This is a genomic window from Paenibacillus sp. MAHUQ-63 (assembly GCF_028765165.1).
In the GTDB taxonomy this organism is placed as follows: Bacteria; Bacillota; Bacilli; order Paenibacillales; family NBRC-103111; genus Paenibacillus_E.
The window spans coordinates 1-57,671 of sequence record NZ_JARADB010000013.1 but is presented as its reverse complement, the minus strand read 5'-3'; the positions used below and the strand labels follow the sequence as shown (position 1 = coordinate 57,671).

The following is a 57,671-nucleotide window of genomic DNA, read 5'->3' as shown; positions in this document are numbered from 1 at the left end:
ATCTAGACAAACGTCAGTATAATAAGAAATATACATAGGTCTTTTTGACCAATTTAGCGACTAAAGTATGATTCGATAATGGCAAACTTGCCGAAAGGCAAGGACGCAAAGCCGTGGGTCTACCGTTCCGAAGGAACTATGACAGCCAGGTTACCGGCAATCAAGCTTTTTTAGGTTTGCGGTAATAGGCTGTCCCCGGCAGAGGGGCGGTCTATTTTAATTTTATGGCGGAACGGAGGGTTCCAGAGGGTGAGTACCAGAGCAAAAGAAGGCAAATATTATGGCGGCAAGGAGGGGTATGATGCCGATGTCATGCTTGAAAGCAAGGCGATGCTGAGCAAGGAGGACTATGTGGCCACGGGCGTGCTGACATACGCGCTCGGCGACATTATTGAGGTGGAGCTGACGGAATACGACAAGTTTGCGCTTGGGGACAAATGCAAAATGACCGTATACACCAAATCCGGATTGTTCGTAATGGAAACCGCGGTTGTCGCCAAGGAGCAGGGCTCCGTCATCGTGTTGAACCCACCGGAAAACCGCAAGAAATTTACGGAGAAAAGGGAATTTCCCCGCGTGGATGTGAAGAATGAGGGTTTGCTCTTCGCCCTTCAGGACAAAAACAGAAGAGATAAACATCGGTTCGACGACCCAATCCGATTCGCGATCCGCAATATTTCTGTCAATGGATTAGGGTTTACCATTCCTGAGAATACGATGCTGGAGAAAGTGATCCAAAAGCAATCTCGACTCGAAGTGGAGCTGATTCTGGGTTTCCTGGTCCCCTGTACCATGGAGATCGTCCGCCAGGAAAAGACGAATGAGGGCTGGTATTACGGAGCGAGCTTCGTCCGTATCCCGGATGCGAAAACAAACGCGCTGCGCGGCTTTATTTTAAAAAATCAGATCGAAACCTACTTCGTTCAGAAGCGGGAAAATGAGACGAAAAAAGCACTGGAAAAAAAGTCTGCGGCGAATCAGTAGCCTTCAGGCTTTTTTTTGCGTTCCAAGTACTATATAATAAGAAGGATGAGTTTCTATAAATTAAGGAGTTGTAACTACAATGGCTTTGAAAGCAGGTATCGTCGGTCTACCGAACGTAGGAAAATCGACATTGTTTAATGCAATTACACAGGCGGGCGCAGAGTCTGCGAACTATCCGTTCTGTACGATAGATCCGAATGTCGGGGTAGTTGAAGTGCCGGACGAGAGATTGCACAAGCTGGTAGAGATGATTGTCCCTAAGAGCATTGTTCCAACAGCCTTCGAATTCGTGGATATCGCGGGTTTAGTGAAGGGCGCGAGCAAGGGCGAAGGGCTTGGAAATAAATTTCTGGCGCACATTCGCGAAGTGGATGCTATTGTGCATGTTGTCCGTTGTTTTGAGGATGATAATATTACCCACGTTTCCGGTAAAGTCGATCCGATCGGCGATATCGAGACGATTAATCTCGAATTGATTTTGGCCGACATTGAGTCCGTCGAGAAGAAAATCGAGCGCTCCCGCAAAAACCTGAAGAGCGGCGACAAGAAAGTTGCGGCCGAGGTTGAAACGCTGGAACGCCTCAAAGAAGTGCTCTACAACGATCTGCCTGCGCGCAGCATCGAATTGAGCGATGACGAGAAGCTGTTGATTCGTGACCTGCACTTGTTAACGATGAAGCCGGTGCTGTATGCCGCGAATGTGAGCGAGAGCGAAGTCGCCAACGCGGACGAGAATCCGTACGTGAAATTGGTTCAAGAATACGCGGCAAAAGAAAACAACGAGGTTGTTTCAATCAGCGCCAAGGTTGAATCCGAAATCGCCGAGCTCGAAGACGAGGAAAAAGCGATGTTCCTGGAAGAGTTGGGACTTCAAGAGTCCGGCTTGAATAGATTGATTAAAGCGGCTTACCGCAAGCTTGGCTTGTACACGTACTTCACAGCCGGCGTGCAGGAAGTAAGAGCCTGGACGATCCGCAAAGGAACGAAAGCTCCGCAAGCGGCAGGCGTTATTCATACCGATTTCGAGCGCGGATTCATTCGTGCCGAGGTCGTATCCTACACGGATCTGGTTGCAGCCGGTTCAATGAATGGCGCGAAGGAGAAGGGCCAAGTTCGCCTGGAAGGCAAAGAATATGTCGTCAACGACGGCGACGTTATGCATTTCCGTTTCAACGTATAAGGCAATTACAAATCAAGAAAGGAGTGATCCTCTATGTTGGATCGACTTCAGTCCATTGTGGACCGCTACGAGAAATTAAGCGAGCTGCTGTGTGACCCGGATGTAACGAGTGACACGAAGAAGCTTAGAGAATATTCGAAGGAACAATCCGATCTTCAGGAAGCCTACGATGCTTATAATGAGTACAAAAGCGTAACACAACAGCTCGCAGACGCGAAAGCGATGCAGAACGAGAAGCTGGATGATGAAATGCGCGAAATGGTCAAAATGGAGATTGAGGAGCTGAGCGAGCAATCCGCTAAGCTGGAAGAGCAGCTACGGGTGCTCATGATGCCGAAAGATCCGAATGACGACAAGAACGTCATCGTGGAGATTCGCGGTGCGGCAGGCGGGGACGAGGCTGCGCTGTTCGCGGGCGATCTCTACCGGATGTATACGCGTTATGCGGATGCTCAAGGGTGGAAAACGGAAATTCTTGATGCTTCCGTGAACGATTTGGGCGGATTCAAAGAGATTATTTTCATGATCACGGGGAAAGGCGCCTACAGCAAGCTCAAGTTCGAGAGCGGGGCGCACCGTGTACAGCGTATTCCTGTAACGGAGTCCGGCGGACGTATTCATACGTCCACGTCGACGGTTGTCGTCATGCCGGAAGCGGAGGAAGTGGAGATTGTCATTAACGACGCGGATATTCGCGTTGATACGTTCTGCTCCAGCGGAGCGGGCGGTCAGTCCGTTAATACGACCAAATCCGCCGTTCGAGTGACGCACGTGCCGACGGGGATTGTGGCGACGTGTCAGGACGGGAAATCGCAAAACTCCAATAAGGAGCAAGCGCTTCGCGTACTGCGTGCGCGGATTTCCGACAAAATGCGTGAGGAAGAGGAAGCGAAATACGCGGGCGAGCGTAAGAGCAAGGTTGGAACAGGCGACCGTTCGGAACGGATTCGCACGTACAACTTCCCGCAGAGCCGGATTACCGATCACCGCATCGGCTTGACGCTGCACCGCCTGGACACCGTGCTGAACGGGGACATGGGGGAAATTGTGTCAGCGCTCACGATTGCCGCACAATCGGATGCTTTGGATAAAGGGGAGCAGGCGATGTGATGCCGACTGCCTCGATGACGATTAGAGAAGCCTATGCAGAGGCTTCTTCTTTTTTAGGGAAGCTGGGCGTGGCGGAGGCCGCTTCCTGCGTGGAGCTGCTGCTTCAGCATCTGCTGGGCTGCAGCCGGACGGAACTGCTGTTCCGCTTCCAGGAACAGTTCCCTGCCGAGCTGGCGGATTCATGGCGCCAGCTGGTGGAACGGAAGGCCGCGGGCGAGCCGGTGCAGTACATTACCGGCGAGCAGGATTTCTACGGCCTTCCGTTCGCGGTAAGCCCGGCCGTACTGATCCCGCGGCCGGAGACGGAGCTCCTCGTGGAGGCGCTGCTTCACGAGGGCTCGCGTTTATTCCCGCAAGGCGCTCCGCTGCTTGCGGATGTCGGCACCGGGAGCGGCATCATCCCGGTGACCGTCGCTCACGCGCGCCCGAATTGGCGCGTGGCCGCCAGCGACATCTCCGCGGCAGCGCTGGAGATGGCCCGCGCGAACGCGCAGCGCCACGGAGTGGCTGCGCGGGTGACGTGGCTCGAGGGCGATCTCCTCGAGCCTTATATCGAGCGCCGGATCGCTCCGGATATACTGGTGTCCAACCCACCGTATATCCCTGATGGCGAGCTCCCGGCGCTGATGCCGGAGGTGCGGCTGTACGAGCCGCACACAGCTTTATTCGGTGGTGCCGAGGGACTCGACCTCTACCGCCGGATGATTATGCAGCTGCCGCAGCTGCCGCAGATCCCGACCGTGGTCGGGTTCGAGGTCGGCATTCGGCAGGCGGAGGCTGTGGCGGCGATGCTGCGGGCCGCCGCCGAGTGGGAGGAGATCCGGTTCGTGCCGGATCTGCAGGGCATTGATCGCCATGTGTTGGCGATTCGGGCGCGGGAGTAGGGGGGCCTGCTCGGAGCCCGTGTGCGAGTCCTTGTTAGGGTCCCTTGTTGCCCTAACGGACTGAGCAGCCGCTAATGCCGGTTTGCACGGCTCGTCAGTCCGTTAGCGGGTATCAAGCTCCAAGCTCCATTTCATTTCTCCCAAATCTATCTACTCTATCAACTATAAATTTTAATAGATTGCTAGGTTTAGCCTCTCCTCTTTTTGCCTATACTGGCTAGTAGAAGCGAAGGGAAAGGGGCTATTCCTCATGGTAAAAAGAACGGAACGCCATTCATATAAGAGTTTATTATTAGTTGCTTTTGCACTTATTGTGATGATCGCTTGTTGGGAATCGAATCGTACGAATGCGGCGGTAGTTTCCCCTGTCATTCCGGAAGAATCCATTCGCCTGCGCATTCTAGCAAACTCGGATTCCGCACAGGATCAAGCATTGAAACGCGAGATTCGCGATGCCATTATCGCGCGCATGCAGGAGTGGGTTGTGGGCCCGCAATCGCTGGAAGAAGCTAGAGCGGTTGTGACCGCTCATTTGCCTGAGTTCGATGCGCTGGTCGGACAAATGATCGAAGAGCGGGGTTACCGTTATACGCACACGGTCGAGCTGGGCCAAGTGCCGTTTCCGACGAAAATGTACGGCAATCAAGTATATCCGGCAGGCGATTACGAAGCGCTTCGCGTGACGATCGGCAGCGGGGAAGGACAGAATTGGTGGTGCGTGTTGTTCCCGCCGCTGTGCTTCGTAGATTCCGTATCGGGTGAAGCAGTGGCAGCGGCAGCCGTTGTCACGAAAACCGAGCAAGCAGAAGCGCCTGCAGCAGCTAAAGCAGGCAAAACGGCCGAGCCTTCAGCGAAGCCGTCCAAGGAAGCGAAAGCGGATGGGACAGCCAAACCGGCGGCGGATTCCGCTGACGCTAAGCAAGCGAAGGAAACGAAGGACGCTCAGCCGGAGGTTAAATTTTTCGTCTGGGAAATGGTCAAGAAAGTAGTCAGCTGGTTCAGTTAATCATTAACTTAGAAGTAAGGATGATCATATCGTGACAACATACTGGAGTGTGGAACCGGGCACAGGAGAGAGATCCACGGCCCTCATAGAAGCGGCGGCTATGCTGCGGGACGGGGAGACGGTCGCTTTCCCGACGGAGACGGTATACGGGCTTGGCGCCGATGCGACGAACACGCGTGCGGTGGAACGCATATTCGCAGCTAAAGGAAGACCTTCGGACAACCCGCTAATCGTCCATATCGCAGATCCGGAGCAGCTCGCAGGACTCATCGATCCGGCGTCCCTCACGCCTGACCACCGAATGCTAATGGACACGTTCTGGCCTGGTCCGCTAACCATCGTGCTGCCTGTACTTACAGGCAGCATTTCGCCGTTAGTGACGGCGGGATTAACGACGGTAGGCATACGAATCCCCGACCATCCCGTTGCTCTGGAGCTGCTTCGGGAAACCGGCCTCCCTATCGCCGCACCTAGCGCCAATAGCTCCGGCAGACCGAGTCCGACGATGGCCTCTCATGTTCGCGACGATCTGGACGGCCGCATCGGCGGCATCGTGGACGGCGAAGGCACCGGGGTCGGGGTGGAATCGACAGTGATCCAGCTCGCAGACGGCGAGTTATATATACTGCGCCCCGGCGGCGTGACGGCGGAGCAGCTCCGCTCTGCGCTTCCGCATGTCCGTGTGCATGATCAGGAGCGGGAAGAGGTGCGGGCCGCCGAAACGCCGCGCGCGCCAGGCATGAAGTATACGCATTACGCCCCGAAGGGATATATGCATATCGTGTACGGCGAGGATTCGGAAGCCGTGGCCGCCTGGATCCAAGAAGACGTCCGCGCTGCCAAGGAGAGAGGGGAGTCAACCGGCATTCTCACGTATGAGGAGAGAGCCGGGCGATTCCAGGCCGATCTCGTCATTGCCTGCGGCTCGCTGGCCGAACCGGAAACGATTGCTCAGGAGCTGTATGCTGCGTTGAGGCAATTCGATCAGGAAGGCATCCGGTATATTGCCGCAGAGGGCTGCCCGGAGACGGGGATTGGCCATGCCATTATGAATCGGCTGCGTAAGGCTGCCGGTCACCGGCTTGTACGCGTTTAGCTAGCATGATTCCCTGTTTGTCCGCATATCTTGGAGAAGAAAGCGGACAAGGGGGAAAGCAAGATGCTGGGGACTGACGTTGAATTAGGGCAACTGATCACAATACTCATTATGGCGGTTGCTTTGGGGCTGGATGCTTTTTCCTTAGGGATCGGCATCGGTATGAAGGGCATTCGCTTGCTCGATATTCTGAAAATCAGCATCGTGATCGGTATTTTCCATATCATCATGCCTCTGATGGGCATGTTCATGGGACAATATGTCTCGCTGCTGCTTGGCAATGTCGCCACTGCGGCGGGGGGCTGTCTGCTTATCCTTCTGGGCTCACATATGGTATATAGTTCGGTTCGCGGAGAAGAAGCGGTTTCCTTCGATCATCGAACGCTCTGGGGGCTCACGATTTTTGCGCTTAGCGTCAGTATCGATTCTTTCTCCGTAGGAGTCTCATTGGGCATGTTTGCGACGGATATCCTGCTGACCGTGTTTGCATTCGGTTTGTTCGGGGGGCTGCTCTCCATTGCGGGCTTGCTGGTTGGACGACGGGTCAACGGCTGGGTCGGGGAGTACGGCGAGGCGTTCGGCGGATTGATTTTGCTCGCGTTTGGGATCAAGTTTTTGCTATGATACAATAGAAGAGGTAGAGACGAATTAACGGAAAGTGAGGGGTTCATGTTGCGAATTCTATTTGTTTGTACGGGAAATACGTGCCGCAGTCCGTTAGCCGAAGGTTTGCTGCGCATTCGAGTGCACGAAGAAGGACTAGCGGCGGAAGTTCGTTCAGCCGGTGTATCTGCGGTAACGGGCGCTCCCATTTCCCGGAATAGTGCATCGCTGCTGCAGGAGGCAGGTTTCAAGGAAGACATTCGTTCGTTAGCGATTCAGGAGTCCGAGGTGCAGTGGGCCGATCTCATTCTGACGATGACCACGGGGCACAAACGGTCGGTGATTCAGCGGTTCCCGGACGCCGTAGACAAGACGTTCACCCTCAAGGAATACGTAGAGGACGACGACCGGATCCTACAGGCCATCGAAGAGAGGGAGCGGCTGGTGACAGAGCTTCAGCTCAAACGGGCGCTATCCCAAACTGTAACGGTGGAAGAGAGAAACCGCATTTATACGCTTGAAGATGAAATTCCCGACTATGACATTTCCGATCCGTTCGGCGGCTCCTTGGAGGTTTACCGGAAGACGGCGGAGGAAATCAGCCGGAGTTTGGATAAATTGGTGCAGAAGCTTCGCGAAGGCGGAGAAGGTCCGAAAGCCTAAGAATGGCAGCAGGATACATCTTTACACCTCGGTCAGAATGCGATATGATGAATATATCAATCAAGACTCAATGTAACTGGCGACGAGTGGGATTAACCACAATGGAGCATTGAGCTATACGGCCGGTCGCCTGGGCAAAAGAGCAACGCGCTATTTCTAGCGTGTTCGCTCTTTTTTTCGTTTTCTGGTGGACTTTGGGATATAATAGGATGGTCGAATTCGAACAAGCAAAGGAGCGTTTTTACATGAAAATTGCCTTAGGTGCGGATCATGCTGGCTATCGTTTGAAAGATGTTATCATTCCTTTTATTGAATCATTAGGTCATCAGGTTATCGATTATGGATGTAATTGTGCGGATTCGGTGGATTATCCGGATTATGCGCTGCAGGTTTGCGAGCAAGTCGTATCGGGAGAAGCCGATAAAGGGATCTTGATCTGCGGAACGGGCATCGGTATGTCCATTGCCGCCAATAAGGTTCCTGGTATCCGCTGTGCCTTGGTGCATGACCTTTTCTCCGCAAAAGCGACACGTGAGCACAACGATACGAACGTGCTTGCGATCGGCGAGCGGGTCGTAGGGCCCGGTGTGGCGGAGGAAATCGTGAAAATTTGGCTGGAAACCGAGTTTTCGCAAGGCGAACGCCACCGGAATCGCATTAACAAAGTGCAAAGCATCGAAGATCGCTTCGCGATTCATCCTTAAGCAGGAGCGGGTGAGACGATGACAGACTCCATTCTTCACACGGTTGCAGAGGGCGTGGAAACGAATCTTCGCGAGTTGGTCAAGGTGGGAGGTCTTCGGCCGGGCCACATTCTGGTTATTGGAACGAGCACGAGCGAGATTCTCGGGCATCGGATCGGCACGTCGGGGACACTCGATGCAGCGAAGCCGATCTTCGAGACGGCGCAGCGCATCAGCCGCGAGTTCGGGCTGCACTTGGCTTATCAGTGCTGCGAGCATTTGAACCGCGCGCTCGTGATCGAGGAGGAGCTCTTGGCGATCTCCCCTCAGCTTGAGCCTGTGTCGGTCATCCCGGTGCCTAAGGCCGGCGGCTCGATGGCATCGTACGCGTACCGCCACTTCGCCAAGCCGGTCGTTGTCGAGACGATTCAGGCGCACGCCGGCATCGATATCGGCAGCACGTTGATCGGCATGCATTTGCGCAGGGTTGCCGTACCGGCCAGACCGCCCGTACGAAATATCGGCCACGCTTATGTGACGATGGCGTTCACCCGTCCGAAGCTGGTCGGCGGGACGAGAGCCGTTTATACACCTGAGGCTGCTGAGCAGTTATATCGGCAAGCCGCGCCGGATGCGGATTGCTAGGGTTTTATTTTAGACAAAAGATTATCTTATAGGAGGAGTTCCATATGACAAACTTTTTGAGCAAACAAGATCCGAAAATCGTAGAGGCGATGAACCTCGAGCTAGGCCGTCAACGCGACAAAATTGAATTGATCGCTTCGGAAAACATCGTAAGCCAAGCCGTTCTTGAAGCGATGGGCACGGTGCTGACGAACAAATACGCTGAAGGCTACCCGGGCAAAAGATACTACGGCGGCTGCGAGTACGTAGACATCGTGGAAGATATCGCTCGCGATCGTGCGAAGGAGCTCTTCGGAGCTGAGCACGCGAACGTTCAACCGCACTCCGGTGCGCAAGCCAACATGGCTGTTTACTTGGCGGCATTGAACCCTGGCGACACGGTGCTTGGGATGAACCTGGCGCACGGCGGTCACTTGACGCACGGCAGCCCTGTCAATGCATCCGGTATTCTGTACAACTTCGTTGCTTACGGCGTAAGCGAGAAAGATTTCCGCATCGATTACGACGATGTACGTAAAGCGGCATTCAAGCATAAGCCTCGCATGCTCGTTGCAGGCGCAAGCGCGTATCCGCGCACTATCGATTTCGAAGCGCTGGCTTCTATCGCTAACGATGTAGGCGCTCTGTTCTTCGTCGATATGGCGCATATCGCAGGTCTGGTAGCTGCCGGCTTGCATCCGAATCCAGTGCCTCACGCACATTTCGTAACGACAACGACGCACAAAACGCTTCGCGGTCCTCGCGGCGGTATGATTCTTACGCGCAAAGCGTGGGCGGCGGCGATCGATAAAGCCGTATTCCCTGGTTCCCAAGGCGGACCTTTGATGCACACAATCGCTGCGAAAGCCGTTTCCTTCGGTGAAGCGCTGCAGCCGGAGTTCAAAACTTACGGTCAGAACGTGATCAACAACGCTCAAACGTTGGCAACAGCGCTGACAGCGGAAGGCATTAACTTGGTTTCCGGCGGTACGGACAACCACTTGATGCTGGTTGACTTGCGCAACCTGAACATCACCGGTAAAGATGCCGAGCACGTGCTTGACGAGATCGGTATTACAGCGAACAAGAACGCGATTCCTTTCGACCCGACCAGCCCGTTCATCACAAGCGGTATCCGTCTGGGTACGCCGGCTGTAACTTCCCGCGGCATGGGCGAAGAAGCGATGAAAACAATCGCGAAAGTCATCGCTTTGACTTTGAAAAGCCCGAAAGACGAAGCTGTGCTGGAGAAAGCTCGCGGCATGGTGAAAGATTTGACGGCGCAATATCCGCTATACCCAGGTTTGACATACTAATCAAGGAAAGAGCAGGGGATTCCCTGCTCTTTTTTGTCCGCCTGCTAACGGACTCTAATGGACAGTAGAGCCGTTATTTAAGGTTTTCGGCCTATATTGCTGTTGTAACGGACTAGAGAACCTCTATTTGCGGAATTAAAGCCTGATCGGGAACATTTTGGGTAAATAGCGTCATCTGAGTCCGATAGGGTTAATTTTGCCCATGGAAATCGTTGAATAGCGGCGTCTCAGTCCGTTAGAAGCGGAGGAATTCCAAACGAACGGAGTGTCGTATCGGAAGATGGCGTTCGCTCGTGGGTCTCTTAAATACGAACAAAAAGCCTGGTCATGAATGACCGGGCTTTTTCATATGGACACTATCCCTATGGTGCAGGAAACAGCGGCAAGCCGCCAAATAGCACGCGGCCCGGTAATGGAAGAATTACGGCGGGAACGCGGAACGCGGGCTGACGCCGAAGTCCGGCCTTTCGCTCACAACGCGGCATGCCGCACATGTTCTTCTTGCTTAAGGCTTGGCAGAATGGACGCCATCATGCCTATTCCGATGACACCGGTCAGCAGGATGAACACCGCCATAGCACCGGTCGGCAGGAAGCCGCCGATGATCATGTTCAGGCCGCTGACCATGATCCCAACGCGATTGGTCATGGAGCTGAGCGCCATGTAAGAGCTGCGGGCATGATCGGGGACGAGCTGCACGAGCATCGCCTGCTTGAGCGGAACATAGGTGATCTCCCCGATGGTTGCCACAAGCATAAGCAGCAGCAGTAAGGCCGGCTGGCCGCCGAATACGAGGTACGAGTAACCGGCCACATTCAGGAACATGGCAAGCAGCATGACCCTGGTATCGGAGCTGTTCTTGAGCAGTCGGCCGACGAAAAGGGAGAGGAGCACGACGGCGATCGTGTTCTCTGTACGTAAGATTCCGACGAGCGGCAGCCCGTCCACGGCTGCGGATAATCCCGGAAGCCACGGGGTGTGCTGGATATCCTGGGCAATCCGTACGCCGATATATCCGCTTAAATTCATCTCTACCGACACGATGAGGACACTGGCGAGTAAATAAATCACGAACCGGCGGTCCCGCAGCACCTCCTTGTACCGTTCGAGCATGGACACCTGCTGCTTCCGTGCGGCAGGCAGGTCTTGATCGGTCTGGGTCCGGTCACGGTCAGCTTCCGGCATCGTCTCCGACATGAAGAAGGCGGTAATCAGGAACGCTAGAAGCGACATCAGGCTCGCTGCAAGCAGAAGCTCGAAGAGATAGTCGCTGAAGAAAAAGCCCCCGATCATCCCCGCAACGGAAATGGCCAGGTTATTCGACCAATAATTAATCCGATAGATCGCTTTGCGCGTATCCGGTCCGGACACATCGATCAGCATGGCCTCGACGGCCGGTTTGCTCAGTCCCCACGAAGCGCTGGAGATCAGCGTCATGATCAGCGTCAGGGCTGCTGAATGCCAGAGCGGCGAATTGGCGAAGGTCATGATGGCATAAGCGAGCAGTGCGACGCCTTCTCCGATCAGCATCATTTTTTTGCGGCCGACCCGGTCGGCGTAATGGCCCCCGAGGGTGGCGCTGAGCAAGGCTATGATGATGGATATCGTTGTCGCCGTACCGGCTATCGTCGTGCCGAGCGTACGTGCGATATAGATCGACATGAACGGAAGGATCATGTTGCTGAGGATATTGGTCAAAAAACTTAGCGCAATGCGCAGCCGTACATTAGGGTGGAATTGGAAGAAAGTCATGCTGCATCACCTGTTTCGTAGATTCTGGCCAAGCTAGGTACACCCATCATACCAAATGACCGTAAGTTAAAAAGTGTACATAGCTTTGGAAAACTTTCACCTTTTCCTCCCTCGAAAGGATGTTGACGAATGTCTGGCGCGCCACTATACTCTTTGGTAATTCGTGTAAGAGGAGGGTAATTTCATGCAGCTTGCCTTACAGTATGCGCAGTTGAAGTCATCGGTAACGCGCGCCTTACATATCCCCCACACGTATATGGACGTGCCCGTTTCGGTTGAAGAAATTGCCGGCTACCTTTTTTGTACGGAACGTAACGTGAAAATATTGATCCGCAAAATGAGCGAGATGGGCTGGATCGTCTGGACCCCGGGCCGCGGTCGCGGGCACCGTTCCGCCATCCGGTTCTTGGTTCCTGCGGAAGATCTGCTGCTGGCGGAAGCGAAGCTCCTTGTCGAACAGGGCAACTTGAACAGCGCCATGAGCATGTTTCAAATGGATGGCTTGGACGGAGCCGTCATGGACCGGTTCTTGGCTTGGCTGGGCAGCTATTTCGGCTACAGAGGCAACTGCGAGACCGGCAATGCCGAGACGCTTCGGCTGCCGATGCAGATCCGCGTGCTGACTCTGGATCCTGTGGACGTGCTCTTCTCGCGCGATCTGCACTTCATTAAGCAGGCCTTCGACACGCTGCTTTATTACAATCCGGTGTGCCGCGAGGTGGTGCCGGGTCTAGCCCATGAGTGGGCCAGCAACGACGATGCCACGGAATGGACCTTTTATTTGCGCAAAAGGGTACGGTTCCACCATGGCCGCGAGCTGACGGCTGACGATGTGGTGTTCACGTTCAATCGGCTGCGGACCATTGGCACGGAAGACTCGCCGAACCGCTGGCTCCTGCAGTCGGTGAAGGAGATTCGCGCTCTCGACCGGTTAACGGTTCGTTTGGAGATGCATGCGCCGAATTATTTGCTGCCGCACTATGTGAGCTCGTATCAGGCGGCGATTGTGCCGGCCGACGTATACAGCGCGACCAAAGTGGCGGATGCCAGCATGCTGCCTGTCGGTACGGGACCGTTCCGCATCGTGAGGCACGATGCCGGGGGCGTGACGCTCGAAGCGTTCGAGGATTATTACCGGGAAGGCGCCCATCTCGACCGGATCGAGCTGTTATATGTCCCGGACGATGTCAGCGAGCGGAGATGGCAGCAGCTGAACTTCCAGATGGGGAAGCTCAACCATTACAAACAGCCGGCTCCTGCCCATTGGTACAAGAAGGAGATTATGATGCTGGGCTCCAGTACGATCGTGTTTAATTTGCGGAAGCAGGGGCCGCAGCAGCAGCTAAAGTTCCGCCAGGCGGTAGAGCTCGTTCTGAACAGGTGCGGGCTGATTAAGGAGCTTGGTCTTTACCACGCCAGACCTGCTGCCGATTTCCTGCCGCCCGAGCTACCGGGGCCGCAGCCTGACGATAATCAACCTGAGCGGGCGAGAGAGCTTCTGCGGGAATGCGGCTATGCCGGCGAACCCTTGAAGATGGTCTTCACCCAGAAGAATTGCGCCCAGGCCGAATGGATTCAGGCCGCTTGCCGGGCCATTGGAATCCCGGTCGAGCTGAAGCAGTACACGTTTCAACAAATGACGAAGGTTCCTCTCCTGCTGGAGGCCGATGCCATTATGGGCGGCGTCGTGGCGGACGATGATGAAGCCCGCTGCCTCATCGAGATGTACAAAGTCGGCAATCTTGCCGTGCGCACTTTCGCAACGGACGATCAGCGCCGAATATTCGACGAAACGATCGCTTCGATTGAAGCGGAGCCTGACGCCTTCAGGCGAATGCAGCGGATTCGCGCCATGCAGTCGCTCGTGTCGGAGAACTATGCGGTTCTATTTTTGCTGCATACCACCCAACAATTGGTATACAGCCCTCATCTGCAGGGCATAACTTTTAATACGCTCGGATGGTTTGATTTTAAGAGCATCTGGTACCGGACGGATTCCATGGAAGAAGAAAACTCACTTTCTGTGTAACTAAACCGCTTGAGAGCAGCTCTCAGGCGGTTTTTTTAGGATAAGTTGGATAACATATGATATAATAAACGAGGTTTGTCGTACCTTGACGCTAAATGGGTAACATACATATAACGTGTAGATTTTTAGGAGGATATTTATGGGGAAGTTATTTATTTGTGATCATCCGCTGATTCAGCATAAGCTGACGTATATTCGGGATGAGAACACGAAGACCAAAGATTTTCGGGAGCTTGTAGACGAAGTGGCTACGTTAATGGCTTACGAGATTACGAGAAATATTCCGCTTGAGCATGTGCAGGTGAAGACACCGGTAACGACGGCGGATTGCCGCATCATCTCCGGAAGAATGCTGGGCTTGATTCCGATTCTGCGCGCGGGCTTGGGGATGGTCGATGGCGTATTGAAGCTGATTCCGGCTGCGAAAGTCGGACATGTCGGTCTTTACCGTGATCCGGACACGCTTCAGCCTGTCGAATACTATGTCAAGCTGCCGACGGATGTGCAGGAGCGGGAATTGATTGTGATTGACCCGATGCTGGCTACAGGCGGCTCTGCCAATATGGCGATCGAAGTATTGAAGCGCAGAGGCTGCACGCAGATCAAGCTGATGTGCTTAATTGCTGCGCCGGAAGGGGTCAAAGCGGTTCAGCAGGAGCATCCGGACGTTGATATTTACGTCGCTGCCGTAGATGACTATTTGAATGATCATGGTTATATCGTACCTGGATTGGGAGACGCAGGAGATCGTTTGTTCGGCACGAAATAATAGGCTTACGATGGGGGAGAAGAACGAATGGAACGTTTGAAGGTCATTACGATTTTCGGGACAAGACCCGAAGCGATTAAGATGGCTCCGCTGATTAAGGAGCTGGAGAAGCATCCGGAGCATATTGAATCTCTTGTTTGCGTAACGGCGCAGCATCGCCAAATGCTGGATCAGGTGCTCGATATTTTCAATATTAAACCGGACTATGACTTGAATGTCATGAAAGACCGCCAAACGCTCAACGAAATTACGATCCGCGTGCTTCAAGGCTTAGAGCCCGTCTTCAAGGAAGCGAAGCCGGACTTAATTCTCGTGCATGGCGATACATTGACTACGTTCCTTGCCAGCTACGCCGCTTTCATGCAGCAGATTCAAGTCGGCCATGTCGAAGCTGGCTTGCGCACATGGAACAAAATGTCGCCCTATCCGGAAGAAATGAATCGTCAGCTGACAGGCGTTTTGGCCGACTTGCATTTCGCGCCGACACAGCTGTCGGCTGATAATTTGCGCAAAGAGAATAAATCGGAGTCCCAAATCTATGTAACGGGTAATACGGTTACGGATGTGTTCCAATATACGGTGGAGAAGGACTATCAGCACCCGATTCTGGAGTGGGCTGCAGGACGCAAGCTCATTCTCATGACGGCGCACCGCCGGGAGTCGCAAGGCGAGCCGCACCGCCAGATATTCCGCGCTGTGAAGCGTATTGCAGATGAGTTTGAGGATATCGCCATCGTTTATCCGGTCCATCTAAGTCCTGCTGTGCAAGGGCCAGCTCATGAAATATTAGGCAATCATCCTCGGATAAAACTAATCGAACCTCTGGATGTCGTAGAAACTCATAATTTTTATCCGCATACCCATATGATCCTGACGGATTCCGGAGGCATTCAAGAAGAAGCACCTTCCTTTGGGGTGCCCGTGCTGGTGCTTCGCGATACGACAGAGCGTCCGGAAGGCATTCAAGCCGGCACGCTCGAGCTGGTTGGAACGGACGAGGAGAAGGTCTATGAGCGTGCTCGCGCGCTGCTTACCGATCCTGTTTTATACAATAAAATGAGCCAAGCCGCCAACCCTTACGGGGACGGCAAAGCGTCGCAACGGATCGTTCAAGGGATTCTGCATCACTTCGGCAAGGTCTCGGAGCGTCCTGAAGCATTCTAACCGTGACAAAATCATGACAAACGCTACAGCGTACAGTTCGACTGTTTGGTTTGGAAACTCGCAAACCCTAGAGCCGCAAGGCTCTCAGGTGTTTGGGGGGGCGACACTTGTGAAGTTCTGTCAATTGACAAACCTTGCATGGCTTCGATACAATAAATGAGGATTCGTAGCATGATGTCTATGAAACGGGTTTTCCCAGGCGGAAAGCCTTCAGGAGGATGCGATGAAACGGCAAAATCCCAATGATAATCCGTGGCGGGCAGTTGCGTTAACTAGTGCGATCGGCATAGACCTCGTGGTCTGTTTAGGAGCCGGATATTTGCTCGGCGATTGGCTAAGCCGGACACTAGGTGGACAGTTCTGGTTGCTAGGCGGATTCTTGCTAGGGCTTGTAACCGGAGTCATAAGCATTTACTTCATGATTAAGCAGTACGGAGGGCTATGATGGATGAATTTTCAGCCACTCTGAAAACGGTTCAAAATGTGTTTCTTTTCTTTTTATCCTTTTGTTTGGCTGCATGGGCGCTTCTTGTTGATTACCGGATCTATTTTGCCGGGATTATGCTCGGCTCCGCTGCGAGTATGATCAATGCAAGGTTTCTGGCCTGGAAAATTAACAAGTTGGGAGCAGCTGCGATAGAGCAGAAAGGGCGCAAGGTGACCCTGGGTTTTCTGACAAGGGCAGCAGTTGCTGGCTTCGCGGGCTTAGTTGCCGTAAGGTATCCGGAACATGTCGCGTTAACCACGACGATCGTGGGATACTTTTTTGCTCAATTGGCAACACTCGTACTGGGTATTCTTTCTATTAGGAAGTCTAAGAAGTAATTCCATTCGATGAAAGGGGTGAAATTGGAAAACATGGAACATCACGCACCAGGATTTGAGTGGTTAGGTATTCACTTCGACGCATCTGCACTATTGATGATCGGAATTACCTCCATTATTGTGCTTATCCTCGCAATCGCAGGGGCCAGCAAGGCGTCTGTTACAAATCCTTCGAAATTGCAGAACTTCATGGAGTGGACGATCGAATTCGTAGAAGGAATCATCGGAAGCACCATCGGGTCCAAGCATGGCAAAGGATTCATCGCGTTAGGTCTATCGCTCATTATGTACATCTTTATCGGCAACATGCTCGGTCTTCCTTTCTCTATCGTGACGGAAGATCATACTACTTGGTGGAAATCGCCAACAGCCGACATCGCTGTTACAGGAGCGCTTACGGTTATCGTAATCGTATTAAGCCATTACTTAGGGATTACGCGTAACACGAAGCATTACTTCGCGCACTATTTTGAGTACAAAGGGGCAATGTTGATCCTTCACTTGATTGAAGTCGTATCAAAGCCGCTTACGCTCGCTTTCCGTCTTTACGGTAACATTTATGCAGGTGAAATTATGATATCTGTCATTATTGGAGCAGGATGGTTTGGAATTGCGCCTCTCTTCGTATGGCAGGGCTTCAGTGTGTTCGTTGGCGCTATTCAAGCCTTCGTATTCACAATGTTGACAATGGTTTACATCTCACAAACGTTAGTCCATGAAGAAGAACATTAGAAGCAAGACTTACCTCGGGAAGTCTCGAGTCAACTTATACAACTAAAATAAACTTAGAAGAGTTTAAGGAGGATTTTCACAATGGGAGCAATAGCATTAGTAGCAGCAGGTATCGTATTCGGTTTGGGAGCACTTGGTGCAGGTATCGGTAACGGTTTGATCGTAGGTCGTGCTTTGGAAGGTATTTCCCGTCAACCAGAACTTCGTGGTACGCTTCAAACAACAATGTTTATCGGGGTAGGTCTGGTAGAGGCAATGCCGGTCGTTGCATTGGTTCTTGCGTTCATCTTTATGGGGCAAGCTTAAGAAATCGTTCGGCGGGGATGGCGAAAGTCGCCACCACGCCTTCATTTTGCCCACCTTATCAGAAGGGAGTGACGTTACTTGCATATTGAATGGTCCACATTTTTTATACAAATTATCGCGTTTTTGATTCTGTATCTGTTGCTTTCCAAGTTTGCGTTCGGTCCTCTGTTCGGCATGATGGAAAAACGCAGACAGCTGGTTAAAGAACAAATTCAAACGGCTGAAACAAGCCGCAAGCAAGCTGAACAACTGTTAGAGGAACAAAAGCAAGTTCTGCAACAAACGCGCAAGGAAGCTACCGATATCATCGAGCAAGCGAAATTGACAGGTTCCAAACAAGCTGATGATATTCTTCGTTCTGCACAAGCAGAAGCGATTCGTCTGAAAGAAGAAGCTTTGAAAGATATTGAGAGCGAGAAGAACAAAGCGGTTGCCGCACTTCGCAGCCAAGTCGGCGCGATGTCCGTTCTGATTGCCTCCAAAATTATTGAAAAGCAAATCGACGAAAAGTCACAAGAGCAACTGGTTGAGCATTACCTCAAAGAGGTAGGAGGCAACGTATGAGTGACATCGTCGTAGCGAAGCGTTATGCCAGAGCTCTCTTTGAAGTAGCGCAAGGCAAGGGAATAATTGCCCAAGTCGAAGAAGAGCTGAAATCTGTAGCTAGTGCGATTAGGGACAATGCGGACTTGCAGAAGTTCCTGAACCATCCGAACATCGGGGCGACCGTCAAGACGGACCTGCTGAAGCAGATTTTCGAGGGCAAAGTTTCCGAGCCGGTGTGGAACACGCTGCTGGTTTTGATCGATAAAGGAAGACAAGCGATTCTTTCCGCTCTGGTGAGCGATTATGTGAAAATTGCGAATGAAGCACTCGGCCAAGCCAGTGCAACCATTTATTCCGCCTTCACACTGACTGAAGCTCAACAAGCGGAAATTGCATCGCATTTCAGCAAACTGACGGGAAAAACGATTCGCGCAACTGCTGTTGTCGAGCCTAAGCTGCTCGGCGGCATTCAAGTACGCATCGGTGACCGTTTATATGATGGCAGTTTGGCAGGCAAGCTGGACCGCCTGTCCAAAGCTCTGGTTTAAGAGACCGGTTTTTAATAACATGCACTGTAAGAATAGGGGTGACGTTCGTTGAGTATCAAACCTGAAGAAATCAGCTCATTGATTAAACAACAGATTGAAAACTATAAATCCGATATGCAAGTGGTTGACGTAGGTACAGTCATTCAAGTCGGGGACGGTATCGCTCGTGCTCACGGTTTGGAAAACGTCATGGCAGGCGAACTGCTTGAGTTTTCGAATGGCGTTCTTGGCTACGCGTTTAACCTTGAAGAAAGCAACGTCGGTATCGTTATTCTCGGACCTTACAAGGATATCCGTGAAGGCGATGCAGTAAAACGTACTGGACGTATCATGGAGGTTCCTGTTGGGGAAGCCCTTCTCGGCCGTGTCGTTAACTCCCTGGGTCAACCGGTCGACGGTTTAGGTCCAATTGCTTCTACGGAATTCCGCCCTGTAGAGAACATGGCTCCAGGCGTTATGGCTCGTAAATCCGTTCATGAGCCAATGCAAACAGGGATCAAAGCGATTGACGCGATGGTTCCAATCGGTCGCGGTCAGCGTGAGTTGATCATCGGTGACCGTCAAACAGGTAAAACAGCGATTGCTATCGATGCGATCCTGAACCAAAAAGGTAACGGCGTGAAATGTATTTACGTCGCTATCGGTCAAAAACAATCCACGGTTGTAGGCGTTGTTGAGAAACTTCGTGCTGCCGGCGCTTTGGATTACACAATCGTTGTAACAGCATCCGCTTCCGAGCCTTCACCTATGCTTTGGTTGGCTCCGTACTCGGGCTGTGCAATGGGCGAGTACTTCATGTACAAAGGCGAGCACGTATTGATCGTATACGATGACTTGTCCAAACAAGCGGCTGCATACCGTGAGTTGTCCCTCTTGCTCCGTCGTCCACCAGGTCGCGAAGCTTATCCAGGGGACGTATTCTACCTGCACTCCCGTTTGCTGGAGCGCGCTGCGAAATTGAACGATGAGCTTGGCGGCGGTTCGATTACGGCTCTTCCATTCATCGAGACTCAAGCGGGCGATATCTCCGCATACATTCCTACGAACGTAATTTCCATTACGGACGGTCAAATCTTCCTTGAGTCCGACCTGTTCTACTCCGGTCAGCGTCCAGCGGTTAACGTTGGTAACTCTGTATCCCGTGTAGGGGGCTCCGCTCAAACGAAAGCCATGAAAAAAGTTGCCGGTACGCTGCGTGTAGACTTGGCGCAATACCGTGAGCTTGCTGCCTTCGCAGCGTTCGGTTCCGACCTTGACAGAGCGACGAAAGCTCGTCTGGACCGCGGGGTTCGTACACTTGAAATCTTGAAGCAAGGCGTGCATCAGCCGCTTTCTCTTGCCAAGCAAGTTTGCTCCCTGTACACCGTTGTTAAAGGTCACTTGGATGACATTCCGGTACAAGACGTAACTCGTTTCGAGCAGCAGTTCTTGGCTTACCTGGAATCCAACCGTCCGGAAATCTTGAACAGCATTAATGATACGAAAGATATTACTGCGGATAACGATAAAGCATTGGTTGATGCGATCGTTGCTTTCAAGAAGAGCTTCGCAGTTTCTGAATAATATCTGAGTTTCCCCGGCGGAACTTCAGGTCCCGTGTTAGCCTGAGATTGGGCAGCGAACAGGCTGCCTGAGATCAGGCCTTCGAATGAAGGCTTTCCAAAGCCTCAAAAGAGAGGTGACAGGTATGGCAAAAGGAATGCGCGAGATTAAGCGCCAGATTAAATCGACTCAAAACACGAAGCAAATTACGCGCGCGATGGAGATGGTCGCAGCAGCGAACCTGCGCAGAGCTCAGCAAGCAGCGGAAGCAGCCCGTCCTTACTCGGATAAGCTGAAAGAAGTGGTTGCAAGCATCGCAGCAGGCTCCAAAGGTGTGAAGCATCCGATGCTGCAAACGCGCGAAGTGAAGAAAACCGCTTATTTGGTTATCACTTCGGACCGTGGTTTGGCTGGAGGCTACAACGCGAACGTATTGCGGAAGGCAATGTCGGAAATTAACGAAAGACACAAATCTGCGTCGGAATACGCGGTTTTTGTTATCGGACGTAAAGGTAGCAATTTCTTTAAGAAACGCAATGTTCCGATCGTTCAGGAAGTAACAGGACTTCCGGATTCTCCGAAGTTCTCGGATATTAAATCGATTGCCGCTGCTGCTGTTGCCAACTTTGAGAATGGCACATACGACCAATTGTTCTTGGTGTATAACAAATTCCAAAATGCAATCAGTCAGATACCAACCACGATTCGCCTGCTTCCGATGGAGGATGTGAAAGTGGCTTCTACAGCTAGCTATGAATATGAGCCATCTGCGGAAGGCGTTCTGGAAGTGCTGCTGCCGAAATATGCGGAAACCATTATTTACAGCGCAGTATTGGAAGGTAAAGCAAGTGAGTTCGGTGCGAGAATGACAGCGATGAACTCGGCAACGAAAAATGCAACGAAAATGATCAGCAGTTACACATTGGCATACAACCGTGCACGTCAAGCTGCCATTACGCAAGAGATTGCGGAAATCGTCAGCGGCGCGAACGCGAACGCTTAATTGATAAAACGCCTCGGTCAGAGGCGAAGCTTTTCTTAGGAGGGAAACCATGAGCAAAGGGCGCGTTGTGAATATTACAGGGCCTGTCATCGACATCGAGTTCGATCGCGGACAGCTCCCTGAAATTCTGAATGCAATCAAAATTGAAAAAACGGAAGGCGGACAAACGGTTACCGTAACGGTTGAAGCGGCTGTTCACCTTGGTGACAACCTCGTACGTTGCGTAGCGATGTCTTCCACGGACGGACTTGTGCGCGGCGCCGAAGCTGTTGATACAGGTGCTCCAATTACCGTAGCTGTAGGTCCAGCAACTTTGGGCCGCGTGTTCAACGTAGTCGGTGACCCAATCGATGGTAACGATACAGTTGACCGCACACTCAGCAGTCCGATCCACAAAGAAGCACCTGCTTTCGAGAACCTGTCCACCAAATCGGAAGTTCTTGAAACAGGGATTAAAGTTATCGACTTGATGGCTCCTTACGCAAAAGGTGGTAAAATCGGTCTCTTCGGGGGTGCGGGTGTAGGTAAAACCGTAACGATGCAAGAGCTGATCCACAACATCGCGCAAGAGCACGGCGGTATCTCCGTATTCGCAGGTGTAGGTGAGCGTACTCGTGAGGGTAACGACCTTTACCACGAGATGAAAGATTCCGGCGTTATCGCGAAAACAGCGATGGTCTTCGGTCAAATGAACGAGCCTCCTGGTGCGCGTCTTCGCGTAGCCTTGACTGGTTTGACAATGGCTGAATACTTCCGTGACGTTGAAGGCAGAGACGTTCTTCTGTTCGTCGACAACATTTTCCGTTTCACACAAGCAGGTTCCGAGGTATCCGCTTTGCTTGGCCGTATGCCATCCGCGGTAGGTTACCAACCAACCCTGGCTACAGAAATGGGTCAATTGCAAGAGCGTATTACATCCACGAAAAAAGGTTCCGTAACATCGATTCAAGCGATTTACGTTCCTGCGGATGACTATACGGATCCGGCTCCAGCGACAGCGTTCGCTCACTTGGACGCTACAACGAACTTGGAGCGTAGCATCGCGGCTGCGGGTATCTTCCCAGCGGTAGATCCGCTTGCATCCTCTTCCCGTATCTTGACGCCTGAAATTCTGGGCGAAGAGCACTATAAAGTAGCACAAGGCGTTAAACAAGTTCTTCAACGTTACAAAGAGCTTCTGGATATCATCGCGATCTTGGGTATGGATGAGTTGTCCGATGAGGACAAACTGGTTGTTACACGCGCGCGTCGTCTCCGTCTGTTCTTGTCTCAGCCGCTTCACGTTGCTGAGCCGTTCAACGGTTTCCCAGGCTTGTATGTACCATTGAAAGATACTGTGCGCAGCTTCAAAGAAGTTCTTGAAGGTAAGCACGATGACCTTCCTGAAGTAGCGTTCCACAACGTAGGTACGATTGAGGACGCAATCGCGAAAGCGAAAACGCTGTAAGGCTATCTTACGCGTAAGCTGAGGAAGGAGAATCCAAGTGAGTACATTCCTACTTGAAATTGTTACTCCTGAGCGCAAAGTGTACGCTGAGCAAGCGAACATGCTTGTAGCGAAGGGTGTTGCAGGGGAGCTTGGAATTCTGCCGAACCACATTCCACTCGTCACGCCATTGAAAATCAGCTCGATTACTGTGAAGAAGCAGGGCTCCAAAGACGAGATCATCGCAGTGAACGGCGGTTTCATGGAAGTGCGTAAGGACAAAGTGGTTATACTGGCGGAAAGCGCCGAGCTGCCAGCAGATATTGACGTAGAGCGCGCAAGAGCAGCCAAAGAACGTGCGGAGAAACGTCTTGCTGAGAAGCAAAGCAACGTTGACTTCAAGCGTGCGGAAGCCGCTTTGCAAAGAGCTTTGAACCGGATCAGCGTATCCGGCAAATAATAGATGCAGGACCGAAAAAGCGAGGGAACCCGAGTTCCTTCGCTTTTTTTCGCATATGTCGATTATTTTATGATAATTATGGAAAATCTACACACTAGGTGTGACAAACGGGGGCTTGGAATTAGTCATCGACGCCCCTGTGTACTTTTGGTATAATATTGAAGGTGAATATTGCCAAATCTGATAGGTGTTAAATGACAAGCAAATAAGAATGGAGGCGGTTACATTCAGATGATGTACACAAATAACTATGTAATCGTAGCGATTTTTCTTGGGTTAGGTATTATCCTCCCGGTGGCAGCGCTTACGATCGGCAAATGGTTAAGACCGAGCAAACCCGTCGTGGAGAAGTATACGACATATGAGAGTGGGAACGAGCCTGTTGGTGAAGGGCAGATCCGGTTTAACATTCGTTATTATTTATTTGCTTTGATGTTTGTCATCTTTGATGTAGAAACCGTGTTCCTATACCCTTGGGCTGTTGCTTACAATCAGCTTGGATTATTCGCTTTAGTGGAAATGTGCATTTTTGTAGCCTTGCTAGCCATAGGATTAATATACGCTTGGAAGAAGAAGGTGCTGCAATGGACTTCAGTCTAGAATCGATTTCGCCGGAAGAACGTGAAGAACTGAACCGCAATGTATTCATGACAACGCTGGAGCAAGTGAAAGCATGGGCTCGCAGTAATTCGCTTTGGCCGCTAACGTTCGGCTTGGCCTGCTGTGCCATCGAAATGATGGGAACAGGCGGGTCTCATTATGATTTGGACCGTTTCGGAGTCATCTTCCGTACGTCGCCTAGGCAATCCGATGTGATGATTGTCGCAGGTACCGTCACGAAGAAAATGGCTCCTTTGCTGCGCCGTCTGTACGAACAGATGCCGGAACCGAAATGGGTGATCGCCATGGGATCGTGCGCGACGGCAGGAGGCCCTTATGTGAAGTCGTATTCCGTTGTGAAGGGTGTCGATCAGATCGTGCCGGTTGATGTGTACATACCGGGTTGTCCGCCGAATCCTGCGGCACTGATATACGGGATCAACAAGCTTCAAGAGAAGATTCGCTATGAGGCGAAAACCGGGAAGCAGGTGATCCATCGATGAGCGAAGAGAAGAAGCCGGAGGAGCAAGCCGAGCAGAAGCCATCTGCGGAGGGGAAGAACAAAGGGAGCGAAACGCCGTTGGAGGAGGCTGCAGCCGATGTCGGTAAGCTTTCTCCGGAGGCCCGCGTCAGCAAGACGCCGCTTAGCCCGGATGTTCAGGCCGCTGTAGACCAAGCCGCGCTGAATCAAGCCGCCGACCCGAAGGTGCAAACGACGAGCGAGCCTAGCGACTCGCCTGCGGCGGAGCTCGCCGAACGGGCGGCTCCTGCCGAACCGGCCGCTGAGCGGGAGAAGACGGCCGAGGAGAAAGCGGCCGAGCGCGCTGCGGCTAGAGCCGCCCGCCTGGCGGCGAAGGCGGCCGCGGAAGCCGGCGATTCTGCGCCGGCGGAGGCGCCCCCTGCGGGCGCTAGCGCCGCAGGCGATGACGAGAAGGCGGCCAAAGCCCAGGCCGCCGCAGAAGCCCGTGCCGCGCGTGCCAGCGCGCGCGCGGCGAAGACCGACCCGGCGGAGCCTGCCGCGCCGAAGGAGCCTTCGCCGAACCAGCCCTTGCTGGACCGGCTGGTGGCGATCTTGAAAGAGGCTGTCGGCGACGACGCCGTCATCGAGAGCTTCATCAACGAAAGGGATGCGCATCGCCCTTACGTGGTCATTCACAGCTCCCGCTGGCCGCAAGCCGCGGTAACGCTGCGGGATCATGAAGAGCTGCGCTGCGACTACTTGCGCAATCTCTCCGGCGTAGACCAAGAGACGCACCTGGAGGTGGCGTATCACCTTCTTTCCCTGACACATAAGCGAGAGTATTGTGTGAAGGTGAAGACAGACCGCGATCAGCCGATCATCCCGTCGGTGACGCCGGTATGGGCGACCGCCAATTGGAATGAGCGGGAAGTGTATGACCTGCTGGGGATCGATTTCCCGGGGCATCCCAACCTCGTACGAATCATGATGCCTGACGATTGGGTCGGCCATCCTTTGCGCAAAGATTACGAACCGCTTGACCCGGAGGTGTAGGATTTGTTACGGACAGAAGAGCTCCTGCTAAACGTTGGTCCTCAGCATCCGAGTACGCACGGCGTATTTCGCGTCATCGTGAAGCTCGATGGAGAAATTATCAAAGAAGCTATCCCCGTTATGGGGTATTTGCATAGAGGAACCGAGAAGCTGGCTGAGAACTTGAGTTATACCCAGATTATCCCTTACACGGATCGCATGGATTATGTATCGGCCATGACGAACAATTACGTGCTTGTGCATGCCGTGGAGAAATTGATGGGGCTGGAAGTTCCGGAACGGGCGGAATTCCTCCGCTTGATCGTAATGGAGCTGCAGCGGATCGCTTCTCACATGGTTTGGTGGGGGACGTATCTGCTCGATATCGGCGCTATGAGTCCATTCCTGTATGCATTCCGCGACCGGGAAATGATCATCGACATGTTCAATGAGCTCTGCGGAGCCCGGCTGACCTACAACTACATGCGTGTAGGCGGGGTCAAATGGGACGCACCGGACGGCTGGATCGAGAAAGTAAGAAGATTCATCCCATATATGTACGGGAAATTGGAAGAGTATCATACCCTTGTTTCCGGTAACGAAATCTTCCTTTCGCGGATTAAGGGCGTAGGGAAATACGATGCGGATACGGCCATCGCGTATGGGCTGAGCGGCGCTAACTTGAGATGCACCGGCATTGATTGGGACATCCGCAAGACGCAGCCTTACAGCTTGTACAGCCGCTTTCAGTTCGACGTACCCGTAAGAAGCGGCGGAGATTGCTATGACCGCTATTTGGTACGAATGGAGGAAGTGAAGCAGTCGCTGCGCATTCTGGAGCAAGCTGTGGCACAATTTCCGGAGCAAGGGGAAACGATGGGCAAAGTGCCCCGTGTCATTCGTCCGCCGGAAGGTGAAGTTTACGCCGCGATCGAGTCCCCGCGCGGGGAGATCGGCTGCTATATCATCTCGCGGGGCAAGCAGGAGCCATTCCGCCTGAAATTCCGCAGACCCTCCTTCGTGAATTTGCAAATTTTGCCCAAGCTGCTGGTCGGTGAAACGATGACCAACCTGATTACGATTCTGGGCGGTATCGATATTGTCGTTGGGGAGGTGGATGCCTAATGGTGAATTTGCTGGAAGAGAGCCTGACATGGACGAACTTCTTCGTATTCCTGTTCTGGGGCGTTGTTATGCTGCTTCTGGTGCTGGGCTTCGTGACGTACGCCATCTACTTCGAGCGGAAGGTCATCGGCTGGATGCAGCTGCGGATCGGACCTAACCGGACAGGGCCGTTAGGACTTCTGCAGAGTGTCGCGGACGTCTTCAAGCTCCTGATCAAGGAAGATACGATTCCGAAGAAGGCCGAGCGGGAGCTGTTCATTCTGGCCCCGATCATTACGTTCATCCCATCGTTTACGATTATCGCAGCGATCCCTTTCTCGGATCGGATGTTTAACGCTAACCTGAATGCGGGTCTCCTCTACTACGTGGCCCTAACGGGAATTTCCACGATCGGAATTATTCTCGGCGGATGGGCGTCGAATAATAAATACGCACTGCTCGGCGGCATGCGCTCAGCGGCCCAGATGATCAGCTACGAAGTGCCGCTCGTCATCTCCGTCATCGGCGTTATCATGATGACAGGCAGTCTGAATCTGCATACGATCGTCGATCATCAAGCCGGGGGCTTCTGGCATTGGAATTTCATTCCTCAGATTCTGGGCTTTATTATTTTCGCCATTGCCGGCGTTTCGGAATTGAACCGGACGCCGTTCGACCTGCCGGAAGCCGAGTCCGAGCTGGTCGCCGGGTATCACGTCGAATACAGCGGCTTCCGTTTCGCTTTCTTCATGCTGTCGGAGTACGTGTATGTATTCATCATCGCTTCACTGACCGCATTGATTTTCCTGGGAGGGTGGCATGCACCGTTCCCGTTCCTTGATTTTATCCCGGGAATTATCTGGTTCCTGCTCAAGTTCTCCTTCGTCGTATTCGTGCTGTTCTGGCTGCGCGCGACGCTCCCTCGGGTGCGAATCGACCAACTGATGGGCTTCGGCTGGAAGGTGCTGCTGCCATTAGCCCTGGTCAACATGCTGGTGACGGCCATTGTCATGGCCATTTTCTAATGAAGCATGCGCTCGACGAGTAACTATCCTACGGAAAACGCTGGCCCCGCGCTTGGCGATGACCGTTTTGCATCAGGCAAAACGCTAAGGAGTGAATTGGAATGAAGGGCATAATGAAAGGCTTGGGCGTTACGTTGAAAAGCATGACACAGAAAAAAATCACGTACGCATACCCTGACGTCCCTATTAAGATGCCGGATCGCTTTCGCGGTATTCAACATTTTGATCCTGAGAAATGCATTGTGTGCAATCAATGTGCGCGGATCTGTCCGACCGAGTGCATTACGCTGACAGGCAAGGCCAACCCCGACCCTGAGAAAAAAGGAAAAGTCATCGATACGTACGACATTAACTTCGAGATCTGTATTCTATGCGATCTGTGTACGGAGGTTTGTCCGACGGAAGCGATCGTCATGACGAACAATTTCGAGCTCAGCACCTACAGCCGGGACGATCTGTTCAAAAATTTGCAATGGCTGAACGAGAATAATCAGAATATCCGCCAGGAGAATAACTCGGCCATGCCGAAAGGAGGGGCCAAGAAGGATGTTTAACGGAATCGGCGATTTCTTGTCAAGCGGTTCAAGCTGGGCTTTCTTCATCTTCGCTCTCCTCTCCATCGGCGGGGCGATCTTCATGATTTCTTTCACCAAAGTCGTGCATATGGTCATTGCCGTTGCGCTTACGTTCATCAGCTTGGCCGGACTGTACATTCTTCTGGAAGCCGAGTTCGTCGCTTTCGTGCAGGTATTGATCTATGCGGGAGCCATTTCGATTCTGATGATTTTCGGGATTATGATGACGAAGCACAGACAAGGGGAAGAAGAGGAGCCAAGACGTCCTTGGCATGAAGGGTTGGCGATTGTCGGCGCTCTGGGCTTGTTCGGCGTGTTGTTCTATGCCATTCAGAAGACGACCTTCGTTGCTTCGGGCACCCTTGATGCCGGCAAAGATAATACGTTAGAAATCGGAAAACTGCTGTATAACGAGCATGTGATTCCGTTCGAAATTATGTCCGTGCTGCTGACGGTGGCCTTCATTGGCGCGATCGTCGTAGCGAAGAGAGAGGAGGATTAGCTTTGGGCAACATTATTACTCCCTACCTTACGCTGGCAGCGATCCTGTTCTGTATCGGATTATACGGCGCCCTGACGAAGAGAAACGGGGTCATCGTGCTGCTTTCCATCGAGCTGATGCTCAATGCGGTGAACTTGAACCTGATTGCCTTCGCGAAGCTTGGCGATCATCCGGCGCTGACAGGCCAGATTTTTTCACTGTTCAACATTACGATTGCAGCTGCGGAGGCGGCGGTCGGGATTGCGATATTGATTACGATTTACCGTAACCGAGGAACTGTAGAGGTAACGGATTTGGATTCTATGAAGCGCTAGGAGGCTAACAAGGATATGGTATCGGACTATTCACAGTACGCCTGGCTCATTCCGTTGTTTCCGCTGATTGCTTTTCTAGCGCTTACGGCTATGGGACGTCAATTAAAAGACTTGGGCATCTATATCAGCATTGCTGCGATGCTGGCTTCCTTCATCGTCGCCCTGCTGATTTTCGTGGAACGGCTTGGAGGGAACGTCGAGGATTACACCTGGGATAAGCTGAACTGGCTGCAAGTAGGGGATTTCACCCTGAACATGGGGTTTGAGGTGAATAACCTGAACGCATTGATGCTGGTCATCGTGACGCTGGTGTCCTTGCTGGTGAATGTTTATTCCAAAGGTTATATGAAAGGCGACGAGCGGATCCACGTATTTTTCGGCTATATCGCGCTGTTCTCCTTCTCCATGCTGGGCCTGGTTATCTCGGAAAACATGCTGATGCTGTACATTTTCTGGGAACTGGTAGGAGTGTGCTCCTTCCTGCTCGTCGGGTTCTGGTACTTCAAACCGGAGGCGAAGGCAGCGGCGAAGAAGGCGTTCATCGTCACCCGGATCGGGGACGTCGGCCTGTTCCTTGCCATTCTCCTGCTGTACTGGTACATGCCGGGGCATGCGCTTGATTTTACATCGATACATAACGCTTTTACGACGGGCAAAATCGATCCGACCATCGTCACCTGGATTGCCGTTCTGATCTTCGTCGGCGCAATCGGCAAATCGGGTCAGTTCCCGCTGCACACTTGGTTGCCTGACGCGATGGAAGGACCGACGCCGATCTCGGCATTGATTCACGCCGCAACGATGGTTGCCGCAGGCGTTTATTTGGTCGCACGGACGTTCGATATTTTCCAGGCATCGCCCGACGCTTTGCTGGTCGTCGCTTATGTCGGCGGGTTCACAGCCATCTTCGCGGCAACGATCGGTATTGCGCAGAACGATATCAAACGCATTCTCGCGTATTCGACCGTTAGTCAGCTCGGTTACATGATGATGGCGCTCGGTATCGGCGTCTCTTACACATCGGGGATGTTCCACTTGTTCACGCATGCATTCTTCAAAGCGCTGCTCTTCTTGGGTGCAGGCAGCGTCATACACGCTGTCCATACACAGGATATTAACGAGATGGGCGGCTTATCGCGCAAAATGAAAATCACGACCTGGACGTTTGCGATCGGTACGCTGGCGTTAGCCGGTATTTTCCCATTCGCGGGGTTCTGGTCGAAGGATATGATTCTAACAGAAGCGTATGAGCATAACCAGCTGCTCTTCTGGATCGGCGTCATCGCGGCTTTCTTTACAGCGTTCTACATGTCCCGCCTGTTCTTCCTCGTCTTCATGGGCTCGCCGAAGCATAACGGCCATGGCCATGAACCGCATGAATCGCCGGCATCCATGACGACGCCGCTCATTGTTCTGGCTGTGCTGGCCGTTGTCGCAGGCTTCGTGAACACGCCGTTCAACGAATGGCTGGGCCATTGGTTAACGGGCCAAGAGCATGACGAGAAGGCGAACTGGATGGTGATCATTTTATCGACGCTGGCCGGACTGCTTGGTATCGGGCTTGGCTATCTCATTTATCTGAAACGCTCGATTCCTCGAGATGTGGTGTCAAGCAAAGCACCGTGGCTGTATACGCTGCTTAACCGTAAATATTTCATCGATGAAATCTACGGCGGCGTATTCGTCAGACCGCTTCGCGGATTGGGCTTGGTGCTGGAGCTGATCGATATCTATATCATTGACGGTATCGTACGATTGGTCGCCTTTACTGTGGTGAGTCTGGGACGTCTGGGTTCCCGCCTCCAAAACGGTCAGCTGCAGACCTATGGCGTCATCATGATTGTGGGGATGCTGATTCTGGTGCTCGCCATTGCAGGAAGGAGGTTCATCCATGCCGGCTAATCTGCCCATCCTAAGTCTGATTGCGTTCTCGCCTCTGTTGGGTGTGCTCGTTCTGCTCTTCATCCGCAGCGACAAGGGCCGATTGATCAAAACGATCGGTATTGTCACGACAGTGATTCCACTCCTGTTAGCGGCGTGGCTTTATGTCGACTATAACTATCAAGGCGATCCTATTCAGTACAAAGAACAGCTGAGTTGGATCAAAGTGCCGCTCAATCACGAGGGCATTCAGCAAATTACATCATATTTCTTCGAGTTCAAATACAATATGGCGGTTGACGGCATCTCGCTGCCGCTCGTGTTCCTGACGGCGCTGGTCTCGTGCATGGCCGCACTGGCTTCGGTGTATATCAAGAAGCGTTGGAAGACGTACTACATCCTGTTCCTGCTGCTCGAAACCGGCATGTTCGGCGTCTTCATGGCGCAGGATCTGTTCTTGTTCTTCCTGTTCTTCGAAATTACGCTCGTGCCGATGTTCTTCCTGATCGGCATTTGGGGGTATATGAACCGAGAGCAGGCTGCTAACCGCTTCTTGCTCTACAATGGGCTCGGTTCGGCGATTATGCTGATCGCGTTCCTGATTCTTGTCAGCACGGCAGGCTTCAATCAAGATCCTTCGCAAACAGAAGCTATCATTTACTATAGCGGGGATATTCATACGATCGCGCACAATTTACTGCAGGATCCCGCCGCCTATGTGAACCAGGAAGGATCGCCGTTCTTCTTAAGCGCAGCGATGAAGTGGACTGTGTTCATCATGCTGTTGGTTGCCTTCGGCATCAAGCTGCCGATCTTCCCGTTCCATACGTGGATGCTTAAGGTACATACGGAGGCTCCGCCTGCCGTCGTCATGATTCACTCCGGCATTCTACTGAAAATGGGAGCCTACGGCTTAATCCGCTTCGGCATCCTATTCTTCCCGGCGGAGGCGAAGCAGTGGGCCTGGATGCTGGCTCTCCTCGGCGTGATCAACATCGTGTACGGCGCCATTCTCGCGATGGTGCAAAAAGACTTCAAACTCGTGCTGGCCTACTCGAGTATCAGCCATATGGGCATCGTCCTGCTCGGTCTTGCCGCTTTCAACGTGTCCGGCCTGCAGGGCGCCGTGTTCCAATTGATCTCCCACGGTTTGATCTCGGCCCTGATGTTCCTGCTCGTCGGCAGCATCTACGAGCGGATGGGCACCACCGAGCTCGATCGCTTGGGCGGTCTCGCCTCTACGATTCCCTTCATCAGCGGAATTCTGCTGATTGCGGGCATGGCGTCGCTCGGATTGCCGGGCTTGTCCGGCTTCATCAGCGAGTTCCTCGCGTTCCTCGGACTCTTCGAGACGCACCGCGTGTACGCTATTGTCGGCACGCTGGGAATCATTCTTGCAGCGGTCTATGTGCTGCGCGGGGTCCTAAACATCACGTTCGGTCCGAAACAGCCGAACCTCGTGCTGCAGGGCATTCGCGACGCGCGCTTCATCGAGGCGGTGCCGATGATTACGCTGGTGGCGTTCATTCTCCTGCTCGGGGTGTACCCCAGCGTACTCAGCCAGCCGCTTCAGCAAACGATAGGCAGCTTGGATCAATTGATCCAAAGCGTAGCCGGGAAGATAGGAGGTTAGTCCGGTGGAACAGCTTCGACTCCATGTCGCCGATTTAGTGCATCTGCTCCCTGAGCTTTCGCTGGTGGCCACCGCGATCATCCTATCTCTCTTGGATTTGATCCTGCCAAGCAGGTTAAGTCGTTCCATTATTGGATGGTTGACCTTGGTCGGCATTGTGATTTCCGCCGTATTCGTCGTGCTTCAATTGAATCCCGACGAAGCGGTTCAACTGCTGAACAACAGCTATCGGGTGGATGATTTCTCGAATCTGCTGAAATTGTTCACGCTGGCCGGCACCGGCTTCGTCGTACTGATGAGCTTAAGCTTCGTGAAGGAAGACGAAATCCCGCATGTCGGCGAATACTACTACTTCTATCTGCCTGCGGCGCTGGGCGCGATGGTGATGTCGTCATCCGGCGACCTCATCACGCTATATGTGGGATTAGAGCTGCTCAGCATTACCTCATATCTGCTCGTAGCGATGAAGAAGAAGGAAAGCAAGTCCAACGAAGGAGCCTTCAAATATTTGGTCATGGGCGGCGTTTCCTCCGCGATCATTCTATATGGCATGTCCTTCTTGTACGGCATGGTCGGATCGAGCAATCTCTCGCAGATTGGCGCTGCGCTCCCGTCACTCGTTGCGGCTTATGAGCCGCTGCTGTACGTCTCGTTCTTCCTGCTGCTGGCGGGCTTCGGCTTCAAAATCGCCGCCGCTCCGTTCCACAGCTGGGCACCGGATGTGTACCAAGGCGCACCGACGCCAGTGACGGCTTTCTTGGCCGTCGTTTCCAAAGGTGCGGGGTTCGCCATCCTATTCCGGGTATTCTACTTATTGTTCGGCTTTAGCTCCTTCGAAGATACGAAATTCCAGTCCGATGTGTTCCTTGCGATCTCCGTCATGGCTGCGATCGCGATGGTAACGGGTAATTTCATCGCGTTGAAGCAAACGAACATGAAAAGGCTGTTAGCGTACTCAGGTATCGCGAATGCGGGATATTTGCTGGTGCCGATCGGCACATACTTCTCAGGTACCCATTACGCGAACTTCTCTGAATTTATTTTCTATCTGATCGCGTACTTGTTTATGAACATCGGCGCGTTCGCCGTGCTGATGATTATCGAGCGTGCGGAAGGCCACACCGAGGCCAAAGGCTTCAGCGGCTTGTATTACCGGGCGCCATTCACAGCTGCCGCTATGGTGCTGATCGTGCTGTCCTTAGCCGGGATTCCCGTCTCCGGCGGATTCTTCGGAAAGCTCTACATCATTCTCGGCACGATGCAGACGCAGCAGTATTGGCTGGGCTCTCTGATGATCGCGACCAGCGTGGTCTCCCTCTATTACTACTTCGGCATCGTGCGCCAGATGTTCATGCGCAGCGATTATGAGTCTACCGAGGTGAAGGTGCCGGCAGGTCTTGGCATCACCGTCTGGTTATGCGCTCTGATTGGTATAGCGCTAGGCTTCGTGCCGCATCTGGTGCTCAAAGGAATCGAGTCCATATTCATGCTTACGAAAGATTTTCTGATGATGTAATTTTTAAGCTTTCCCCGGTTCCGGCTGGGGAGAGCTTTTTTGTTTTTCACCTGTTATTTCCCGGGAAAAGCCCCTCGCTTGCATACTTCTTTCACCCTCTGGTAATTGCGTCCAAATTAAACACAAAACCCACAATTCCATGTAAAATAGACTGAAGTGGAAAAGCCCCTAATTTATTTTCAAAAGTTCTGAACTTTTTGCGAAGAAAATCCGTTATATGTATCGAGAACACGGGTAATGTGGTATAGATAGAGAAGGTAAAACGACCAAGACCATTACGAGAAAAAAGGAACTGTGATTTTCATGAAATTCATTCGACACGTATGGCTCATTGTTCTGATGGCGCTCCTAATGGAACTTGCCGTGATGGTCACGAAAGCGGAAGCGGCTTTCCCGGTATCGACGGATCCCATGAGGGTCAAACAGACCTACTTGGATATGATCCATATCGATCAAGCATGGGCTGCTGCAGGAGATACCCGTGCACCTATTGTTGTGGCTGTGGTGGATACAGGCGTTGATTTGACACATCCTGATTTAGTAGGAAATTTGGTGGAGGGCGTGAACTTGCTTCAGCCTTCGAAGAAGCCAATTGACGATAATGGACATGGAACGAATGTCGCAGGCATCATCGCAGCGTCCATGAATAACGATAAAGGGATTGCCGGCATCGCGCCTATCGCGAAGATCATGCCGATCAAGGCGCTGGAGGCCGATGGCACTGGCGGCGAAGCGAAGCTCGGGGAAGGGATCAAGTACGCCGTAGATCACGGCGCGAAGATCGTCGTGCTTTCCTTGGGTTTGAATAAATATTCCGATTATATGCAGGGAATTGTTCAGTACGCGGAAGATCACAATGTGCTGTTGGTAGCGGCTGTCGGGAATGAAGGCACCAGTGTCAAATACCCTGCTGCGTACCCTACGGTGCTGGCCGTTGGCGGCGTTACGGCCGACAAACAAGCGGATTCCCGGTCGAATTACGGACCGGAGCTGGATTTGGTAGCCCCGTGGGATGTATATACGACGGCGCTCGGAGGCGGCTATCAGTATCAGGACGGCAGCTCGATGTCTGCGCCGCAGGTGGCCGGAGCAGCCGCATTGGTGTGGAGCAAGTACCCCGCCATGAGTGCGTACCAAGTGCGTTCGCAGCTTGAACAAACGGCGGAGAATTTGACTTCCGACGGTTGGGATTCCAGAACCGGTTACGGTCTTCTGAGAGTGGATTTGGCGCTGACACAGCCTTATAATGAAGATCGTTTCGAACCTAATGATCATCAGAATCAAGCAGCTAAGCTTCCCGTACATACTTCCGTGAAAGCGGCGCTTTCCTCGGGGCGGGATGAGGATTGGTATGTCATCGATGCCGCCTACGACGGCTATATCGAGTTCTGGCTGCAGAACACGGACGCTTCGGGCATTCGGGTACGTTTTGATTCCGGCGAGACGTTCGTATCGAACAGCTCATCGGACGCGAGCCAACCTTACCGGGTGAAAGTAACGAAAGGTCTTACGTATGTGCAGCTTCAGAGCGTAGACGCTGCCCGGCAGACCGGGATCAGTTATAGCTTGCGAACGAATTTTGCCATTTATACCGATCCGTTCGAAGATAATGACAAGCAGTACAAAGCATTTGCATTGCCTGAACGGAGTCAAACGATTCGCGGAACCTTTCATGCGAAAGGGGACATCGACTGGTTCGTCCTGTCATTGACGCACTCAGGAACGATGCGGTTGAAACTGTCCGTGGATACGGGGCGCATCGATCCGATGCTCCTTTTCCAGAAAGAAGGGGAGAAATCGATCACGCTCGATCAAGGCGGCGACGGCGGTATCGAGGTCAGCTCCCAAATGGACGTTTTCCCGGGCCAGTACTATATTCGTGTCAGCAATGTGAAAGACTATTCGGAGCCGATTACAGGCGAATATACGCTTGAGATTGATTACGATCCGAAGCTGATCGATCCTAACGAACCTAACGACAAGTCGTATCAAGCGACTTTCGCCGCAATGAATTCGGTGTATGAAGGTTTGTTTAACAACAATGAAGACTTCGATTGGTTCCAATTCCGGATGGCTAAGAACGGACTCGCGCAAGTACGTCTTACGAACATTCCGGCATCCCGGACCATGTATGCCACACTGTACGACAGCTCTATGAAGCAATTAGGCTATTACCGCAATGAATACGGAACGGAACAGCTATTCGTTGAGAAGACGCTGGATGCTGGCACTTATTATATTAAGCTTCAAGCCAGCCAATGGTTCATGAGTCAGATGTACCGTCTCAAGATCGGCAGTTATACGCTGATTAGCGGCTATGCCGATATTGAAGGGCATTGGGCGCAAGAGGCCATCAGCAAGCTAACGGATCAAGGCGTGATTGGCGGATACGGCAATTATCGCTTTGCTCCGAATCAACCGATTACGCGCGCTGAAGCGGCGACAGTGCTTACTCGAGCTTTGAAGCTGACCAAGCGCAAAGAACTGAAGTTCAGCGACATGGACGCTTCGCACTGGGCTTACGAATACGTAGCCAAAGCGCTGCAAGCGGATATCGTGTCCGGGTACCCGGGCGGCACCTTCGGACCTGACCGCACCCTGACCCGCATGGAAATGACGCAAATGCTTGCCCGCAGCATGAATATGACAGGGAAGAAGCGGGGCAACTCTCCTTTTAGCGATGTCGATGAGTCCTATTGGGGGGTTGGGATCTTGAAACAAATGTACGCGGACGGTTGGATTACCGGCTACGCGGACGGAACTTTCCAGCCCGACGGGCAGGCTTCGCGCGCCGAGTTCGTCTCGATGCTGGCGAAAGTCTTGAATCGGTAGAACCGAGAAGGAGTGACCTATGGGAGAAACGGACAAATGGAATGAAGCGGCGAAGTATGCTTCGGTCATGAATATGGTTGATATCGTTGTGTATATTATCTGCATCGGTTTGGCCTGGTGGGCGCTGCAGGCGTTCCGCTTCGATGTGCTGCTTAAGCAGCCGAAAGGTGCCCAAGCGATCATGCTGCAGATCCTGCTTGCGATCGGACTCGGGCAATTGGTAGCCAGCTTTTTCATTCAGTATTTGGGTCTCTCCATGGGCTTCGGCCGGATGTTTTAATTCCAAAACTCGAATAATGCATTAAAATGTTGTCAACAATGGATAGTAGAACGGATCGAAAATGAAGATCCTGTTCGAACTCTATGTAGATGTGCGCGAATGCCAAAAGAACACAGTTGTAACTATGTAGCTTGAGATGATAAACTTAGAAAATGTGTGAGACCTTGTAATTAAAATAAGTGCGCGGAGGGACCATGATGAGCAAAATTATCGTCCGCGGTGGCCGAAAGCTAGCTGGCAATGTGAAAATCAACGGAGCGAAAAATGCGGTTCTGCCGATTATTGCAGCTTCCATTCTGGGGTCGGAAGGTGAAAGCGTCATCCACGATGCGCCTCCCCTTGACGATGTACTAGTCATTAATAAAGTATTGCAAAGCTTAGGCATTCAAGTGGCCTATGACCGTCAAGTTATTCGTGTTTGTGCAGAAAGCATTGACACCTGTGAAGCATCCTACGATTTAGTCCGTAAAATGAGAGCCTCTTTCCTTGTGATGGGTCCGCTTCTCGCCAGACGGGGCCAAGCGAGAATTTCGCTGCCGGGCGGCTGTGCGATCGGTACGAGGCCAATTGATCAGCATCTCAAAGGCTTTGAAGCCATGGGCGCCGAGATCGAGCTTGGACAGGGGTATATTGAGGCCAGAGTGAAGGGGCGCCTGAAGGGTGCCAAAATTTATCTGGATGTCGCCAGCGTAGGCGCAACCGAGAATATTATGATGGCAGCCACGCTCGCGGAAGGCACGACCATCATCGAGAATGCCGCCAAAGAGCCGGAAATTGTCGATTTAGCGAACTATTTGAATGCCATGGGCGCCACGATTCGCGGCGCGGGCACAGGCGTTATTCGCATTGAAGGCGTAGAGAAACTTCGTGGGGCCGTACATACGGTAATACCGGATCGCGTAGAAGCAGGTACATATATGATCGCTGCGGCTATTACGGGCAGCGAGCTGTACATGGAAGGCGCTATTGGTGACCATCTTCGTCCCGTCATTTCCAAAATGCAAGAAATGGGCGTCGTCATCGAGGAAGATGAGAATGGCATTCGTGTGCGCGGAGGCGGAACGCTGCGTGCGGTTGACGTGAAGACGCTGCCGTACCCGGGCTTCCCGACCGATATGCAGTCGCAAATGATGGCGCTGCTGATGGTGGCGGACGGAACAAGTCTTGTCACGGAAACCGTGTTCGAGAACCGGTTCATGCACGTGGAGGAATTCGCGAACATGAACGCGCATATTAAAGTCGATGGCCGCACTGCTATTGTCAGCGGGAACGCCAAGCTGCAGGGCGCGAAAGTATGCGCGACCGACCTGCGTGCGGGAGCTGCGCTTATTTTGGCGGCGCTGGCAGCGGAAGGTGAAACCGAGATTACCGGGGTTCACCATATTGATCGCGGATATGTCGATATTACCGAGGTATTGCGCGGTTTGGGCGCCGATATTTGGCGGTCGGTTCCGCAGCAAGTGGAACAGGAAACGGCGGAGCTGGGATTCTTCAATATCCAGCCGACATTAGCATAGGATGAATAGAGAACCGTCGGAGGAATCCGGCGGTTTTTTTGTTGGGATAGATCATCCCACAACTCCTGCACGAAAGTGCGGTGGTACGAAACTATTTAGCCTGCAACGATGTCAAATACCGTTGCTACGTGGTGCGAGCGGCCGCAGTATGGATGGGAGCGGAAATGTGATGCGCTATTTTACTTCCAAACAGCTGTTTGGGTAGGGAAGGGGAAATAGGATACGTTATTTCACCGTTTTGCGCTATGATGTCAGCTTTCTTTGGCAAATAAGACATTGTATTTCCGCTTTGATGCCGATAATCGCTGATTTGATCCAAATAAGAGCTTGTATTTCCGTTTCACGATCCATAACCGTACCGGAAACGATAGGACTCCGGAAGGTATGCCCGGAGAAGACGCTCGAGGACCGCGGACCAAATATGCCCGGATCGTTTGAACTTTTTGCCAGCTGTTCTATTCCCGTTTCGACCATTGTATGTAGAATCCTATACTCAATAGACAAGCAAATTCATATAAATGTTGCATTGCTCCATGAAGAAATCCCCACTTAACCAGGCCTATCATCTAATCCCTATGTTGATTCCCCCCTTTGTTCTATTCTACCAACACCTCTCATAAGCTAAGTCATACCAAAATACCTGCTAGCAAACGCGCTTATGGAGGCTGCTGAGACGATGTTGAAGAAGAAACGTGTTCCTGGCCGCGGGGTCATCCTCTGGATGGCTGTTTGTTTATCTTCTATGCTTTGTGTCACCATTCTTGTTCCCGGATTGCTAGTCAAGAAGATTCCGGACGATGATGTCGTGCCCCCTGTCAGGGTGGCGGCGGATCAAGAGACGGTTGCGCAGCAAGGGTTGATGATTCCTGTTTATTTGACGAAGAAGTCGGTTGTCGAGAAGGTACCGCTGGAGCAGTATGTGCAAGGCGTCCTGGCTGCGGAAATGCCCGTCGAATTCGAGCTGGAGGCGCTCAAAGCGCAGGCGATGGCCGCCAGAACGTATGTGGTTCGCCGGGTGCTGGATAAGGATTACAGCAATATGCCTGTCGATGATGCGCTTGTCACCGATACGACCGCTCATCAAGCCTATCTCACGGATCAAGAGCTGAGAGAAAGATGGGGCTCAGGTACCTATGAAACGAATATGGCCAAAATCGCTAGAGCGGTGAATGAGACGAAAGATATGATTCTCACCTATGAGCATAAGCCTATTAATGCTACTTTTTTCTCGACAAGCAATGGATTTACCGAGAATTCAGAGGACTATTGGCCGTTCATGAGCCCTTATTTACGCAGTGTGCCCAGCCCCTGGGACGTAAAGCTCTCGTCGCGTTACAAAGAAACGGTAGATTTCACTTATAAAAGCCTACTGCAAAAGCTAGGGGTTACGAGCATTGCCACCACAGGGACTGGGGCGAAAAGCATGAAGGTACTGGAATGGTCGGCGGGACATCGCATCAAAAAGATGGCGATAGGCGGCAAGACCTTCACCGGCCGAGAGGTGAGAGAGAAGCTAGGCTTGGCTTCCTCGCAATTTGCTTGGACATGGTCCGGCTCCAAGATTACCTTTACGACGTACGGCTACGGCCACGGCGTGGGTCTCAGCCAATGGGGGGCTAATGGAATGGCCAAGGAGGGCAAGACGGCGGAGCAAATCGTCACCTACTACTACACGGGAATCTCTATCGAACGAGCGACGCCTTTTCTGCAAAAATCCTAATTTCACATGTTTCTATAAAAATATCTTTCTTCAAGTATAAAACCTTTAAATGTGTCAAGAATGGTTGATGAGGTGATAACCATGAATGATCAAAACAAAGGTTTTCAAAAAGAAGAAGCTCCTAAAACTGTTCAAGGAGCACAAGGTAGTCCATCCGCATGGAAGAAGTTGCTTGCTAAAAAATGGGTATTCCCAGCGACGTATGTGGCAGCAGCGGCAATTATCTTAACCTTAATGTGGGTGTACCAGGACGCAGGCACCAAATCAGTCAGCCAAGAAGATCTGGGCATTAAGGTTAGCAGCAACGATGAGCAAGCGCCGGACAATGCGAAAGACGGAGCGGTTGCCGTTAACGCTCAGGCAGAGACCATGCAATGGCCGGTAAAAGACAGAGCAGCTCTTGACGTTTCCGTACCTTTCTACGACACAAATGCAACCAATGAAGTGAAACAGGCGGCTATGATTCAGTATGGCGATCAATTGACGCCGCACACAGCCATCGATTTGAAAGCCAAAGATGGTTCCGCATTCGACGTATTGGCCGCTCTGAGCGGGAAAGTAACGGCAGTCGAGCAAAATCCGGTTGTCGGCAGCCTTGTCGAAATTACACACAGCAACGGTTTGATCTCCGTGTACCAAAGCTTGGCTGAAGTGAAAGTAACCAAAGGCGCTGAAGTGAAGAAGGGCGACGTCATCGCGAAAGCGGGACGCAACGAATTCGAGAAGGAAGACGGCGTGCACCTGCACTTCGAAGTTCGTCAAGCGGCCGACAATGCAGCGGTCAATCCGGAAACGATTTTGAACGCGAAACAGTAAGAGCCTACATAGATGGAGGGCAGCGGGTATATCCCGCTGCTTTTTTGTATTGCCTAGGCGTGATGCATCTCCTCGGCTTTGGCCCCGCGGCGAAGTGCGAAATAGCTCGTCCTTCCGAAATAAGACCGCAAAAGCCCTTATTTCCTGATTTTTTCGAAAATAAATATGGGAAATGGGCTTGTCAGGCTTGGTTACGTAGAATATCTAGTCATGCCCCTCATATACTTTACCAAACTATCTCGAGTAGGGAGGCGAGGGGATTGCACGATTACATCAAAGAGCGGACCATTAAGATTGGGACCTGTATCGTCGAGACCAAGAATACGGTTCGCACCATTGCGAAGGAATTCGGCGTTTCCAAGAGCACGGTGCATAAGGATCTAACGGAAAGACTTCCGGAAATCAACCCGGACCTGGCCAACCAGGTGAAGCACATTTTGGAGTATCACAAGTCCATCAGGCACCTTAGAGGAGGAGAAGCGACGAAAATCAAGTATCGGAAGACGCGTAACCCGAAGCATTCCGAAAACCTGGTCACTGTTAAATCCTGAATATACCTTCATCCCGGCGGTTTCCTATAACTGGACATGTCGAAATTTCACGGAAAAAGAGGAAATAATGCATTTGCAGCGAATTTAGCTTATAATTAGAACTATCTATAAGAGAGCCGGTTCTTCGCGGGATGGACGGTAGATTTAGGGAGGATTAACTTGAAATGTTCAGCAAGGATATAGGAATAGATCTCGGCACGGCAAATGTGCTCATTCATGTGAAAGGACGCGGCGTTGTGCTCGATGAGCCATCTGTAGTAGCGATTGAAAGCGATACGAAACGCGTGCTTGCTGTAGGAGAAGAAGCTTTCCGCATGGTCGGTAGAACTCCGGGCAACATCATCGCGATTCGCCCATTGAAAGATGGCGTTATCGCTGACTTTGATATTACGGAAATGATGTTAAAGCATTTTATTGCCAAAGTGGGGGGCAAGAACTGGTATTCGCATCCGCGCATCCTGATCTGCGCCCCTACCAACATCACCTCGGTCGAGCAGAAGGCGATCCGCGAAGCGGCTGAGCGCAGCGGCGCCCGGGAGGTATTCATGGAAGAGGAGCCGAAGGCGGCGGCAATTGGCGCCGGAATGGACATCTTCCAGCCTAGCGGCAACATGGTTGTAGATATTGGCGGAGGGACGACGGATGTGGCCGTGCTGTCCATGGGCGACATCGTCACCTCCTCCTCCATTAAGATCGCAGGCGACAAGTTCGACATCGCCATTACGAAGTATATCAAGAATAAGTACAAGCTGCTTATCGGTGAACGGACAAGCGAGGACATTAAGCTGAAGATCGGTACGGTATATCCACACGGCAGAGATCAGGAGATGGATATTCGCGGCAGAGATATGGTTTCCGGATTGCCTCTTACGATCACCATTCATTCCAGTGAAGTGCAAGAAGCGCTGTGGGATCCGGTTTCATCCATCGTGACAGCGGCGAAGAGCGTTCTGGAGCGCACACCGCCGGAATTATCCGCGGATATTATCGACCGCGGGGTCATTCTGACGGGCGGCGGCGCCTTGCTGCACGGTCTGGATCAATTGTTGGCGGACGAGCTGAAGGTTCCGGTGCTAATCGCGGAAGACCCGATGTCCTGTGTTGTGAAGGGCACAGGGATTATGCTCGATAACTTGGACAAGGTGTCCAAACGTAAAATCTGATCCGATATTAACCAAGAGGTGAACACATGTTAAGAGGACTGTATACCGCGGCGGCAGGCATGATCTCCGAGCAGCGCAGACACGATACGATTACGAATAATATTGCCAACATTAACTCCCCTGGTTTTAAGCAGGGCAATGCCTTGTCACGCTCGTTTCCGGAGATGCTGATTTCCACGATACGCGGTGGACAAGGTGCCTCGACGGCTCCCCTTGGGCGGATGAGTTTAGGCGTATTCTCGGAGGAGAGCATTTCCGTTCACGCGCAAGGCGACCTGCAGGAAACGCAAAATCCTTTCGATTTCGCCCTCGTCTCCAACATCCAAGTGCCGGGTATGACGTTTGACGCATCCGGCAAGTACGTGAACGGGGACGGCGAGCGCACGTTCCAGCCGCAAGCGTTGTTCACGGTGTTGAACGCCGAGGGAGAGCAGCGTTACTCCTTGAACGGTAAGTTTACCGTGGATACGACCGGACAGTTAGTGAATGCGAACGGCAACCAGGTACTGGGCCGCGATGGACAACCTCTGCTCCTTATTGACGGAGCGGGCCAGCCGATTCATTCCTTCAAGGTGACGGACAAGGGCGAGTTCCTTGATGCCAACGGCCTGCCGCTGCTGAATGCGGCCGGGCAGCCAATCGCGCTTATGCTCTCTCGCGCGGAGAATCCGAATTTGCTGCTGCGGGAAGGCAATGGCTTGCTGCGGATTAATCCGGGTGATGAAGCTACGGTGACGCAGGTGGCTGCAGGCGATCAAGTTGAAGTTCGCCAAGGCTTCATCGAGCGTTCCAACGTCGATTCTGCGCAATCGATGGTCGACATGATGTCGGCGCTGCGCGCTTATGAAGCGAACCAGAAAGTCATTCAATCTTACGACAAAAGTATGGATAAGGCCGCGAACGATGTAGGACGCGTCTAATCCGGCTGGCGAAGGGGCTAAACCATGAACAATTCCATGATCAACTCATCGGTATCCATGCACAGCTTACAGCAGAAGCTGGATATTCTATCCAATAACATAGCGAACGTCAATACGAACGGCTTCAAGAAGAAAGAAGCTTCATTCGAGGACGTTCTTACGAATGTGAAAGCCCAGCCGGAGGGCTTCCGACAGCAAGGCCGGTTCTCTCCGCTCGGCTTCAACCAAGGTTGGGGTTCCAAGCTCGTCCAGATCCAGACGAATCTCGCACAAGGGCCAATGCAGTCTACGGGCAACGTAACGGATTTCGCGATTCAGGGCGACGGATTGTTCGAAGTGATGATCAGCAAGCTGGATGCGAACGGCAATTCCGTGCTCCAGCCGGCATGGACACGCAACGGTGCTTTCGATTTATCGCCTGATGCGAATGGCGACACGGTGCTAACGACCAAAGGCGGACATCTCGTTACCGGTACCGACGGCAATCCGATCCGTATTCCTGCCGGGTTCCGACCTGTCGTTGAGCAGGATGGCTCCATTAAGGGATATAGCGAGCAGGATCCGAGCGCGGAGCCGCTTAATTTGGGCCAGATCAAGCTGGTGCGCGTTGTGCGTCCTCAGCTTCTGCAAGATGCGGGAGATAACCTTTATGCGCTTCCGGCGGGGATTACAGAAGCAGAGAAGGCGAATATTTTGCAGAACGTGAATCCGGGTCTGGATACATCGAATAATCGGGTTACTCTGATGCAAGGATATTTGGAGCAGTCGAACGTCACGCTGGCCGATGAAATGACGGATCTGGTGATGGTTCAGCGAGCGCTTCAATTGAATTCCCGCGCGATTACATCGTCCGATCAGATGATGAACATCGCCAACAACTTGCGCGCCTGATTGTAGAAAGGGAGGGATAGGGCTTCATGTCAGACAAGCCTGCTCCGAACAAGTCGGCTCCAAAGAAGAAGGCAACAAGGCCGAAATGGCAGAACATCATATGGCGTATTTTCAAAATCATTCGTATACCCGTTCTTTGCGTGCTGGCCATCTATATCGGATTATGGATCGGCTATACCAAGCTGGGTCATCAGCCGGCCGCGGAGATCTTCCATATCAGCACTTGGCGGCACTTATACGATTTGGTATTTGCGAATTAATTCAAACTCCCGCATTGGGAGTTTTATTTTTGTGTCTGCAAATGTATAATGAATGAAGGCTCTTTGTCAGATACCAGATATTAGGCGCAGGAGGGGTACTTTGAATATACCGAACATGCTCACCATCAGCAGGTTTGTTCTGATCCCTGTGTACCTCGTCATCTTTTTTGGCGGCCATATTCAGATTGCTTTCCTGATCTTATTGGCAGCGGGTCTTACCGATATCTTGGACGGATATATCGCCAGAACACGCGGTTTGATTACACCTGCTGGGGTTATGCTGGATCCTCTAGCGGATAAATGCATGATGATTGCGGTCATTCTGTCTCTGCTCATCACGGAGATGATTCCGTGGCAAGCGGCGGTTGCCATATTTATTCGGGATCTAGGCATGATCATAGGCTCGGCCTTCTTTCACTTCAGGGGCAAATTGACCGTTCCTGCCAATGTGATGGGGAAATTAACGACCGTACTGTATTATCTCGCTATTCTCTTCATCGTTTTCCATTTAGAATTCGCGATTACCTACTTGTGGTTTGTGATCGGCGTTTCCTTCTTAACTTCCTTCATCTATATTTTTCAATTCCTGTTGTTAAACCGGGGGGCCAAGTCCAAATAGAGTCAAATATAAAAAGAGCTTATACACCGGACTGTGCACAGTCCTAAGGATATAAGCTCCTCCTATATGAACCTTCACTTCTGCAGTTAATGAAGGGACACTTGTATTGTAAGTGATTACCTTGTATTTTATACAAGCAACTTGAAAGGAGCATGAATTACTATGCTAGATATCAACCAAATCCAGGAGATCATTCCACACCGTCCTCCTTTCCTGCTCGTCGACCGCATTCTGGAAGTAGAAGAAGGCGTAAGAGCGGTAGGTATCAAAAATGTAACGATCAACGAACCGTTTTTTGCGGGACATTTCCCAGGCTACCCGGTTATGCCGGGGGTTCTGATTATCGAAGCTTTGGCACAAGTCGGCGCTGTGGCCGTGCTCTCGATGCCGGAGTATAAAGGCAAGATCGGCTTGTTCGCCGGCGCAGACGGCATTCGGTGGCGCCAGCAGGTCGTGCCGGGCGATACGCTAACGTTAGAAATGACCATTACCCGGGTCAAAGGAACGATTGTCAAAGGACAAGCTGTAGCGAAGGTAGGCGAGAAAGTGGTAGTCGAAGGCGAGCTTATGTTCGCCCTTGCTAATAAATAACCCATAGATAAAAAGGAGATGAACCTGACAACTATGACGCGTGTACAAACTGAGTATGAATTATGGCTAAACGATCCAGCAGTGGATGCCGAAACAAAGAAGGAACTGCAAGCCATTCGGGAAGATGAGAAAGAAATTGAGGATCGCTTTTATAAAGATCTCGAATTTGGAACAGGTGGACTTCGCGGCGTGATTGGCGCTGGAACGAACCGAATCAATGTATACACCGTTGGACGCGCAAGCCAAGGATTGGCCCAATATGTGAATGGTACAGGGGTACCAAGCCCATCCATTGTCTTGGCTTACGATTCACGTCATATGTCGCCTGAGTTCGCTTTAGAAGCCGCCCTGGTCTTCGCAGGCAACGGTATCAAGGCTTATTTATTCCAGACGCTGCATGCAACGCCGCAGCTGTCATTCGCCGTGAGGTATTTGGGAGCAACAGCAGGTGTTGTTGTGACAGCCAGTCATAACCCGCCGGAATATAATGGATACAAAGTATATGGATCAGACGGCGGACAGCTTGTCCCTGAATTTGCGGAGCAAGTCATTGCGCAAGTGCAGAGCATCAATTCCTTCGATAAAGTGAAGAAGCTGAGCCGGCAGGAAGCCGAAGCGCAAGGTCTTCTTGTTTGGCTGGGCGAAGATGTTGATCAAGCCTACATACAAGCTGTATCCGCGATCAGCCAGAATCCGGACGTAATTAAGGAAATTAACGATGATTTCCGTATCGTCTTCACACCGCTGCACGGAGCGGGTAACATCCCGGTAAGGGAAGTACTGAAAGCCGTAGGCTTCGAACAAGTTCGCGTCGTTGCCGAACAGGAGCAGCCGGATGCGCAGTTCTCGACCGTGAAGTCGCCGAATCCGGAGGAGCGGGAAGCCTTCACGCTGGCGATCGCCCAGGCGAAGGCGTGGGATGCCGATATCATTATCGGAACCGATCCGGATGCAGACCGCATGGGTGCGGTGGTCAAAGATTCGAACGGTGAGTATTTCGTTCTGACCGGCAACCAGTCCGGGGCTATTATTGTTAATTATCTTTTATCTTCTTTGAAAGAACGCGGGAAATTGCCGGAGAACGGCGTAGTTGTCAAAACGATCGTCACGAGCGAGATGGGTGCGGTCATCGCTGGGCATTATGGTATCCCTACATTAAATACTTTGACCGGCTTCAAATATATCGGGGAGAAAATGTCCCAATTCGACAAGACGGGAGAGCACACTTTCCTGTTCGGGTACGAGGAAAGCTACGGTTATTTGGCAGGCGACTATGCCCGTGACAAGGATGCGGTTATCGCTGCCATGCTGATTGCTGAAGCGGCTGCTTACTATAAGAAGCAAGGCAAGACTTTATATGAAGTGCTGCAAGGGCTGTACGAATCCTTTGGCTACTTTTTGGAAAAGCTTGAATCAAGGACGCTCAAAGGGAAAGATGGCGTGGAACAAATTGGACGCATGATGGAAGCTTGGAGAACCAACCCTCCGGCCGAAATCGGCGGCACGCGCGTAACCGAAATGGAAGACTACGCCAAGGGCGTGAATGGCCTTCCGCTCGAGAATGTGCTGAAGTTCAAGCTGGAGGACGGCTCTTGGTTCTGCTTACGCCCGTCCGGAACAGAGCCGAAGATCAAGTTCTATTTCGCGGTGAAAGGGTCGAGCGCTGCAGAGGCCTCGAACCAAATGGAACGCAACGTTCGGTACGTACTTAGCCGTGTAGACGGATAATGAAATAGGATCACTGGAACCTCTTCAGAACCTAAGTCAGGGATAGGTCGTCTAATGAATAGATGGAAACAATCCGCATTCATTTGGCCTGCTTGCCCGAGAGAAGGTGCTGGAGGGGTTTTCGAGTGTGTATGGGTGTAGGGAGGATGTAGGGCCCAGGGCCTGAATGTGCAACAGGAAAGTAAATGCTCTAAGGAGTGGACAATTGGTGAATTGGTATAAAACTTGGAATAACCCGCTCAAAAACGTGCTGTGGTGGCTCGTCATTATCGGCATGTTGGGTTCTCTGCCGCTGGCGTTTACCCGCAACCAAACTGAGACATCGACCAAGAACGTGGAATTCGTTTTCGATTACCGCGACTTGTTAGATATTTCTGATGTGCAGACGAATCCCCAGAGCTTCGTCACGGAGCAGCTCAAAAATATGAAGGCTGCGGGCATTGGCTCGATGGCAGTCTATGAGAGCACGCTGGCTGAATTCAAAGAAAGCCGGCATATTGAAATGTTCAACTCCCGGGACGCTGCAGCTCTCATGCAAACCTTCGGCGACCCGAACGAGAATTACACGTACGTATTGTTTAAGGATAGCGCGACGCAGCAAAAGCTGGAGCCGCTCATCCGGAAATCGTTCTCCGATCTGAACGTCGGCCTGAAGCCGTGGAGCTTCAAGAACCGCAACGGACTCATCATCCAAATGAGTATGGACGAAGCTTCGATTAAGGGGATGGACCCGGATCCGATTGCGCTGCAAATGCTGAAGGAGCAAGGGTTCCAAATCGTTATCCGCCTGTCGAACCGCCGTCCGTTCGTCACGAACGAGATGGATAAGTTCTTGAAGTCGATGTACGATCTCGGCGTCAGACGCATCATCGTGGACGGCAACGAGGTTCCAGGCTATACAGAAGAGGACACGGAAGTTAATCTGAACAAAATGGCGGATCTCCTCAACAAGAACGGTATCGGCTTGGCCGCTATCGAACTGCTGAAGGAACCGCAGAAAGGGTTCAGCACCTTAGCGAAGCAAACGAATTACAATGTCGTCCGCCTGCACTCCTTCACAGAGAAAGACGGTGAGAAATTAACCGAACCGCTGAAGAAAGCGGAGCTGGAAGACCGCATCCAGGGCGTTGCGGACCGTTTCGTGCTAGCGGTGAAGGACCGGAATATCCGGATGGTGTTTCTAAACGCGAAGCCGGTGAAGAGCTTGGATAAAGGCAAGCTGGTAGATCCGCTCTCCGCTTACTATGAGAGCTTGCAAGGCAAGGACGGAGCGATACCGCGCATTCAGAAGGCCGGATTCACATTGGGCTCGGCAAAGCCGTTCGAAGTGGAAACGACGGGTTGGCAGAAAGCGGCCAGCGCGTTCATGCTGATTGGCGGTCTTAGCTTGATCGTGCTTATGATCTCCTTCTTCATTCCCGAAGCTACACTCATATTCTTCGTGCTTGGCTTACTGGGACTAGTAGCGATCCATACGTTGTCGGCGAATCTGTATGCGCAGGGTCTCGCCTTAGGTGCTGCAATCTCCGCACCGAGCATCGCGATTATGATGGCGATCCGTACTGTTCGTTCCGGAGCCGCGGCGAAGTGGAGGTCGGGTATTGCCTTCGCGCTCTGGACCCTGATCAAAACCTCGGCGATATCGCTGATCGGGGTCGTCTATGAAGTAGCGCTTCTCAACCACGTTACGTATTTGCTCGTTCTGCAGCAGTTCCGCGGCGTAGGCGTGCTGCATTTGCTGCCGATCGCGATTGCAGGCATCTACCTGCTGTTCTTTAGCGAAAACAATACGTATAGAGATAAAATCACGCAAATCCGCCGTATCCTGAATTCGTTCATTAGCGTTCTGTGGGTTGTCATTGCAGGCATCGGCCTGGCGGCGATCTTCTATTACTTGTCCCGTACAGGCAATGAAGGACAGGCCTCCACGGTAGAGAAGCTGTTCCGCTCGTTCCTAGAGAACACGCTGGGCGTGCGTCCGCGGACGAAAGAGTTCCTGGTCGCTCATCCGCTGTTCTTCCTAGGCGCCTATCTGGCGGTGCGTTATAAGCATGCCGTGTACTTGATTTTCATCGGTGTTATCGGACAACTGTCCATCGTTGACACGTTCGCGCACTTGCATACACCGCTTCATATCTCATTGATCCGTATCTCCTATGGGATCTTCTTCGGCGCCATCATCGGCCTGATTCTGATTGCAGCATGGGAAATTATCACAAGGAGTTGGAAACGTTGGGTGCCAGAGTTGTCAAAATAGCGCTATCCGGCTACTACGGCTTCGATAATAGCGGAGATGAAGCTGTGCTTCAGTCGATCCTGTTCGCATTGCAGGAGCAGGGGCGGGAGCAGGGCTTACAGATCGAGCCGATCGTGCTGTCGGCCGATCCGGAGAAAACATCGGCGATGTACGGCGTTAAGGCTTACCATCGCATGAAGCCCGGCGCGCTTCTTCGCGCGCTGCGGGAAGCGGACGGCCTCATCAGCGGCGGCGGCAGCTTATTGCAGGATGCGACCAGCTCGAAGACCATCCCTTATTACTTGGCTGTACTGAAGATCGCCCAGTGGCTCGGCAAGCCCACTTTCATCTATTCGCAGGGCATCGGCCCGGTGAACCGCCGGATGTTCGACGGCTGGATCCGCAGCGTGTTCAAGCGCTGCGCCTATGTATCCGTCCGCGACACGGAGTCCGCGGAGCTGCTGGCCTCGATGCGCCTCCCGCGGGAGCGCATCACGGTCGTGCCCGACCCGGTCATGGGCCTGCCGCTGCGCGGCGGGGCTGGAGCTCACGGGTCGGCGGAGGGTGTGCGGACGGTCGGCGTGTCCGTCCGCTTCTGGAACGAGGACCGCTCGGAGCTGGAAGCTCTCTCGCGGTCCTTGGCAAAGCTGCTCGCAGCCGACACCGGTGTGCGGCTGCGGTTCTTGCCCTTCCACCTCCCGTCGGATGAGGTGGCCTCGCAGTACGTGATCGATCGGCTTGGCGATCACGGAGGGCGGGTGGAGATGGTGCCGGGCATCGTCCATCCGCAGGATATGCTCGCGCAGGTCGCGGCGTGCGACCTGCTGATCGGGATGAGGCTGCATTCCTTGATTTATGCAGCCTCGCAGTATGTGCCTATGGTGGGCATCTCGTACGATCCGAAGATCGACCAGTTCCTCCATAGGCTTGGCATGAAGGCCGCGGCATCGACCGTGAGCTTCGATGCCGACGCCCTTGCCCAGGAGGCGCTGGGCCTCCTGAACGGCTCCAGCGCTTGGGCGGCGTCCAAGCGAGCCGCGATTGAGGAGCTTAAGGCGCAGGCTCAGCTGCCTGCGAATCGGATCGTATCATTTTACAGAAAATAAAAAGCAACCAAAATTCGTTTTCCAACGTCATTTAAAGGAAGAGATATTATGAGCTCAACGACAACAACGACTCGTTCTGAGGCTGTACCGGCCCAAGCTGTGCCCAAAGTGCGCATTTATGGCGTGCCTGTTTCCAAGCTGAGCATGCGCGATACGGTCGCCTATCTGACGAAGGCTATTGAACAGAGACAGCCTCATCAAATCATCACCGCCAACCCCATTATGGTTATGGCTGCGCTGGATGATCCCGCTTATATGAGCATGATGCAGCGCGCGGAGCTTATCGTGCCTGACGGTACAGGCGTGGTCTGGGCCGCGGGTTATGTCGGCGAACCGGTTGCCGAGCGGGTGCCTGGCTACGATTTGCTGCATGAGCTGATGAAAGTCGGCGAACCGAAGGGCTGGAAGGTTTATCTGTTAGGAGCGTCCAACGAAGTGATTCAAGCGGCAGCCGATCGAATTCGTACGGCATATCCGGGAATTCAACTCGTAGGTGTGCGCGACGGTTATTTCACCGACGAACAGGACGCCGAGGTCATTCAATCCATCGTGGATGCGGCGCCGGATCTCCTCTTCGTAGGGCGAGCGGCGGCGAATCAGGAGCCTTGGATCGGCAAGTATAAGGATCAGCTAGGCGTTCCCGTTATGATGGGGGTTGGGGGAAGTTTTGATGTACTTTCGGGCAAACTAAAGAGGGCACCTGTTTTATTCCAAAAACTGCGTCTTGAATGGTTCTACCGCCTGTTACAGGAGCCGTGGAGATACAAGAGAATGCTGTTACTCCCCAAATTCGCGATGAAAGTGATGCGCGACAAAGAGAAAGTCACAAAACCGTGAAAATTTTTATGAAAACTGGCTGAAAACGGTCATTTCAGACAAATTTAGCAGTAGTATTTGTGAACAAATGGGAGTATAATTCTCTTCGGCGGATCACCTGCCACCAAGACAAGAGGAGCTGTGAAGAAGACATGTATGGATTATATGCGATTGGGTTCATCGCCGCTTGCGTTATCGCAGTGCTGCTGACACCCCTGGTCAAAAAATTTGCCTTCTGGGTAGGAGCTGTAGATGCCCCGAATCATCGAAAAGTGCATACCCGCATTATGCCGCGTCTTGGAGGCTTAGCCATTTTCCTTGCATTCGTCGGGGCGTATTTCGTCATCTCTCCAGCACTTGATGCTATTAACTCCAATGCAGCCTATGGTTTGCTGCTTGGCGGGCTGGTCATTGTCATCACGGGGGCCCTGGATGATCGGTTTCAACTTTCTCCCAAATGGAAGCTGCTCGGACAGCTTATTGCGGCGTGCATCGTCGTTTCCTTTGGACTCAAGATCGATCTCGTGAACATACCATTCGGAGAGACGAACCTGCCGATCGGCTGGTTAAGTATTCCGATTACGATATTGTGGATCGTTGGCGTATCCAATGCCATTAACCTGATTGACGGGCTTGACGGTCTGTCCGCGGGCGTATCCGGTATTGCGACCACTACGATTCTTATTCTAGCGCTTATGATGAACAATGTAACTGTTGTTTTACTGGCTGTGATTTTGCTAGGAAGCATCGTTGGCTTCATGTTCTACAACTTCCATCCGGCCAAAATTTTCATGGGCGACTCGGGGGCATTGTTCCTGGGCTTCGCATTGGCAACACTTTCGATCCTCGGCTTCAAGCAAGCCGCCGTTGTATCTCTGCTCATTCCGATTATGATTCTTGGCGTGCCGTTATCCGATACCTTCTTCGCGATTATGCGCCGCTATGTGAATAAATTGCCGATCTCGGCACCGGACAAAAGCCATCTGCACCACTGCTTGCTGCAGCTCGGCTTCTCCCATCGTACAAGCGTGCTGATCATTTATGGAATTGCCGCTGTCTTCGGCGGCAGCGCGGTCGTCTGCTCGGTCTTCATCTCGCAAGACTCGACCTGGGGATTGATTATGATCATCGTCGCCCTATTCCTCGTCATGCTCGTGGGAGCAGAGGCTATTGGGATCATCAGCAAGAGCCGTAAGCCGGTCTTGAACTTCTTGCAGAGGCTTGTCCGCAAGCCTGTACAGAGCGACCGGATGGGTAAATAATATTTATATGCACTTATGATATAGTCATTTCATTGACGAAATCCAACCTTCGGGTTGGATTTTTTATTTTTTGCCATTTTGTGAATTTATTTTCTTTCCCTAAACATTTGACGGCTTTCGACCGATAAGTATGGTACGAGAACTTTTGGCCTTTTGCCGCGTCTAACCATGTAGAAGTTTAGCAGGATTTGGGAGGAGATGTCGAAAGGCTGCGTTTAGAAGATGAAGGAAGAATGGCTGATAACATGACATAAGGAGGAACTAGCTTTGAAGACCAAGCAAAGAAACAAGTGGATCAGCATTAGCCTTATGGTTGCTATGCTGTTGGCTTTGTTACCGCCACTTACGGCTTCGGCCGCGCCCGTTATCAATATTACGAATTACTACGTACATACGGATCCGAATGATACGACTGTCGTACAGGACCCCGTTGCATTCTCGGATGCGGCAGTTCCAAGAATTACGGCAAACCCAATTACGCTTAGTGCTGATATTGGCGGAATTTCCGACGATCAGATTACGAACATTTTCTATGAAATTAAAAATATGAATACCGGGGTCACGACGCCGAACAAAACGAATCGTGCGATTAAGAACCCTAACAACAGCAACCAAATCACGTTTGAAAATATTCAATTAACCGAAGGCTTGAACAAAATCATCGTGAAATATGGAAGCACGTCGACGGTTGATTCCAAGCCGGCTTGGGTTTATTTCACACCGGTTTCCAACATCACGAACTTGAAGATCAATGACGTTGATTTCCAAGATGGCGGCATGTACCCAGCTACGGGCCCTTATACGAATCTTACAATTACGGGTAATTCCAATAATGCTTATCAAATAGACGCAACTGTCTCTGGAACAACCTATGAAGCAACCAATTTCTCCGGTGGTATCTTTACTTTTCTGATGAATACCGGCAGAGCTTCGGACTTGACGCTGGCACCGGGTGACAACCAAGTTACCTTTGTAGCGAAGAACCCGACAAACTATTATACGACAACGAGAAATTTCATTTATAATAATGGTCTTGGCTTCGCGTTTAACGGTAAAGTCCGTTTTAAAGAGGCGGCGGGGAATACGGATAAAGCCCTGGTGACTGTTCCTAGCTTAGAGAGCAATACGGATAACAACATTGTATTCACAGCAGATTTGAAGAATAGTAAAGGGAATATTACGCCTGGGAGCCCAGACTATTTGTATGCCGATATCAGCGTTGCGGGTAGCGGTACAACATTGCGCTATACCTTCGCGGACAGTTCTGTGTCGACGCCTTTCGGTGGAAATTTGAATCTGAATACAGTCGTTACTACACCAACTCCTCCTAGTCTGGCGGTTCCCGCAACTGTGACAGGGGGGACGGGATATGACGTGCATCACATTTCAGCTATTCTTCCGTTAAGCGGTACGTCTACCTCTCAAGAAATTAATGTAAAGTTCGTATCCAGCCTTGGCGGCGAATATACGACGAAATACTCTTTCAATTATGTGAATCCTGATCTGCCTTATATCGATTATACAGCACAGTATTTCGCTCCAGCCGCTGGTACAGGCTTCGAAGTCAAGCTTACTGAACAAGGCACGAATCAAATTAACGAGTTTCCTGCCAAGCTTAGATTCCACGTTAATGGGAATGCGAATAAAGTTAAAGTGACTATCCCTGGCTTTGCCGATAATGGAGATGTAGCAGTCACTGCAGGAGTTGCAGAGATTGATCTTCACGATATTCCGGATGGGGCTACGAAGATGACGCTCGTTCCATGGAATACGACAACAGGTTATAATATGGCAGGTTCCAAAGTGTATCTGCTGAATATTTCGAGTGCGCCATATGTTATCGTAAACAGTCTTTATAACGGTAAGGTAGTCAGCAACCCAGCCCAAATTACTTGTGCCAGCGGCGCTGCTCCTTGTATCACAGGTAAAATCGTTAACATGCCGGCAACCGGGTATGACGATGTAGAAGTATCCGTAAATGATACGAATATTGCATTAGGTACGTCGATCAACAAAATAGATGGCACGTTCAATATCCCATCTACCGCTTTCAATACGCTATTTGATGCCGATGGTAAGAAAACCATTAAGTTTTCGCTTTATTTAAGACCAGGTGGCGTCAAAACACTTGTTACACAAACCATTTATGAAATCTTTGTATTGAGTGATTTTGCCCCGATGGTTGAAGAGTTGGCTCTTGATCCAGCTGTAACGCCTTTCACCGCTAGCTCAATACCTGGCGCATTTTTGACGACATCTAATAAGCTCCAGTTAACCGGTACGGTGTTGAACGCCAAATTGAACTCTTCTGACCCGACATCGTCAGCTGTTCTATATGTAAGAAGCGTTCCTAATGGTTCTGCGCTTACAGTTGGTTCCACACCGCAGTTAGCTCAGCTGTCTCAAGTCGTAAATCCGTTAGACGGGAACCAAATTACTACGAAGTTCAATTTGACAACAGCTTTGAATCTGGATGCGTATGGTGATTACGTATTGGAGTTAGTGGCTAAGAATAAAACGGGCCGCACTACTAGCAAAATGATCACTGTTACGAAACAGCCGGTAGACTATCTACTTCTTCAACCAACGAATTTTGTTAAAAATGCGGATAAAATCGATCAAGCCAACGTCAATACGAACTACCAAACAGTAGTCATTCAAGCTGACGGTGCGGATTCGATTATTTACAACAAGACAGAAGCAAAATTGACTTCTCCGGGCGTTTTCCGTTTGGATGTACCGAACTTGAAAGCCGGCAAAAACACGGTAACGTTCGAAGTGATTCGAGGCAGTGCCAAATCGAAAGGCACATTCATTCTCAATAATTTGAATACGCCTATCGAAGGTGCGCAGTACCGCACGACTCTTGCAGCCAAGATGAGCTTATTCGATGGGGATCTCTCGCTGACGTTCCCGAAGGATACGAAGTTGATGAGAAATGACCGCACACAAACGGAACAGTTCATTACTTCCGATCGTAAATTAGTATTTGGTATCGCCAACCAGGATGATGGCCGCGTTGACAAGGCTTCCGAGACGCAAGCCGGTTCCCGTTTCCTGCAAGAGCCGACAGGACGTTTCCGACCAGCCAGCAAGTTGTTCTGGATTGATGGCGGATCCATTGACGTTAGTGCATCCAGTACCAATGACACATTGAAAGAAGCATTGCAAGGCAGTGGGAATCTCCCTTCACCGACAATTCCCGGTCCAGGTGAGGTTGCGTTCTACTCCCGGTACATTAAGAATCTAGTTGTACCTACTGAGCGTGGAACACTTACCATTAAGTATGATGAAGAAATCCGTAATGATTCTTGGAAGTACCTTACCGTTTATCAGTTTGGTACATTCTTAGATCCAAGCGGTACGGGTAACCAATATGTGGGCTGGAAAAACATCGGTGGTGTTGTAGACCCGAAAACGCACACGATCAAAGTACCTGTAGAAAATTTCGGTTACTTCCAAGTGATGTATATGGATAACAGCTTCAATGATGTAACGAACCATGATTGGGCGAGAGATTACCTGGATATTCTGTACTCCAAAGGGATCATGAACAACAAAACACCGGCTCAGTTCTTACCGAACGATGCGATTACGCGCGGCGAATTCGTAACAATGCTCGTGAATATTTTCAATATTCCGTTAGTAAATGAGGATACGACGTACCATACGAATGATCCGACGAATCCTAATTTCCAAGGTACATTCGCCGATGTACGAAGAGGTTTGGGATTACCGAACAGCAGTAGTTTGTATGACTTCATGCATATCGAAGCAGGAGCGCGTGCTGGTATCGTTAGGGGTAATTCCAATGGTCTGTTCCTTCCTACGAGTTCTATCAGCCGTGCAGATGCAGCTGTTATGATTGAGAGAGCAGCAAACATGAAAACTAGCACGGATATGGCGAAATCGTTAACGAACCTGAAAAAGCAATTCACAGATGCAGGTGATATCGATACGTATGCATTGGCATCAGTTGAAGCAGTTATTAAGGCAGGATTAATGGATGGCATTGAGAATGCACCTGTACAAGGGCAGAAGAAGCCAACCTACAGCTTTGATCCAAAAGGAAATATGACTAGAGCTCAGGCTGCAGCTATTGCTAATCGCGTGCTGAAACAGCAAAAGAAAATTCCATAAGACTTAAATGAATGAAGACTGTATCCGAATCTATCGGATGCAGTCTTTTTCTTATTCTTGCGAATTGGAAATTTCTTATCAATGAAATAATGTATACACTCACGTATACTTAGTCATGTAGACGAGGTGATAGACGCGTAGCTACACGGATCATCTAGCAAGATGGTTCGAATGTCGTCCCGTTGGTTATAAGTTTTTATAACAAAAAACTTAAAATATTAGGAGGAAACAAACCTTTATGAAGAAAACTCTTTCCGTAGTGCTGACATCTGCTATGGCTCTTTCTATGTTTTCATCTTTAGCCTTTGCTGCGAAATCTTCTGCAGATTT

Annotated in this window: 54 protein-coding genes and 2 riboswitches; of the genes, 53 read left to right on the top strand and 1 reads right to left on the bottom strand. The window is 51.7% G+C overall.

Annotated elements, in window-relative coordinates; all coding sequences use genetic code 11:
• The first annotated feature begins 70 nt into the window (after positions 1 to 70).
• Positions 71 to 158, top strand: a riboswitch (cyclic di-GMP riboswitch).
• A gap of 91 nt (positions 159 to 249) precedes the next feature.
• The 11 genes from PUT07_RS33395 (at position 250) to glyA (ending at position 10,149) form a co-directional block, all read left to right on the top strand.
• Positions 250 to 984 carry a PilZ domain-containing protein gene (locus tag PUT07_RS33395; RefSeq protein ID WP_274473133.1) on the top strand — a complete coding sequence of 245 codons (735 nt, stop codon included), beginning with the start codon at positions 250 to 252 and terminating at the stop codon, positions 982 to 984.
• A 79-nt stretch (positions 985 to 1,063) separates the two neighbouring features.
• Complete coding sequence (gene ychF, locus PUT07_RS33390; protein ID WP_274473132.1) at positions 1,064 to 2,164, top strand: redox-regulated ATPase YchF; 1,101 nt, start codon at positions 1,064 to 1,066, stop codon at positions 2,162 to 2,164.
• Positions 2,165 to 2,197: 33 nt separating this feature from the next.
• Complete coding sequence (gene prfA, locus PUT07_RS33385; protein ID WP_274473131.1) at positions 2,198 to 3,274, top strand: peptide chain release factor 1; 1,077 nt, start codon at positions 2,198 to 2,200, stop codon at positions 3,272 to 3,274.
• Positions 3,274 to 4,158 (top strand): peptide chain release factor N(5)-glutamine methyltransferase, encoded by an 885-nt coding sequence (gene prmC / locus PUT07_RS33380; protein WP_274473158.1) that lies wholly within the window; start codon positions 3,274 to 3,276, stop codon positions 4,156 to 4,158. The genes prfA and prmC overlap by 1 nt, the downstream gene beginning before the upstream one ends.
• Before the next feature lie 250 nt (positions 4,159 to 4,408).
• Positions 4,409 to 5,164 (top strand): stage II sporulation protein R, encoded by a 756-nt coding sequence (gene spoIIR / locus PUT07_RS33375; protein WP_274473128.1) that lies wholly within the window; start codon positions 4,409 to 4,411, stop codon positions 5,162 to 5,164.
• Between the two features lie 31 nt (positions 5,165 to 5,195).
• Positions 5,196 to 6,260 (top strand): L-threonylcarbamoyladenylate synthase, encoded by a 1,065-nt coding sequence (locus PUT07_RS33370; protein ID WP_274473127.1) that lies wholly within the window; start codon positions 5,196 to 5,198, stop codon positions 6,258 to 6,260.
• A gap of 63 nt (positions 6,261 to 6,323) precedes the next feature.
• Positions 6,324 to 6,884, top strand: a complete 561-nt coding sequence (locus PUT07_RS33365) for a manganese efflux pump MntP (protein WP_274473126.1) — start codon at positions 6,324 to 6,326, stop codon at positions 6,882 to 6,884.
• 45 nt (positions 6,885 to 6,929) lie between these two features.
• Positions 6,930 to 7,526, top strand: coding sequence for a low molecular weight protein arginine phosphatase (locus PUT07_RS33360; protein WP_274473125.1), 597 nt, complete (start codon positions 6,930 to 6,932; stop codon positions 7,524 to 7,526).
• Positions 7,527 to 7,588: 62 nt separating this feature from the next.
• A riboswitch (ZMP/ZTP riboswitch) is annotated at positions 7,589 to 7,669 on the top strand.
• Positions 7,670 to 7,771: 102 nt separating this feature from the next.
• Positions 7,772 to 8,230: a ribose 5-phosphate isomerase B gene (gene rpiB / locus PUT07_RS33355; RefSeq protein WP_274473124.1), complete on the top strand. Its 459-nt coding sequence runs from the start codon at positions 7,772 to 7,774 to the stop codon at positions 8,228 to 8,230.
• A gap of 18 nt (positions 8,231 to 8,248) precedes the next feature.
• On the top strand, positions 8,249 to 8,854 hold the full coding sequence (locus PUT07_RS33350) for a TIGR01440 family protein (protein WP_274473123.1): 606 nt from the start codon (positions 8,249 to 8,251) through the stop codon (positions 8,852 to 8,854).
• Positions 8,855 to 8,898: 44 nt separating this feature from the next.
• A complete protein-coding gene (gene glyA / locus PUT07_RS33345) occupies positions 8,899 to 10,149 on the top strand; it encodes a serine hydroxymethyltransferase (protein WP_274473122.1) in 1,251 nt (416 codons plus the stop codon).
• Positions 10,150 to 10,620: 471 nt separating this feature from the next.
• On the opposite strand, the gene PUT07_RS33340 is transcribed toward glyA, so the two are convergent.
• A complete protein-coding gene (locus PUT07_RS33340; protein ID WP_274473121.1) occupies positions 10,621 to 11,901 on the bottom strand; it encodes an MFS transporter in 1,281 nt (426 codons plus the stop codon).
• Between the two features lie 184 nt (positions 11,902 to 12,085).
• On the opposite strand from PUT07_RS33340, the gene PUT07_RS33335 reads away from it, so the two are divergent.
• The 42 genes from PUT07_RS33335 (at position 12,086) to PUT07_RS33130 (ending at position 57,341) form a co-directional block, all read left to right on the top strand.
• On the top strand, positions 12,086 to 13,930 hold the full coding sequence (locus PUT07_RS33335) for an ABC transporter substrate-binding protein (RefSeq protein ID WP_274473120.1): 1,845 nt from the start codon (positions 12,086 to 12,088) through the stop codon (positions 13,928 to 13,930).
• Positions 13,931 to 14,069: 139 nt separating this feature from the next.
• On the top strand, positions 14,070 to 14,699 hold the full coding sequence (upp, locus tag PUT07_RS33330; protein ID WP_274473119.1) for a uracil phosphoribosyltransferase: 630 nt from the start codon (positions 14,070 to 14,072) through the stop codon (positions 14,697 to 14,699).
• A gap of 27 nt (positions 14,700 to 14,726) precedes the next feature.
• Entirely contained in the window at positions 14,727 to 15,863 is a 1,137-nt protein-coding gene (wecB, locus tag PUT07_RS33325; RefSeq protein ID WP_274473118.1) for a non-hydrolyzing UDP-N-acetylglucosamine 2-epimerase, read from the top strand.
• 223 nt (positions 15,864 to 16,086) lie between these two features.
• Positions 16,087 to 16,308: an AtpZ/AtpI family protein gene (locus tag PUT07_RS33320; RefSeq protein WP_274473117.1), complete on the top strand. Its 222-nt coding sequence runs from the start codon at positions 16,087 to 16,089 to the stop codon at positions 16,306 to 16,308.
• Complete coding sequence (locus tag PUT07_RS33315) at positions 16,305 to 16,688, top strand: ATP synthase subunit I (RefSeq protein WP_274473115.1); 384 nt, start codon at positions 16,305 to 16,307, stop codon at positions 16,686 to 16,688. Before PUT07_RS33320 ends, PUT07_RS33315 begins: the two co-directional genes overlap by 4 nt.
• Positions 16,689 to 16,721: 33 nt before the next feature.
• Positions 16,722 to 17,420 carry a F0F1 ATP synthase subunit A gene (gene atpB, locus PUT07_RS33310; protein ID WP_274473113.1) on the top strand — a complete coding sequence of 233 codons (699 nt, stop codon included), beginning with the start codon at positions 16,722 to 16,724 and terminating at the stop codon, positions 17,418 to 17,420.
• 81 nt (positions 17,421 to 17,501) lie between these two features.
• On the top strand, positions 17,502 to 17,726 hold the full coding sequence (atpE, locus tag PUT07_RS33305) for a F0F1 ATP synthase subunit C (RefSeq protein WP_274473111.1): 225 nt from the start codon (positions 17,502 to 17,504) through the stop codon (positions 17,724 to 17,726).
• A gap of 78 nt (positions 17,727 to 17,804) precedes the next feature.
• A complete protein-coding gene (gene atpF, locus PUT07_RS33300; protein ID WP_274473110.1) occupies positions 17,805 to 18,290 on the top strand; it encodes a F0F1 ATP synthase subunit B in 486 nt (161 codons plus the stop codon).
• Complete coding sequence (locus tag PUT07_RS33295) at positions 18,287 to 18,820, top strand: F0F1 ATP synthase subunit delta (protein WP_274473109.1); 534 nt, start codon at positions 18,287 to 18,289, stop codon at positions 18,818 to 18,820. The genes atpF and PUT07_RS33295 overlap by 4 nt, the downstream gene beginning before the upstream one ends.
• A gap of 48 nt (positions 18,821 to 18,868) precedes the next feature.
• Positions 18,869 to 20,383, top strand: a complete 1,515-nt coding sequence (gene atpA / locus PUT07_RS33290) for a F0F1 ATP synthase subunit alpha (protein ID WP_274473108.1) — start codon at positions 18,869 to 18,871, stop codon at positions 20,381 to 20,383.
• 124 nt (positions 20,384 to 20,507) lie between these two features.
• Positions 20,508 to 21,365 carry an ATP synthase F1 subunit gamma gene (gene atpG, locus PUT07_RS33285; protein ID WP_274473106.1) on the top strand — a complete coding sequence of 286 codons (858 nt, stop codon included), beginning with the start codon at positions 20,508 to 20,510 and terminating at the stop codon, positions 21,363 to 21,365.
• A gap of 49 nt (positions 21,366 to 21,414) precedes the next feature.
• Positions 21,415 to 22,812, top strand: coding sequence for a F0F1 ATP synthase subunit beta (gene atpD / locus PUT07_RS33280; RefSeq protein ID WP_274473105.1), 1,398 nt, complete (start codon positions 21,415 to 21,417; stop codon positions 22,810 to 22,812).
• A 37-nt stretch (positions 22,813 to 22,849) separates the two neighbouring features.
• Positions 22,850 to 23,251 carry a F0F1 ATP synthase subunit epsilon gene (locus PUT07_RS33275; RefSeq protein WP_274473104.1) on the top strand — a complete coding sequence of 134 codons (402 nt, stop codon included), beginning with the start codon at positions 22,850 to 22,852 and terminating at the stop codon, positions 23,249 to 23,251.
• Between the two features lie 234 nt (positions 23,252 to 23,485).
• The gene (locus PUT07_RS33270) at positions 23,486 to 23,851 is read left to right on the top strand and encodes an NADH-quinone oxidoreductase subunit A (protein ID WP_274473156.1); all 366 of its coding nucleotides are present in this window, start codon (positions 23,486 to 23,488) and stop codon (positions 23,849 to 23,851) included.
• On the top strand, positions 23,836 to 24,354 hold the full coding sequence (locus PUT07_RS33265) for a NuoB/complex I 20 kDa subunit family protein (protein WP_274473102.1): 519 nt from the start codon (positions 23,836 to 23,838) through the stop codon (positions 24,352 to 24,354). The genes PUT07_RS33270 and PUT07_RS33265 overlap by 16 nt, the downstream gene beginning before the upstream one ends.
• On the top strand, positions 24,351 to 25,364 hold the full coding sequence (locus tag PUT07_RS33260; protein ID WP_274473101.1) for an NADH-quinone oxidoreductase subunit C: 1,014 nt from the start codon (positions 24,351 to 24,353) through the stop codon (positions 25,362 to 25,364). The genes PUT07_RS33265 and PUT07_RS33260 overlap by 4 nt, the downstream gene beginning before the upstream one ends.
• A 3-nt stretch (positions 25,365 to 25,367) precedes the next feature.
• Positions 25,368 to 26,468 carry an NADH-quinone oxidoreductase subunit D gene (locus tag PUT07_RS33255; protein ID WP_274473100.1) on the top strand — a complete coding sequence of 367 codons (1,101 nt, stop codon included), beginning with the start codon at positions 25,368 to 25,370 and terminating at the stop codon, positions 26,466 to 26,468.
• The gene (gene nuoH, locus PUT07_RS33250; protein WP_274473099.1) at positions 26,468 to 27,472 is read left to right on the top strand and encodes an NADH-quinone oxidoreductase subunit NuoH; all 1,005 of its coding nucleotides are present in this window, start codon (positions 26,468 to 26,470) and stop codon (positions 27,470 to 27,472) included. Before PUT07_RS33255 ends, nuoH begins: the two co-directional genes overlap by 1 nt.
• Before the next feature lie 101 nt (positions 27,473 to 27,573).
• Positions 27,574 to 28,026 (top strand): NADH-quinone oxidoreductase subunit NuoI, encoded by a 453-nt coding sequence (gene nuoI / locus PUT07_RS33245; protein ID WP_274473098.1) that lies wholly within the window; start codon positions 27,574 to 27,576, stop codon positions 28,024 to 28,026.
• A complete protein-coding gene (locus PUT07_RS33240) occupies positions 28,019 to 28,549 on the top strand; it encodes an NADH-quinone oxidoreductase subunit J (RefSeq protein WP_274473097.1) in 531 nt (176 codons plus the stop codon). The genes nuoI and PUT07_RS33240 overlap by 8 nt, the downstream gene beginning before the upstream one ends.
• A gap of 2 nt (positions 28,550 to 28,551) precedes the next feature.
• Positions 28,552 to 28,863: an NADH-quinone oxidoreductase subunit NuoK gene (gene nuoK, locus PUT07_RS33235; RefSeq protein WP_274473096.1), complete on the top strand. Its 312-nt coding sequence runs from the start codon at positions 28,552 to 28,554 to the stop codon at positions 28,861 to 28,863.
• Positions 28,864 to 28,878: 15 nt separating this feature from the next.
• Positions 28,879 to 30,765: an NADH-quinone oxidoreductase subunit L gene (gene nuoL / locus PUT07_RS33230; RefSeq protein ID WP_274473095.1), complete on the top strand. Its 1,887-nt coding sequence runs from the start codon at positions 28,879 to 28,881 to the stop codon at positions 30,763 to 30,765.
• Positions 30,755 to 32,377, top strand: a complete 1,623-nt coding sequence (locus PUT07_RS33225; protein WP_274473094.1) for a complex I subunit 4 family protein — start codon at positions 30,755 to 30,757, stop codon at positions 32,375 to 32,377. The genes nuoL and PUT07_RS33225 overlap by 11 nt, the downstream gene beginning before the upstream one ends.
• A 4-nt stretch (positions 32,378 to 32,381) precedes the next feature.
• A complete protein-coding gene (locus PUT07_RS33220) occupies positions 32,382 to 33,893 on the top strand; it encodes an NADH-quinone oxidoreductase subunit N (RefSeq protein WP_274473092.1) in 1,512 nt (503 codons plus the stop codon).
• A 303-nt stretch (positions 33,894 to 34,196) separates the two neighbouring features.
• Positions 34,197 to 36,725, top strand: a complete 2,529-nt coding sequence (locus tag PUT07_RS33215; RefSeq protein WP_274473091.1) for a S8 family peptidase — start codon at positions 34,197 to 34,199, stop codon at positions 36,723 to 36,725.
• Positions 36,726 to 36,744: 19 nt separating this feature from the next.
• Positions 36,745 to 37,005: a DUF1146 family protein gene (locus tag PUT07_RS33210; RefSeq protein WP_274473090.1), complete on the top strand. Its 261-nt coding sequence runs from the start codon at positions 36,745 to 36,747 to the stop codon at positions 37,003 to 37,005.
• A gap of 197 nt (positions 37,006 to 37,202) precedes the next feature.
• Positions 37,203 to 38,522: a UDP-N-acetylglucosamine 1-carboxyvinyltransferase gene (gene murA / locus PUT07_RS33205; RefSeq protein WP_274473155.1), complete on the top strand. Its 1,320-nt coding sequence runs from the start codon at positions 37,203 to 37,205 to the stop codon at positions 38,520 to 38,522.
• Positions 38,523 to 39,198: 676 nt separating this feature from the next.
• The gene (gene spoIID / locus PUT07_RS33200; RefSeq protein WP_274473089.1) at positions 39,199 to 40,242 is read left to right on the top strand and encodes a stage II sporulation protein D; all 1,044 of its coding nucleotides are present in this window, start codon (positions 39,199 to 39,201) and stop codon (positions 40,240 to 40,242) included.
• Between the two features lie 81 nt (positions 40,243 to 40,323).
• Positions 40,324 to 41,058 carry a M23 family metallopeptidase gene (locus tag PUT07_RS33195; RefSeq protein ID WP_274473088.1) on the top strand — a complete coding sequence of 245 codons (735 nt, stop codon included), beginning with the start codon at positions 40,324 to 40,326 and terminating at the stop codon, positions 41,056 to 41,058.
• A 260-nt stretch (positions 41,059 to 41,318) separates the two neighbouring features.
• Positions 41,319 to 41,609: a sporulation transcriptional regulator SpoIIID gene (gene spoIIID / locus PUT07_RS33190; protein ID WP_029195640.1), complete on the top strand. Its 291-nt coding sequence runs from the start codon at positions 41,319 to 41,321 to the stop codon at positions 41,607 to 41,609.
• Between the two features lie 164 nt (positions 41,610 to 41,773).
• Entirely contained in the window at positions 41,774 to 42,772 is a 999-nt protein-coding gene (locus tag PUT07_RS33185) for a rod shape-determining protein (protein WP_274473087.1), read from the top strand.
• A 26-nt stretch (positions 42,773 to 42,798) separates the two neighbouring features.
• Positions 42,799 to 43,692: a flagellar hook-basal body protein gene (locus PUT07_RS33180; protein WP_274473086.1), complete on the top strand. Its 894-nt coding sequence runs from the start codon at positions 42,799 to 42,801 to the stop codon at positions 43,690 to 43,692.
• Between the two features lie 24 nt (positions 43,693 to 43,716).
• Positions 43,717 to 44,583 carry a flagellar hook-basal body protein gene (locus tag PUT07_RS33175; protein WP_274473085.1) on the top strand — a complete coding sequence of 289 codons (867 nt, stop codon included), beginning with the start codon at positions 43,717 to 43,719 and terminating at the stop codon, positions 44,581 to 44,583.
• A 26-nt stretch (positions 44,584 to 44,609) separates the two neighbouring features.
• Positions 44,610 to 44,843, top strand: a complete 234-nt coding sequence (locus tag PUT07_RS33170; protein ID WP_274473084.1) for a DNA-directed RNA polymerase subunit beta — start codon at positions 44,610 to 44,612, stop codon at positions 44,841 to 44,843.
• Between the two features lie 100 nt (positions 44,844 to 44,943).
• A complete protein-coding gene (locus PUT07_RS33165) occupies positions 44,944 to 45,462 on the top strand; it encodes a CDP-alcohol phosphatidyltransferase family protein (RefSeq protein ID WP_274473083.1) in 519 nt (172 codons plus the stop codon).
• A 162-nt stretch (positions 45,463 to 45,624) separates the two neighbouring features.
• Positions 45,625 to 46,053 (top strand): 3-hydroxyacyl-ACP dehydratase FabZ, encoded by a 429-nt coding sequence (fabZ, locus tag PUT07_RS33160; RefSeq protein ID WP_274473082.1) that lies wholly within the window; start codon positions 45,625 to 45,627, stop codon positions 46,051 to 46,053.
• A gap of 24 nt (positions 46,054 to 46,077) precedes the next feature.
• Entirely contained in the window at positions 46,078 to 47,781 is a 1,704-nt protein-coding gene (locus PUT07_RS33155; RefSeq protein WP_379241249.1) for a phospho-sugar mutase, read from the top strand.
• Positions 47,782 to 47,989: 208 nt separating this feature from the next.
• Positions 47,990 to 50,038 (top strand): DUF5693 family protein, encoded by a 2,049-nt coding sequence (locus PUT07_RS33150; protein WP_310192011.1) that lies wholly within the window; start codon positions 47,990 to 47,992, stop codon positions 50,036 to 50,038.
• Positions 50,014 to 51,123 carry a polysaccharide pyruvyl transferase CsaB gene (gene csaB, locus PUT07_RS33145; RefSeq protein WP_274473079.1) on the top strand — a complete coding sequence of 370 codons (1,110 nt, stop codon included), beginning with the start codon at positions 50,014 to 50,016 and terminating at the stop codon, positions 51,121 to 51,123. Before PUT07_RS33150 ends, csaB begins: the two co-directional genes overlap by 25 nt.
• Before the next feature lie 48 nt (positions 51,124 to 51,171).
• Positions 51,172 to 51,960 carry a WecB/TagA/CpsF family glycosyltransferase gene (locus PUT07_RS33140; protein ID WP_274473076.1) on the top strand — a complete coding sequence of 263 codons (789 nt, stop codon included), beginning with the start codon at positions 51,172 to 51,174 and terminating at the stop codon, positions 51,958 to 51,960.
• A gap of 131 nt (positions 51,961 to 52,091) precedes the next feature.
• On the top strand, positions 52,092 to 53,201 hold the full coding sequence (locus PUT07_RS33135; protein WP_274473075.1) for a glycosyltransferase family 4 protein: 1,110 nt from the start codon (positions 52,092 to 52,094) through the stop codon (positions 53,199 to 53,201).
• A 267-nt stretch (positions 53,202 to 53,468) separates the two neighbouring features.
• Positions 53,469 to 57,341, top strand: a complete 3,873-nt coding sequence (locus tag PUT07_RS33130; RefSeq protein ID WP_274473074.1) for an S-layer homology domain-containing protein — start codon at positions 53,469 to 53,471, stop codon at positions 57,339 to 57,341.
• The last annotated feature ends 330 nt before the right edge of the window (positions 57,342 to 57,671 follow it).

Coding starts and splice junctions, on each gene's coding strand:
- ychF (WP_274473132.1), top strand. CDS start 1,064: ATGGCTTTGAAAGCAGGTATCGTCGGTCTACCGAACGTAGGAAAATCG.
- prfA (WP_274473131.1), top strand. CDS start 2,198: ATGTTGGATCGACTTCAGTCCATTGTGGACCGCTACGAGAAATTAAGC.
- prmC (WP_274473158.1), top strand. CDS start 3,274: ATGCCGACTGCCTCGATGACGATTAGAGAAGCCTATGCAGAGGCTTCT.
- spoIIR (WP_274473128.1), top strand. CDS start 4,409: ATGGTAAAAAGAACGGAACGCCATTCATATAAGAGTTTATTATTAGTT.
- PUT07_RS33365 (WP_274473126.1), top strand. CDS start 6,324: ATGCTGGGGACTGACGTTGAATTAGGGCAACTGATCACAATACTCATT.
- PUT07_RS33360 (WP_274473125.1), top strand. CDS start 6,930: ATGTTGCGAATTCTATTTGTTTGTACGGGAAATACGTGCCGCAGTCCG.
- rpiB (WP_274473124.1), top strand. CDS start 7,772: ATGAAAATTGCCTTAGGTGCGGATCATGCTGGCTATCGTTTGAAAGAT.
- PUT07_RS33350 (WP_274473123.1), top strand. CDS start 8,249: ATGACAGACTCCATTCTTCACACGGTTGCAGAGGGCGTGGAAACGAAT.
- glyA (WP_274473122.1), top strand. CDS start 8,899: ATGACAAACTTTTTGAGCAAACAAGATCCGAAAATCGTAGAGGCGATG.
- PUT07_RS33340 (WP_274473121.1), bottom strand. CDS start 11,901: ATGACTTTCTTCCAATTCCACCCTAATGTACGGCTGCGCATTGCGCTA.
- PUT07_RS33335 (WP_274473120.1), top strand. CDS start 12,086: ATGCAGCTTGCCTTACAGTATGCGCAGTTGAAGTCATCGGTAACGCGC.
- upp (WP_274473119.1), top strand. CDS start 14,070: ATGGGGAAGTTATTTATTTGTGATCATCCGCTGATTCAGCATAAGCTG.
- wecB (WP_274473118.1), top strand. CDS start 14,727: ATGGAACGTTTGAAGGTCATTACGATTTTCGGGACAAGACCCGAAGCG.
- PUT07_RS33320 (WP_274473117.1), top strand. CDS start 16,087: ATGAAACGGCAAAATCCCAATGATAATCCGTGGCGGGCAGTTGCGTTA.
- PUT07_RS33315 (WP_274473115.1), top strand. CDS start 16,305: ATGATGGATGAATTTTCAGCCACTCTGAAAACGGTTCAAAATGTGTTT.
- atpB (WP_274473113.1), top strand. CDS start 16,722: ATGGAACATCACGCACCAGGATTTGAGTGGTTAGGTATTCACTTCGAC.
- atpE (WP_274473111.1), top strand. CDS start 17,502: ATGGGAGCAATAGCATTAGTAGCAGCAGGTATCGTATTCGGTTTGGGA.
- PUT07_RS33295 (WP_274473109.1), top strand. CDS start 18,287: ATGAGTGACATCGTCGTAGCGAAGCGTTATGCCAGAGCTCTCTTTGAA.
- atpG (WP_274473106.1), top strand. CDS start 20,508: ATGGCAAAAGGAATGCGCGAGATTAAGCGCCAGATTAAATCGACTCAA.
- atpD (WP_274473105.1), top strand. CDS start 21,415: ATGAGCAAAGGGCGCGTTGTGAATATTACAGGGCCTGTCATCGACATC.
- PUT07_RS33270 (WP_274473156.1), top strand. CDS start 23,486: ATGTACACAAATAACTATGTAATCGTAGCGATTTTTCTTGGGTTAGGT.
- PUT07_RS33265 (WP_274473102.1), top strand. CDS start 23,836: ATGGACTTCAGTCTAGAATCGATTTCGCCGGAAGAACGTGAAGAACTG.
- PUT07_RS33260 (WP_274473101.1), top strand. CDS start 24,351: ATGAGCGAAGAGAAGAAGCCGGAGGAGCAAGCCGAGCAGAAGCCATCT.
- nuoH (WP_274473099.1), top strand. CDS start 26,468: ATGGTGAATTTGCTGGAAGAGAGCCTGACATGGACGAACTTCTTCGTA.
- nuoI (WP_274473098.1), top strand. CDS start 27,574: ATGAAGGGCATAATGAAAGGCTTGGGCGTTACGTTGAAAAGCATGACA.
- PUT07_RS33240 (WP_274473097.1), top strand. CDS start 28,019: ATGTTTAACGGAATCGGCGATTTCTTGTCAAGCGGTTCAAGCTGGGCT.
- nuoL (WP_274473095.1), top strand. CDS start 28,879: ATGGTATCGGACTATTCACAGTACGCCTGGCTCATTCCGTTGTTTCCG.
- PUT07_RS33225 (WP_274473094.1), top strand. CDS start 30,755: ATGCCGGCTAATCTGCCCATCCTAAGTCTGATTGCGTTCTCGCCTCTG.
- PUT07_RS33215 (WP_274473091.1), top strand. CDS start 34,197: ATGAAATTCATTCGACACGTATGGCTCATTGTTCTGATGGCGCTCCTA.
- PUT07_RS33210 (WP_274473090.1), top strand. CDS start 36,745: ATGGGAGAAACGGACAAATGGAATGAAGCGGCGAAGTATGCTTCGGTC.
- murA (WP_274473155.1), top strand. CDS start 37,203: ATGAGCAAAATTATCGTCCGCGGTGGCCGAAAGCTAGCTGGCAATGTG.
- spoIID (WP_274473089.1), top strand. CDS start 39,199: ATGTTGAAGAAGAAACGTGTTCCTGGCCGCGGGGTCATCCTCTGGATG.
- PUT07_RS33195 (WP_274473088.1), top strand. CDS start 40,324: ATGAATGATCAAAACAAAGGTTTTCAAAAAGAAGAAGCTCCTAAAACT.
- PUT07_RS33185 (WP_274473087.1), top strand. CDS start 41,774: ATGTTCAGCAAGGATATAGGAATAGATCTCGGCACGGCAAATGTGCTC.
- PUT07_RS33180 (WP_274473086.1), top strand. CDS start 42,799: ATGTTAAGAGGACTGTATACCGCGGCGGCAGGCATGATCTCCGAGCAG.
- PUT07_RS33175 (WP_274473085.1), top strand. CDS start 43,717: ATGAACAATTCCATGATCAACTCATCGGTATCCATGCACAGCTTACAG.
- PUT07_RS33170 (WP_274473084.1), top strand. CDS start 44,610: ATGTCAGACAAGCCTGCTCCGAACAAGTCGGCTCCAAAGAAGAAGGCA.
- fabZ (WP_274473082.1), top strand. CDS start 45,625: ATGCTAGATATCAACCAAATCCAGGAGATCATTCCACACCGTCCTCCT.
- PUT07_RS33140 (WP_274473076.1), top strand. CDS start 51,172: ATGAGCTCAACGACAACAACGACTCGTTCTGAGGCTGTACCGGCCCAA.
- PUT07_RS33135 (WP_274473075.1), top strand. CDS start 52,092: ATGTATGGATTATATGCGATTGGGTTCATCGCCGCTTGCGTTATCGCA.